At 45.1% G+C, this 57,671-nt stretch carries 53 protein-coding genes, 1 tRNA gene, 1 pseudogene and 1 riboswitch (1 of these 56 only partly in view); of the genes and pseudogenes, 15 read left to right on the forward strand and 40 right to left on the reverse strand.

Annotated features, from left to right (window positions below; all coding sequences use genetic code 11):
• From thiC to CHL1_RS12050, 6 genes are all read left to right on the forward strand, one after another.
• Positions 1-1,011, forward strand: partial view of a phosphomethylpyrimidine synthase ThiC gene (gene thiC, locus CHL1_RS12025; RefSeq protein ID WP_250933100.1) — the 3' portion only. Its footprint begins 297 nt before the window's first position; only the last 1,011 of its 1,308 coding nucleotides appear in the window; its start codon lies off the left edge, out of view; it ends in the stop codon at positions 1,009-1,011.
• Positions 1,008-2,294, forward strand: a complete 1,287-nt coding sequence (gene bzaB / locus CHL1_RS12030) for a B12 lower ligand biosynthesis ThiC-like protein BzaB (RefSeq protein WP_250933102.1) — start codon at positions 1,008-1,010, stop codon at positions 2,292-2,294. The genes thiC and bzaB overlap by 4 nt, the downstream gene beginning before the upstream one ends.
• A 209-nt stretch (positions 2,295-2,503) precedes the next feature.
• A complete protein-coding gene (gene cobT / locus CHL1_RS12035; RefSeq protein WP_250933103.1) occupies positions 2,504-3,592 on the forward strand; it encodes a nicotinate-nucleotide--dimethylbenzimidazole phosphoribosyltransferase in 1,089 nt (362 codons plus the stop codon).
• Complete coding sequence (locus CHL1_RS12040) at positions 3,573-4,637, forward strand: class I SAM-dependent methyltransferase (protein WP_250933105.1); 1,065 nt, start codon at positions 3,573-3,575, stop codon at positions 4,635-4,637. The genes cobT and CHL1_RS12040 overlap by 20 nt, the downstream gene beginning before the upstream one ends.
• A 25-nt stretch (positions 4,638-4,662) precedes the next feature.
• Positions 4,663-5,991 carry a B12 lower ligand biosynthesis radical SAM protein BzaD gene (bzaD, locus tag CHL1_RS12045; protein ID WP_250933107.1) on the forward strand — a complete coding sequence of 443 codons (1,329 nt, stop codon included), beginning with the start codon at positions 4,663-4,665 and terminating at the stop codon, positions 5,989-5,991.
• Complete coding sequence (locus tag CHL1_RS12050) at positions 5,988-7,472, forward strand: B12-binding domain-containing radical SAM protein (RefSeq protein WP_250933109.1); 1,485 nt, start codon at positions 5,988-5,990, stop codon at positions 7,470-7,472. The genes bzaD and CHL1_RS12050 overlap by 4 nt, the downstream gene beginning before the upstream one ends.
• A gap of 62 nt (positions 7,473-7,534) precedes the next feature.
• Here the strand turns inward: CHL1_RS12050 and CHL1_RS12055 are convergent, their stop codons facing one another.
• From CHL1_RS12055 to mtpB, 27 genes and pseudogenes are all read right to left on the reverse strand, one after another.
• Positions 7,535-8,791, reverse strand: coding sequence for an HlyC/CorC family transporter (locus CHL1_RS12055; RefSeq protein WP_228882981.1), 1,257 nt, complete (start codon positions 8,789-8,791; stop codon positions 7,535-7,537).
• Positions 8,792-8,970: 179 nt separating this feature from the next.
• Complete coding sequence (locus tag CHL1_RS12060; RefSeq protein ID WP_250933111.1) at positions 8,971-10,152, reverse strand: CdaR family transcriptional regulator; 1,182 nt, start codon at positions 10,150-10,152, stop codon at positions 8,971-8,973.
• Positions 10,153-11,322: a glycerate kinase gene (locus tag CHL1_RS12065; RefSeq protein WP_250933113.1), complete on the reverse strand. Its 1,170-nt coding sequence runs from the start codon at positions 11,320-11,322 to the stop codon at positions 10,153-10,155. It lies immediately after the preceding gene.
• A gap of 13 nt (positions 11,323-11,335) precedes the next feature.
• Complete coding sequence (locus tag CHL1_RS12070; protein ID WP_250933114.1) at positions 11,336-12,220, reverse strand: alpha/beta fold hydrolase; 885 nt, start codon at positions 12,218-12,220, stop codon at positions 11,336-11,338.
• 369 nt (positions 12,221-12,589) lie between these two features.
• On the reverse strand, positions 12,590-13,741 hold the full coding sequence (locus tag CHL1_RS12075) for a toxic anion resistance protein (RefSeq protein ID WP_228882974.1): 1,152 nt from the start codon (positions 13,739-13,741) through the stop codon (positions 12,590-12,592).
• Between the two features lie 82 nt (positions 13,742-13,823).
• Positions 13,824-15,104, reverse strand: a complete 1,281-nt coding sequence (locus tag CHL1_RS12080; RefSeq protein ID WP_250933116.1) for a 5-bromo-4-chloroindolyl phosphate hydrolysis family protein — start codon at positions 15,102-15,104, stop codon at positions 13,824-13,826.
• A gap of 169 nt (positions 15,105-15,273) precedes the next feature.
• Positions 15,274-16,005 carry an energy-coupling factor ABC transporter ATP-binding protein gene (locus tag CHL1_RS12085; protein WP_250933118.1) on the reverse strand — a complete coding sequence of 244 codons (732 nt, stop codon included), beginning with the start codon at positions 16,003-16,005 and terminating at the stop codon, positions 15,274-15,276.
• A gap of 12 nt (positions 16,006-16,017) precedes the next feature.
• On the reverse strand, positions 16,018-16,815 hold the full coding sequence (gene cbiQ, locus CHL1_RS12090; RefSeq protein WP_250933120.1) for a cobalt ECF transporter T component CbiQ: 798 nt from the start codon (positions 16,813-16,815) through the stop codon (positions 16,018-16,020).
• 116 nt (positions 16,816-16,931) lie between these two features.
• Positions 16,932-17,945 carry an energy-coupling factor ABC transporter permease gene (locus CHL1_RS12095; protein WP_250933122.1) on the reverse strand — a complete coding sequence of 338 codons (1,014 nt, stop codon included), beginning with the start codon at positions 17,943-17,945 and terminating at the stop codon, positions 16,932-16,934.
• 230 nt (positions 17,946-18,175) lie between these two features.
• On the reverse strand, positions 18,176-19,591 hold the full coding sequence (locus tag CHL1_RS12100) for a D-alanyl-D-alanine carboxypeptidase family protein (RefSeq protein ID WP_070372759.1): 1,416 nt from the start codon (positions 19,589-19,591) through the stop codon (positions 18,176-18,178).
• A 22-nt stretch (positions 19,592-19,613) separates the two neighbouring features.
• Positions 19,614-22,568 (reverse strand): insulinase family protein, encoded by a 2,955-nt coding sequence (locus CHL1_RS12105; RefSeq protein WP_242871649.1) that lies wholly within the window; start codon positions 22,566-22,568, stop codon positions 19,614-19,616.
• A gap of 25 nt (positions 22,569-22,593) precedes the next feature.
• On the reverse strand, positions 22,594-23,922 hold the full coding sequence (locus CHL1_RS12110; protein ID WP_250933124.1) for a replication-associated recombination protein A: 1,329 nt from the start codon (positions 23,920-23,922) through the stop codon (positions 22,594-22,596).
• A 59-nt stretch (positions 23,923-23,981) separates the two neighbouring features.
• Entirely contained in the window at positions 23,982-25,307 is a 1,326-nt protein-coding gene (locus tag CHL1_RS12115; RefSeq protein WP_250933126.1) for an Eco57I restriction-modification methylase domain-containing protein, read from the reverse strand.
• Positions 25,308-25,324: 17 nt separating this feature from the next.
• Positions 25,325-26,044 carry an N-6 DNA methylase gene (locus CHL1_RS12120; protein WP_250933128.1) on the reverse strand — a complete coding sequence of 240 codons (720 nt, stop codon included), beginning with the start codon at positions 26,042-26,044 and terminating at the stop codon, positions 25,325-25,327.
• A 159-nt stretch (positions 26,045-26,203) separates the two neighbouring features.
• Entirely contained in the window at positions 26,204-27,577 is a 1,374-nt protein-coding gene (locus CHL1_RS12125; RefSeq protein ID WP_250933130.1) for an NADase-type glycan-binding domain-containing protein, read from the reverse strand.
• A gap of 206 nt (positions 27,578-27,783) precedes the next feature.
• Positions 27,784-27,868, reverse strand: a tRNA-Leu gene (locus CHL1_RS12130).
• Positions 27,869-27,963: 95 nt separating this feature from the next.
• Complete coding sequence (locus CHL1_RS12135) at positions 27,964-28,236, reverse strand: DUF1294 domain-containing protein (RefSeq protein WP_228882964.1); 273 nt, start codon at positions 28,234-28,236, stop codon at positions 27,964-27,966.
• Positions 28,237-28,249: 13 nt separating this feature from the next.
• Positions 28,250-28,939 (reverse strand): GntR family transcriptional regulator, encoded by a 690-nt coding sequence (locus CHL1_RS12140; RefSeq protein WP_148636266.1) that lies wholly within the window; start codon positions 28,937-28,939, stop codon positions 28,250-28,252.
• 14 nt (positions 28,940-28,953) lie between these two features.
• The gene (locus CHL1_RS12145; RefSeq protein ID WP_148636265.1) at positions 28,954-29,370 is read right to left on the reverse strand and encodes a UTRA domain-containing protein; all 417 of its coding nucleotides are present in this window, start codon (positions 29,368-29,370) and stop codon (positions 28,954-28,956) included.
• Positions 29,371-29,463: 93 nt separating this feature from the next.
• Positions 29,464-29,652 (reverse strand): annotated as a pseudogene (locus CHL1_RS18545) (GntR family transcriptional regulator); the annotation flags it as partial.
• A complete protein-coding gene (locus CHL1_RS12150; protein ID WP_070372766.1) occupies positions 29,648-30,328 on the reverse strand; it encodes a cobalamin B12-binding domain-containing protein in 681 nt (226 codons plus the stop codon). The gene CHL1_RS12150 and the pseudogene CHL1_RS18545, both read right to left, overlap by 5 nt.
• Positions 30,312-31,685: a trimethylamine methyltransferase family protein gene (locus CHL1_RS12155; protein WP_187389142.1), complete on the reverse strand. Its 1,374-nt coding sequence runs from the start codon at positions 31,683-31,685 to the stop codon at positions 30,312-30,314. The genes CHL1_RS12150 and CHL1_RS12155 overlap by 17 nt, the downstream gene beginning before the upstream one ends.
• A gap of 352 nt (positions 31,686-32,037) precedes the next feature.
• Complete coding sequence (locus CHL1_RS12160; RefSeq protein WP_070372768.1) at positions 32,038-32,682, reverse strand: DUF1638 domain-containing protein; 645 nt, start codon at positions 32,680-32,682, stop codon at positions 32,038-32,040.
• 64 nt (positions 32,683-32,746) lie between these two features.
• Positions 32,747-34,210, reverse strand: coding sequence for a glycine betaine uptake BCCT transporter (locus CHL1_RS12165; protein ID WP_250933132.1), 1,464 nt, complete (start codon positions 34,208-34,210; stop codon positions 32,747-32,749).
• 183 nt (positions 34,211-34,393) lie between these two features.
• Positions 34,394-35,197, reverse strand: a complete 804-nt coding sequence (locus CHL1_RS12170) for a methyltetrahydrofolate cobalamin methyltransferase (protein ID WP_250933134.1) — start codon at positions 35,195-35,197, stop codon at positions 34,394-34,396.
• A 123-nt stretch (positions 35,198-35,320) separates the two neighbouring features.
• Positions 35,321-35,953: a cobalamin B12-binding domain-containing protein gene (locus tag CHL1_RS12175; RefSeq protein WP_250933136.1), complete on the reverse strand. Its 633-nt coding sequence runs from the start codon at positions 35,951-35,953 to the stop codon at positions 35,321-35,323.
• A gap of 86 nt (positions 35,954-36,039) precedes the next feature.
• Positions 36,040-37,497 carry a proline betaine:corrinoid methyltransferase gene (gene mtpB, locus CHL1_RS12180; RefSeq protein ID WP_250933138.1) on the reverse strand — a complete coding sequence of 486 codons (1,458 nt, stop codon included), beginning with the start codon at positions 37,495-37,497 and terminating at the stop codon, positions 36,040-36,042.
• Between the two features lie 290 nt (positions 37,498-37,787).
• On the opposite strand from mtpB, the gene CHL1_RS12185 reads away from it, so the two are divergent.
• Positions 37,788-39,080, forward strand: coding sequence for an MFS transporter (locus CHL1_RS12185; protein WP_250933140.1), 1,293 nt, complete (start codon positions 37,788-37,790; stop codon positions 39,078-39,080).
• Between the two features lie 139 nt (positions 39,081-39,219).
• On the opposite strand, the gene CHL1_RS12190 is transcribed toward CHL1_RS12185, so the two are convergent.
• From CHL1_RS12190 to CHL1_RS12220, 7 genes are all read right to left on the reverse strand, one after another.
• Positions 39,220-40,461, reverse strand: coding sequence for a serine hydroxymethyltransferase (locus CHL1_RS12190; protein WP_070372774.1), 1,242 nt, complete (start codon positions 40,459-40,461; stop codon positions 39,220-39,222).
• Positions 40,462-40,483: 22 nt separating this feature from the next.
• Positions 40,484-40,672 carry a hypothetical protein gene (locus CHL1_RS12195; protein ID WP_148636259.1) on the reverse strand — a complete coding sequence of 63 codons (189 nt, stop codon included), beginning with the start codon at positions 40,670-40,672 and terminating at the stop codon, positions 40,484-40,486.
• Between the two features lie 222 nt (positions 40,673-40,894).
• Positions 40,895-41,332, reverse strand: a complete 438-nt coding sequence (locus tag CHL1_RS12200; protein ID WP_250933141.1) for an MOSC domain-containing protein — start codon at positions 41,330-41,332, stop codon at positions 40,895-40,897.
• Between the two features lie 20 nt (positions 41,333-41,352).
• The gene (gene moaC / locus CHL1_RS12205; RefSeq protein ID WP_139142412.1) at positions 41,353-41,850 is read right to left on the reverse strand and encodes a cyclic pyranopterin monophosphate synthase MoaC; all 498 of its coding nucleotides are present in this window, start codon (positions 41,848-41,850) and stop codon (positions 41,353-41,355) included.
• A gap of 10 nt (positions 41,851-41,860) precedes the next feature.
• Positions 41,861-42,820, reverse strand: a complete 960-nt coding sequence (moaA, locus tag CHL1_RS12210; protein ID WP_148636258.1) for a GTP 3',8-cyclase MoaA — start codon at positions 42,818-42,820, stop codon at positions 41,861-41,863.
• A gap of 26 nt (positions 42,821-42,846) precedes the next feature.
• Positions 42,847-44,787, reverse strand: coding sequence for a molybdopterin biosynthesis protein (locus tag CHL1_RS12215; protein ID WP_250933143.1), 1,941 nt, complete (start codon positions 44,785-44,787; stop codon positions 42,847-42,849).
• Between the two features lie 43 nt (positions 44,788-44,830).
• On the reverse strand, positions 44,831-46,051 hold the full coding sequence (locus CHL1_RS12220) for a molybdopterin molybdotransferase MoeA (protein WP_250933145.1): 1,221 nt from the start codon (positions 46,049-46,051) through the stop codon (positions 44,831-44,833).
• A gap of 157 nt (positions 46,052-46,208) precedes the next feature.
• Here CHL1_RS12220 and CHL1_RS12225 point away from each other — a divergent pair, with 157 nt between their 5' ends.
• Both CHL1_RS12225 and CHL1_RS12230 read left to right on the forward strand, forming a co-directional pair.
• Positions 46,209-46,883 (forward strand): HesA/MoeB/ThiF family protein, encoded by a 675-nt coding sequence (locus CHL1_RS12225; RefSeq protein WP_070372780.1) that lies wholly within the window; start codon positions 46,209-46,211, stop codon positions 46,881-46,883.
• A gap of 9 nt (positions 46,884-46,892) precedes the next feature.
• On the forward strand, positions 46,893-47,396 hold the full coding sequence (locus CHL1_RS12230; protein WP_070372781.1) for a MogA/MoaB family molybdenum cofactor biosynthesis protein: 504 nt from the start codon (positions 46,893-46,895) through the stop codon (positions 47,394-47,396).
• A gap of 56 nt (positions 47,397-47,452) precedes the next feature.
• On the opposite strand, the gene CHL1_RS12235 is transcribed toward CHL1_RS12230, so the two are convergent.
• Together CHL1_RS12235 and grxC are read right to left on the reverse strand one after the other, a co-directional pair.
• Positions 47,453-47,674, reverse strand: coding sequence for a YdbC family protein (locus tag CHL1_RS12235; RefSeq protein WP_070372782.1), 222 nt, complete (start codon positions 47,672-47,674; stop codon positions 47,453-47,455).
• Between the two features lie 12 nt (positions 47,675-47,686).
• Positions 47,687-47,935, reverse strand: a complete 249-nt coding sequence (gene grxC, locus CHL1_RS12240; protein ID WP_148636254.1) for a glutaredoxin 3 — start codon at positions 47,933-47,935, stop codon at positions 47,687-47,689.
• A 168-nt stretch (positions 47,936-48,103) separates the two neighbouring features.
• Here grxC and upp point away from each other — a divergent pair, with 168 nt between their 5' ends.
• Complete coding sequence (upp, locus tag CHL1_RS12245) at positions 48,104-48,733, forward strand: uracil phosphoribosyltransferase (RefSeq protein WP_070372784.1); 630 nt, start codon at positions 48,104-48,106, stop codon at positions 48,731-48,733.
• A gap of 82 nt (positions 48,734-48,815) precedes the next feature.
• Positions 48,816-50,156 carry an APC family permease gene (locus CHL1_RS12250; RefSeq protein WP_250933148.1) on the forward strand — a complete coding sequence of 447 codons (1,341 nt, stop codon included), beginning with the start codon at positions 48,816-48,818 and terminating at the stop codon, positions 50,154-50,156.
• Positions 50,157-50,320: 164 nt separating this feature from the next.
• Here CHL1_RS12250 and CHL1_RS12255 read toward each other — a convergent pair whose 3' ends face one another.
• The 4 genes from CHL1_RS12255 to CHL1_RS12270 are packed head-to-tail and all read right to left on the reverse strand — an operon-like array spanning position 50,321 to position 53,428.
• A complete protein-coding gene (locus tag CHL1_RS12255; RefSeq protein WP_070372786.1) occupies positions 50,321-51,484 on the reverse strand; it encodes a SpoIIE family protein phosphatase in 1,164 nt (387 codons plus the stop codon).
• On the reverse strand, positions 51,484-52,815 hold the full coding sequence (locus tag CHL1_RS12260) for a [Fe-Fe] hydrogenase large subunit C-terminal domain-containing protein (RefSeq protein WP_250933150.1): 1,332 nt from the start codon (positions 52,813-52,815) through the stop codon (positions 51,484-51,486). The genes CHL1_RS12255 and CHL1_RS12260 overlap by 1 nt, the downstream gene beginning before the upstream one ends.
• Complete coding sequence (locus CHL1_RS12265; RefSeq protein WP_250933152.1) at positions 52,760-53,188, reverse strand: 4Fe-4S binding protein; 429 nt, start codon at positions 53,186-53,188, stop codon at positions 52,760-52,762. The genes CHL1_RS12260 and CHL1_RS12265 overlap by 56 nt, the downstream gene beginning before the upstream one ends.
• On the reverse strand, positions 53,189-53,428 hold the full coding sequence (locus CHL1_RS12270; protein ID WP_148636251.1) for a (2Fe-2S) ferredoxin domain-containing protein: 240 nt from the start codon (positions 53,426-53,428) through the stop codon (positions 53,189-53,191). It lies immediately after the preceding gene.
• Positions 53,429-53,756: 328 nt separating this feature from the next.
• Positions 53,757-53,873, forward strand: a riboswitch (molybdenum cofactor riboswitch).
• A gap of 104 nt (positions 53,874-53,977) precedes the next feature.
• Here CHL1_RS12270 and CHL1_RS12275 point away from each other — a divergent pair.
• From CHL1_RS12275 to CHL1_RS12290, 4 genes are all read left to right on the forward strand, one after another.
• On the forward strand, positions 53,978-54,835 hold the full coding sequence (locus CHL1_RS12275) for an ABC transporter substrate-binding protein (RefSeq protein ID WP_250933154.1): 858 nt from the start codon (positions 53,978-53,980) through the stop codon (positions 54,833-54,835).
• 45 nt (positions 54,836-54,880) lie between these two features.
• Positions 54,881-55,600 carry an ABC transporter permease gene (locus tag CHL1_RS12280; protein ID WP_250933155.1) on the forward strand — a complete coding sequence of 240 codons (720 nt, stop codon included), beginning with the start codon at positions 54,881-54,883 and terminating at the stop codon, positions 55,598-55,600.
• A complete protein-coding gene (locus tag CHL1_RS12285) occupies positions 55,584-56,300 on the forward strand; it encodes an ABC transporter ATP-binding protein (RefSeq protein ID WP_250933157.1) in 717 nt (238 codons plus the stop codon). The genes CHL1_RS12280 and CHL1_RS12285 overlap by 17 nt, the downstream gene beginning before the upstream one ends.
• Before the next feature lie 164 nt (positions 56,301-56,464).
• Positions 56,465-57,532 carry an HD-GYP domain-containing protein gene (locus CHL1_RS12290; RefSeq protein ID WP_250933159.1) on the forward strand — a complete coding sequence of 356 codons (1,068 nt, stop codon included), beginning with the start codon at positions 56,465-56,467 and terminating at the stop codon, positions 57,530-57,532.
• Positions 57,533-57,671 lie beyond the last annotated feature (139 nt).

Consider the following 57,671-nt stretch of genomic DNA (forward strand, 5'->3'; position numbering starts at 1 on the left):
GGCCCAATCGATGCAATGCGTGAAAAAGTCTTAGCTACAGTGGATCGGCCAGTCGGTACCCTGCCCCTGTATCAAACCCTGGCCATGGCTCAGGAAAAATATGGTACCGCTTTAGATATGACCGCCGACGACATGTTTGCGATGATGGAAAAACATGCCGCTGATGGTGTCAGCTTTTTAGCCCTGCACTGCGGCACCACCACGGATGTCATCAATCGTGCTAAAGATGAAGGCCGGATTGATCCACTGGTCAGTTATGGGGGCTCCCACCTGATCGGCTGGATGGTGCATAACCAGTGTGAAAATCCTTTTTATACCCAATACGACCGGGTTCTGGAAATCTGCAAAAAATATGATGTCGTCCTGAGTTTTGCCGACGGCATGCGTCCCGGCTGTATCGCTGATTCGCTGGATGGCGCTCAGGTTCATGAATTGGTGATCCTCGGCGGCCTGGTTAAAAAGGCCTGGGCGGCTGGCGTTCAGGTGATGGTTAAAGGACCAGGTCATGTTCCCCTGGATCAGATTCAAACGACTGTCCAATTACAAAAACAATTATGCGGTGGTGCACCCTACTTTGTCTTTGGTTGTCTGCCCACTGATTCCGGGGCCGGGATGGATCATGTCACTGGTGCCATTGGCGGAGCGATTGCCGCCTATTATGGCGCGGACTTTCTCTGCTATGTGACCCCGGCCGAACACATCGGTATGCCCAGTGCCGAAGATGTCTATCTGGGCGTGATGGCCAGCCGCATTGCCGCCCATGCCGGTGATGTCGGCAAAGGTCATCCGGCGGCGATTGCCTGGGATCTGGAAATGTCCCACGCCCGGCGGGAACTCAACTGGGGCCGACAGATGGAACTGGCCATCGATACCGAAACTGCCACAAAAGTCTGGAAAGATCGCAGCACCAACTTCGCCTCCGAGTGCAGCATGTGCGGCGACTTCTGTGCCATGAAAATTGTCGGCAAGTATTTACGAGACGAAAACCAGGAAGTGAGGAACGAACGATGACCCAAATGTTAAAAGCGCGGGCGGGTAAAATTACCGAAGAAATGGAAATGGTGGCGATTAGCGAAGGCTTCACCCCGGAATTTATCCGGGCGGGAGTAGCCGCTGGCCGGATTGTCATTCCTAAAAATAAATTGCGCAACCGTTCTAAAATCTGCGGCATCGGCGGCGGACTGGACGTCAAAGTTAACGGTCTGATGGGCACCTCCGGTGACCGCGATGACATGGAAATGGAAGTCAAAAAGCTCAAAATCATTGAAGCCGCCGGTGCCCATGGCTTTATGGATTTAAGTATGGGTGCCGATATCGATACGATGCGGACCTTGAGTTTAAGTAATTCCAATATCGCCGCTGGCTGTGTGCCGGTGTATCAGGCGTGCCAAGAAGAAGCGGCTGATAAACGGGGCTTGATGGTCAATATGACCGCCGACGACTTGTTTGAAGTGGTGGAAAAACAGTGCCAGGCCGGGATGGATTTTATGGCTGTGCACTCGGCCTTAAATATGGATCTTCTCAAAATATTGAAAAAAACCGGTCGGGTAGCCGATATCTGCAGTCGGGGCGGCTCGCTGCTGACCGGCTGGATGTTCCATAATGATAAAGAAAACCCCCTCTATGAACAGTTTGACCGGTTGCTGGAAATTCTTAAAGCCACCGATACAGTTTTAAGCATCGGCGATGCCATCCGACCCGGCGCCAACGCCGACTCCCTCGATCAAGCCCACCTACGTGGCTTGATGGTTGCTGGCGAACTAACCAAACGGGCCCTGGCAGCTGGCGTTCAGGTGATGGTGGAAGGTCCCGGCCATGTGCCCCTAAACCATATACCCTCAGCCATGTTGCTGCAAAAACGACTTTGCTTTGAGGTGCCCTATTATATTTTGGGCTTCCTAGCAACTGATGTTGCTCCCGGTTATGATAATATATCCGGTGCCATCGGTGGAGCCTTTGCTGGTATGCATGGGGCCGACTTCCTTTGTTATCTGACTCCAGCCGAACATCTGGGTCTGCCCAATGAAGACGATGTCCGTATCGGTGTCGAAACCACCCGGATCGCTGCTAATGCCGCTAATGTCTTAAAACGTGGTAAAGCCGCCTGGAACCGCGATCTGGCGATGTCCCGGGCCCGGGTTGCCCGCAATCAGGAGGAACAGGTTAAAAACGCCATTAACCAGGCCAATCTGATTGCTGCCCTGGCGGCCCAGACGCCATCCCACGGCTGTGCCGTCTGTACCGACAGCAAATGTCCAGCCGATGTGGCCGCTGAGTTTTTTGGACTGGCATAAATGATAGCTTAAGTGATGCGGGCGAACACGGTTCGCCCCGAACTGACCAATCACTACCTTGCTAAAATAGATGTCTCGTTATTGTTTATCGGATTGTTTGTGCACCAAAAAAACAGCACCCGATCTAAATCATCAGACCGTAGGGGAGGTCCGTGACCTCCCGAAACGCTGTGCATTATAATTAATACCATAGAGAAGGGATAAGTACCATGATCGAAACCAAATATACCTTAAAACACGTCATCGATAACACCGAACCAGCTGATCCCAAGTGGCGGCAGGCGGCCCGGGATCATATTGAACAATTGGCCATTCCACCCTGGAGTCTCGGTCAGCTACTGGTCGTAGCTGAACAACTGGCCGGGATTCAGCGCACCATCCGCCCCAACGTTGATAAAAAAATGGTCATCACCATGGCCGGAGATCACGGCGTTGTGGCTGAAGGCGTTTCCGCCTTTCCCCAGGAGGTTACCCCACAGATGGTACAAAACTTTGTCAAAGGCGGTGCTGGCATTAACATTCTGGCGAAGGCCTCCGGGGCTGAAGTGATTGTTGTCGACATGGGCGTCGCCGTGGATATGCCCGAGCTGGTTAAGCAAGGTGCGATTATCGACTGCAAAATCGCTCGTGGCACCAAGAATTTTTACTACGAACCGGCAATGACCCGGGAGCAAGCCATTGCTGCTCTGGAAGCCGGAATCAACGTGGCTGCTCAGGTCATTGAAGAGCAGGGGATTAACCTTTTGGCCACCGGCGATATGGGTATCGGCAACACCACACCCAGCGCTGCAATCCTGGCCGTCATGGCCGAGTATCCGGTTTCATCCGTCACTGGCCGAGGCACCGGGATTGATAACGCCGCTCTGATTAATAAGATCAAAGTGATCCGGGAATCGATTAACCGCCATCAGCCCGACAAAACCGACCCCATCGATGTCCTCGCCAAAGTCGGCGGCTTCGAGATCGCTGGGATTGCCGGAGTGATTCTGGGTGCCGCCTTCAAACAGGTACCAGTCCTGGTGGACGGCTTTATTTCCACCGCCGGTGCGCTGATTGCCAAGGCGCTTTGCCCCCAGGCGCTGGATTACATGATCCCCTCCCATCAGAGTGAAGAACCGGGTCATCAGCTGATGTGGCAGGCCCTGGGGCTCAGACCGCTGCTTAACCTTAATTTCCGCCTGGGTGAAGGCACCGGAGCGGCGGTAGCCATGCACCTAGTCGAATCCTCGGCCCGGGTCATCTGTGACGTCTTAACCTTTGCCGATGCCGGAGTAACCAATGGTCATGAAGGGATATGATCCTAAGACCAACGGCGGTCAGTATCTGGAAGACCTGGCCACGGCCTACTGGGTTTCCGATGCCCTGTTTACGGCGCTGGAGATGGATCTTTTTCAGACCATCGATGATTTCGGAATCCGGGGTGCCAGTCTCGCTGAGCTCGCCCCCAAACTTGGCGCCAACGAAAGCGCCCTTAAACGATACCTGGCACTTTTAAAAAGCCTTGGCTTGCTGGGACAACACCAGAACATTTACTATAACCAATTGATTACCAAAGAATATCTACTGAAAGATAGCCCTCTTTATCAGGGTGACTCAATTCTGTGGCGAAAAAACCTGCGCGATGACTGGAATACCCTCAAAGCCTCGCTGTCTGCTGGCGGTCGGGTTAATTTTTTACCGGAAGATATCAGCGAGGCTGAACTGAACCGGCGCCGGGCCAACTATATCCGGGCTATGGACAATGTCGCCAAACTTAAAGCCCGGGATTGCACCGCCTTTTTTAGAGAACTTTGTGGTACTATTCTCGATATCGGGACCGGCTCCGGGGCCATGGCGCTGGCCTTTTTGGAGGCTTTCCCGGACACCGAAGCAACCCTGTTAGATATTGAGCAGATGCTGCCCCAGACCCATAAACTTGTTGAGGCCACCACTTTTTCTGATCGGGTTTGCTATCATCCCGCCAATATTCTTGAGCCAGAATGGGAGCTAACTCAAAAATATCAACTGATTATTCTTTCAAATATTGTTCATGCCTACGCCGAAGCGGAAAATGAACAGGTCTTAAAAACTGCGGCCAGCCATTTGAGCGATGACGGCATCATCCTGATTCATGATTTTTTTAATGAACATCACCCCGTCAAAGCTCATCTGAGCGATATCAACATGTTTTTAAACACCTACAACGGCAAGGTTTTTTCCGGAGCCTGGGTGATCGCTGAACTGGAAAAGCACGATTTAGTCACCTCACCATTGCTACCGCTAACTACTGACACGGCCCTGATCTTTGCCGCCCGATCCCAGTCGTCACTGGATCGCCTTTGTTTTAAACAAGATACCAATTAACTGCTAATCAAACCAAGGAGAAACCATGAAAATTCTTTTCATCCAGGCCCTTTCAATGGAGGGCATCGATATCGAGCGGGTTTATCCGATTGGAATCGTCGTTTTAGCCTCCCAGGTTGAACGCTGCACCGATCACACACTAACGCTTTTTGACATGAACATGGCCCTCGATCCCTATGGGGATCTGCGACAGCAGCTGGATAGCGATAAGCCGGATGTGGTCTGTCTCTCGCTGCGTAACATCGATCCTCTTGGCAATAAAACCTCATCGCTGATTCCCGGCTTTGCCGTAACCCTGGCGGTGATTAAACGCTACGCACCCAATACCAGAATCTTAGCTGGCGGTACTGGTTTTTCGTTGTTCCCGGAACGGCTGATGCAGGACTACCCGGAAATTGATTTCGGAGTCACTGGTGAGGCCGAGAACATCATCGTCCCGTTACTTAATAACCTTAACAATCCGCCCCGGCTACCCGGGCTTTGCTATCGAGAAAAGGAAGCGGTGATCATTGTCCCGCCAGTTGGTGATTATGACATGCGGGACTATGTGATGCCCAACCGCGATCTGCTGGACCCCCGACCCTACCTCACCGTCAACAAATATGTCGAAAGTATCGGCGTGGAAACCAAACGGGGCTGCTGTTTTTGCTGCGGCTATTGTTCCTATCCGCTGCTGCAGGGAACAAAAATGCGCTGCCGCACGCCCGCAGCGGTGGTGGATGAAATTGAGTTTCTTTATGAAACCTACGGTGTCACCCGAATTCACTTCACCGATTCGGTGGTTAATATTCCTGTTGATCATCTCGATTCGATCTGTGCCGAAATTATCCGGCGGGGTCTCCCGATCAACTGGAGCGGCTTTTTCCGGGAGAACCTGTTAACCGAGGAAAACGTTGCGCTCTATACCCAATCCGGCTGTGAATGTTTTTCACTGTCCCCCGATGGCCTCAGCCAGACTGCACTGGATGCGCTGGATAAAAATATGAAGGTCCAGGATATCCTCGACACCGCTCAGGTTCTGGCGGCCAGCGGCGCGGTTACCGTTTATCACTTTCTGGTCAATACGCCCGGGGATACCGCCGCCACCCAGCAAGAAGCCAAGGAACTTATTGATGCGATTTATAAAATCCATCACGCTTCCAAAACCCTGGGCACGATCGTCCTTAATAATATCCGGATTTTACCGGGCACCAGGGTCGAACAACAGGCGCTGGAGCATGGCGTGATCACCCCTGAAACCGATCTGCTCTACCCGACTTACTATAACCCGGCGCCCTACGACCGGGCTCGGTATGAACTGGAAATCTATCACACTAAAAAAAATATCTTTATGTGGCAGGAGGTCACCTCATGAACGTCATTCTACTCGAGCATCCCCGTTCCATCAGCGCTGATCGCTGTAACGATATCGCCAATGCCCCCCTGTCCGCCTGTCTTAACACCGGCTACATCGGTGGCATGCTGGCTGCCAACAACATTCCAATAACCATTGTGGACGCTTATCTGGAACAGCTGGATTATCCGGCCATTGAAGCACAAATTGCGGCCCAACCGCCGACGATTTTAGGGATTCATCTGGTGTATCACTGGAAGGACAATCAGACCCTGTATCAATTTATCGAACACGTCAAACAAAGCTACGGGATTGCCTATGTCTGTGTTTATGGATTTTACCCCACCTTTGCCTATGAGGAAATCTTGAACCGCTGCCCCGCCATTGATGCCGCTCTGTTGGGCGAGACCGAGCTGACTTTTTTAAAACTTGTTGAAGAATTTCCGACCGTCCCTGATGCGGGAATTGCCAAGCGCACTGATAACAGCATTGTCGCGACCCGCGGTGAGGTCGTTATGGATGTGGATTCATTGCCCTTTCCGCTGCGCAGCAAGGGTTCCTATTCGTTTGGTGAGGTCAATATCTCCGGTAGTCGCGGCTGTTACGGCGGCTGTACCTTCTGTTATATAAACCCTTACTACGGCGATTCCAAACGAAAGTGGCGGGGTCGCAGTCCGGAAAATATCATCGCTGAAATCGATGCGGTGCTTAAAGAAACCGATATTCGTTACTTTTATTTTATGGATCCCAACTTTTACGGCCCCGGTCATGCCGGTAAAGAGCGGGTCCTGAAACTGGCCCGTCTCTTAAAAGAACGCCAGATCCACTTTGGCATTGAAGCCCGAGCCGACGATATCGAAGAGGAAACCATCGAATCTTTGGTGGACGCCGGTCTTAAGCACATCCTCATCGGATTAGAAAGTGGTCGGGATGAAGCTCTTAAACGACTTAATAAGCTGACCACGGTGGCCGATAATGAGAATGCCCTGCGAATACTGCGGCAATACGGAATCGAACCCAGCGTCGGTTTTATTATGTTTGAGCCTGATTCGACCCTGGAAGATCTGAAAGTCAATTACGACTTTTTAAAACGGAACGCTCTTTTAGATAAACTGGAAATTAGCGTCAATGTCCTCTATCATCACATGATTATTCTGCAGGGTAGCGCATCCTATAAAGCCCTGCAAGAGCAAGGGCGACTCAATATTTCACCGCACTCCACATATGAAGCAGATACCGATTATCAAAACCCCCGGGTCGCAATGCTGGCCGGGATGATGCGGGACATGACCAATCATATCTTTTCTTATATGAAGGATACCTGGGAATTGAGCGTTAAGAAAGACCCGGTGATCCTCGAAAAATACCGACTGGTCAATCAACTGCTGATCCAAACCTTTGACGATTATCTTTGCCTGCTGAAGCATCAACAAATCAGCGCTGATCAGCGCAACACCTATGTGGACACCTTTATTGGTACGGTTGACGGTATTATGGCCTGACATGAAAATACGCCTGACAGCTTTTAGTCTGTCAGACGTATTTTTCTTATTTTTGTACAAGGTTATTTTTCTTCAGCATCAACAATCTCATGTTTGACTGCAACAATTTCGATCACATGCCGTTCGTCCGCCTGGGTGATGGTAAAGCCCAAATTTTCAAACTCAAAACTTTCACCAACCTCCGGAACCCGATCGAGAAATTCAACAATCCAACCCCCGACGGTAATCACATCAAAATCGTCATCCATATCAAACAGATCGAACATTTTTCCCAGATTGGCTTTACCTAGAATCCGGTACTCATGATCTGAAATTTTTACAAATTCATCAATGACCTCATCGTGTTCGTCCCAGATTTCCCCCACCAGTTCCTCAATGACATCTTCCAGGGTAACAATCCCAGCGGTTCCGCCGTATTCATCGGACACCACTGCAATATGGCATTTTTTCTGTTGAAGTAGGGTTAATAGCTTGGAAATCTTCATGTTTGGGGTAATAAAAACCACCGGATTGATAATTTCCTCCAAACTGCTTTTGCCATTGGCTACGTAATGGGTAAAGTCTTTATAACTGATAAAACCGATTATCTGATCAATGGTGCCCTGATAAACCGGCAACCGGGAGAAGCCGGTATCAAAAAAGATTTTGGCAATATCTTCCTTGGGGTTATCCATATCAATCGCTACGACATCGACCCGATGGGTCAGGATGTCATCCACATCCAGGTCATTAAATTCGATGGCACTACGGATCAGTTCCCCATCCTGGAGATCGATGCCACCATCATTTTCAGCTTCCTCGACAATTGTCAGCAGTTCTTCTTCAGTCATACTGCGTTCACTGCTGACCTTAAACAATCGATCCAGCATCCTCTTCCACTGTGAAAAAAGAAAATTGACCGGTGTTAAAAGAAACATCAGCAATCGGATAAAGGGGACTGAAAACATTGCAAATTTTTCCGGTGAATCTTTGGCCAGACTTTTGGGCGAAATTTCGCCGAAAATCAGCACCAGCACCGTCATCACTGCAGTAGAAATGGTTACGCCAGCATTGCCAAAATACTGAACAAACACCACTGTGGCAATCGAAGCCGAGGCGATATTAACGATGTTATTACCAATCAGAATCGTTGACAATAACGCATCATAGCGATCAGAAAGCGCCAGTACTTGTGCTGCGCGCTTATTACCATCCTTTGCCAGATTCTTAATGCGAATACGATTAAGGGATGTAAATGCCGTTTCTGTCGCCGAAAAATATGCCGACATCAGCAACATCACCCCCAGAACAATTATAAAACCTATCACACTGTTATCCATTGACTAAGATTCCTCCCAGTAAACAGATCCATCAGTCATCACTGTGACTGGCTTTATACATTGAGTTTTCGTTTTTGTCTCATATAACGGTACGTCGTCCAATTTTATTCCTCTTTCAAATATTATTTGTCACTATAATATCATATTTTTAGTTACAATTCCATAATATCTGCAAAATTTTACCTGATTGGCTGATCTTTAATTTTTTTTAATTTTTCATAATGATTAAGAATGATCATAAATAAAAGATTGTCATCACTGCCACATTTGATCGGAAATCCCAGGCACTCCTCCATTTTCTTTTTTCTAAAAATAACCGTATTTTTATGGATAAACAAATCCCCAGCCACTAAATCAAAATGAAAGTGATGTTCAATTATTTTGCGCATGGTCAACATCGCTTCATCTGTACCTTTTCCGAAATATTTCTGTATTTTTTTTATATAAGGTTCCACCGCCAACGCGTAAGTTTCCTTGTCCAATTGATTATAGAGCCGCCAGAAATAGTGCTGATGTGAAAAATAAACATGCTGATCTCTTTTATAGACACCACTGCGATACATTCCATAGGCATCGGCATAAGATTTCACATAACCCTCAATCCCCAGGTAATAGCTCCCCACAAAACACTGCATATTTTTGGCATCTTCGCTACTGATTGAAGCATCCAAATATCTTTTGATGGTTTTTTCGATTTCCCATGGTTCGGTTTTTTTAAGGCATTTAAACACTAAAATAAAACCACCGGACATCACTGATGAGATGTCATTTTTTAGATGACTGTCTGACTGCTTAATCTGGTTAAGGATTTTTTCAAGCATACTTTCTTCCGAATTTTGATAATCCGCAGTAAAACTCAGAATGACCGCCACCCGATTGCTTTCCATATTATAACCGATGCGCTCGCCCCAATCCGTTATTTCTTCTTCACTGATGGTTCGCTGCTCGCTGATTAAGGTATTTAAAAATATTTCCTTGTCGTTACGGTGAGTATAGAAGCGGTTCATCGTTTCCTGCTGTTCAATGATCAGTTCGGCGGTCATTTTCACCAATTTGCCAATGTTGCGTACCTCATCCGGATCGCCGGTTATTCCCACTACCCCGATGACATCACCAGCTTTATCCACAATCGGCATATTGATCCCTGGCTTTACACCCTGAAGTTTTTTGGCCTCCTCTTCGGTGACTTCACACGTAACGGAATGACGGATGGCAAACATCGCAGTTTCGTGAAAGGTGCCCAGTCGCTCCGGTAAACCGCTCCCAATAATAATGGCATTCTTATTCATAACATTGATGTTATAACCCAGGGTGTTCATCACCTCATCGGCTATTTTTTGCGCTATTTTTTTATCCAGCATCTATCCACTCCTTTTTTTCTGACTTGAATTTTGTGGGATCATACAGATAATCGCCAGAAAACGAAAAAGTTCGCAAATGCGTTGCTCCAATAATTCAGCCGCATTTTCCATGTGCCATGCCAGCCCCCGATCATTGCTAAAGAGGGCAAAAGCCGCCACCACGCCACACTGATAGATGGTTTCATAGCCCACATCCAAGGCGCCGGAGATCACCACAACTGGGATATTCTGGTTTTTTCCGTGTTTTCCGACCCCAGAAATTACCTTGCCCATCACACTCTGCGCATCGGTTTTCCCTTCACCGGTAATAATCATATCTGCCCCGCAAATTGCAGAATCAAAACCAATTTCATCCAATACAATCTCGAGACCAGATTTTAGCTGCGCATTGAAGAAAGCCACCAAAGGTAAGGCCATCCCACCGGCCGCACCGATCCCTTTTAATTGGATCAGCTTCATCCCCGTTTTCATCTCCAGCAACTGACCAAAAGCTTCGAGTCCCCGATCCAGAAAAGTCACCATATCCGGGTTGGCACCTTTTTGGGGTCCATAAACTGCCGCTGCTCCCAGATGGCCGCAAAGGACATTTTCTACATCGCAGGCAACGGTAATCTCCACTCCCTTTAATAAGATCTCGGCCTTACTGGTATCGACTGTTTTCACCCGACATAAATTTTCACCAATTGGTTCTAGCCGTTCCATCTCCTGATCATAAAAACATACCCCCAAAGCACTGGCAACACCCAATCCGCCGTCGTTAGTGGCACTGCCCCCTAAACCCAGAATGATCTTGCGACAGCCCCGCTTAATGGCATCGGCAATCATTTCTCCGGTGCCATAGGTACTTGTTTTCAACGGATTACGCTCGTCATCAGTAAGTAGTGGCAAACCAGAAGCGGCCGACATTTCAATTACTGCCACCCCGCCGCGGAGAATCCCGTAGGCCGCGGTTATTTCTCTGGCTAAGGGGTCTTTTGCTTTTATTGTGATCCTTTCACCGGATTGGTGCCTGACCAGTACCTCCACCAGCCCCTCTCCCCCATCAGAAATGGGTATCTTCACAATCTCAGCGGTTGGCATAATTTTTAGAATCGCACCTTCGACAATGTCACAAACTGCAGTAGCTGATAAAGATCCTTTGAAGGAGTCCGGAGCAATCACGATTTTCATTTGGGTTCTCCTTTCAATTCGTTTTCTTGAGTCTTAAAAACAATAGCATGGGTAAAGCAACAACCCATGCTATTGTTGACACTATTTTTTTAGGCTTTGATAAAATTGGCAACGACTTGATTGAATTTTTCGGCTTCTTCCCAGAAAAGCATATGACCGGAATCTTCAAAAACACCAGTTGTGCTTCGGGAATCTGCTCAGCAACATAGGCACTGCCCTGCCAGTCAAAGACTGCACTGTGTCGGGCTACACACACCAGAGTGGGGAGATTGATCAATGGCAACAAATCCCGCCAGTCTAAGTTGGTATGATCCCGCATAATCTCAATTCGCACCTTCGGTGGGCATTTTGATATTTCGTCGGCTATAAATTTTACTTCTTCTGGTGTCGGTTGATGGTAGAGACAGCCAAAAGCCAAGCCTTCTGCACTTTCGCGCGGTGCATATTCGATGGCACAGCAGGTTCGGATAAACATTTCCACATCATAACAACCATTCTGTCCCCAAACCCAATCTGGCCCGGTATACTGAAGTGGTGCCTGGTCAACACAAATCAGTTTGCTCACCCGATGGTTACCAAATAATTCCAGATAGCTCCACAGCACTGCAACCCCCATGGACCACCCCAACACGGTGACATCCTTTACATCGAGTTGATCCAGTAATTCCTTGACATCCATGGCATAGCGGGAGATCCGGTGACTGTGTAAGACCTTTTCCGATTCGCCATGTCCCCGGAAATCTAGTAAAATAACCTGAAAATCTTTGGCCAGAACATCGCTGTTCTTTTTAAAAAACTGGGTTGTACACGTCCATCCGGGAATCATCAGTAAGGGGCTTCCTGTACCCTTTACCTCATAATACAATTCAACATGATCATTGGTAAAAAAAGTTGCCATAGCTTTCCTCCTATAATTGATAAATACCTTGCCCGCTACGCCAGTTTGTTAAACCTTGTTGATTTACGCCATTTCAGAAAATATCGGCTCAACCAAGATCGAGCTACGAAGATTCCCGCTTGATGCGCTTAGCAAAATACTATTGATTATAATTATACCCAATCTCTAACAGTTATCAATGGTATTAAAGCCAACTAATTACCTATCCATTGGACAATTATACAATTATTAATTTTTTAATCGAATATAGTGTCATCTTCTTAAGCCTCTGGCCGATTAGCAATCAGTAAGCAATGATCAGCTGAATGATGCTTACTAAAAAAAACAACCAGTCTTTAGCACTGATTGTCTTTTTAATATATTTCTTATTTATTTTCTAATTTCCAGCATTTTAACTTTTAAATCATTTTCCAGTTTTTCCAGCTCAGCTTCCACTTCTTTTCGTTTCTGGCGTCCCTCAGTCTGGATACGTAACACCTCGTCAAAGGTTGAAATCAACGACTCGTTAGAAATACGCAGGGTTTCGATATCAACAATGCCCCGTTCCGATTCTTTGGCAGTGGCAATGGATTCCATCTTTAAAGTTTCCGCATTCTTTCTCAATAATTCATTGGTCATATTGGTGACTTCCCGCTGGGCTTTAGCTGCCTGGCCGGAATGGACCACCCCCAGGGCCAGCACCATCTGGCTTTTCCAGAGTGGAATGGTGTTCACAATGGACGATTGAATTTTTTCAGCCATCAGGGTATCATTATGCTGTACCAGTCGGATCTGCGGAGCCATTTGAATCGAGATCATCCGCGTCAGTTCCAGATCATGAATTTTTTTCTCAAAGCGGTTGCACATCGCTGACAAATCATTCACCGCCTGTGCATCTTCCGGCAGTCCGCTGATCTGAGACCGCTTAATCAGCTCCGGTAATTCTTTGGTTTCGACTTCCTGAAGTTTCTTTTTCCCGGCCAAAATATACATTGATAACTCTTTGAAATAGGTTTTGTTGACATCATAAAGCTTATCCAGCATCGCCACGTCTTTTAACAGTTGCACCTGATGTTTTTCGAGGGCTTCACAGATCCGGTTAACGTTACTTTCAGCGGAGGCATACCGGGTCTGCATGGAGCTGAGCTTATTGCTGCTTTTTTTGAAAAAGCCTAAAAAGCCTTTGTCTTCCTCCTCGATATCAAAGTTTCGTAATTCCATGACCATATCGCCGAGCATTTTGCCCACTTCACCCATGTCTTTGGTGCGGACATTATTCAGGGCCGTTTCGGAGAAATCAGCGATTTTTTTCTGGGCCCCAACCCCAAACTGCATCACTAGACTGGAATTGGTGAGGTCGATTTTACTGGCAAAATCGTCGACCATTTTTCGCTCTTCCGGGGTCAGTCGGCTTTCGTCAAATACTTCCCGTTCCCCCTTTAGTTCCTGATGGATATTGGTCGTTACGGCTTTCTCTTCCTCAAATGGGTCAAAGGTCAGGGTCGGGGTTACCTGGGAATAATCGTTCATACTATCTTCCATTGCAATTCTCCTCGTTATAATTTTGGGTTAGTCATCTTTAATAGTTACTTTATCGAAACTCATCATTTCTTAACTGATGCGATTATTTTTTGAATTCTCTGTTTGTCAGCCCTTCCTGGGCCAGCATGGTGTTGAGTACCGAGATATCAGTAGAGACATCCATGGCGGTATCCTCATAAAAACTGTCGAGCAGGTTTTCAAAGGCATGACTGATGGTATCCAGGGTATCTTCGATTTCTTTTTTGGTGGCCTGAATATTGGCCCCTTGAATCGGTTCCGCATCCAGATCTCGATAAACCGAAACCAGCTTAAGGGTAGTTGGCAGATAATAGCCCATAAATTTGCGGATTTCCGGTAAACCATCAGGATTCTCTTCAATAAATTCAAAAATCTTGGTGATCACTTTTTCCAACCGATCCAGTTTCTGAGAAATGATTTCGCCTTCAATGGCTATATTTGCCTCATTGATCTGCCGGATGGTGTCCTGTCCCTCGGCAATTACCTCATGAACTGCCTTCATTTCCGGGTTTTCAGTTTCCAGCTTTCTTTTCTGATCCAGTGCTACCTGTTCCATGCGCGCTTTTTCTTCCTGAAGTTTTTTTCCTTCTTTAAGCTTTAAATGGTTCTGATAGGCTTCATCGCTGATCAGCAAATATTCTTCTTCTTCATCAAATCGTCCCTGGGGAAACATTCCCAGACTGATCATTTTGCGCAGATCCTTGACCACATATTTCTTACTGCGACCAATCGGATCAGACAAATCACTGATCTTACAGAATTCGCGACCTCTCAAGCGGCTGGCATACTGGCGAAAGCGTTTCACACGCCCCCGCAGGTTTGAGCCCTTGGCCGACATCAGTGCACTGACCGTAAAAATTGGCAACAGAATCCCGGCACTGATTCCCATCAGTGGCATACTGGTAAACGCAAAGCCAAATACTGATGAAAATACCAACAGCAACAACAGTGACACCCCAATGCCGATATTTCCAAAGACCATCAATAACATGCCAGAAATCCGACCGTGCGGTGACTTTGAAATCAGGTTATTGGGCTGTTTTTTAACCGGACTATAGGTATTTTGAACCGTGTTTCTGGCAACCATTTCCGGTGGCTGCGGCTTGTTTATTTTTTTCCGATTTCTTCTGCCATTAGCTGCCTGCCGTTTGGCTTTCTGATTATTTTCCCGCTGCTGACGTTGTTGTTCCTGCCAATACTCGCCACTACGTTTGACCTCATCCATGGCCCGGGCGACAGTTGCAGTAATGTTTTTATTCAGTTCTTTAAACTCCTCCGAATTCAAAGCATTCTGAACAATATCTTTAATATCATTACCAATATTCGAATAATCTTTTTTTGCCATCCTTGACCTCCCAAACATTGCATTAATTATATCGTATTAAATTTAAAAATTCAATTAAGAAACCATTTCCCGGTGCTATTCTTTAGTAAGTTTATAAACTTTTTGCCCTAGCTCTGAAATCTAAAAAAAGCTTGACCGCATCAAGCTTTTCTTTCCCGGAATCATCCATTTATCGAATCCGTGGTTTTTGCATACACAGGGGTAACTCAAGGTGACATTGGGATAAGAGCGCCTCATCCAACAAGATGTCTTTGACACTGCCATCGGCAAACACACTGCCATGGTGTAAAATGATTACCCGGTCACAGATATCAAGAGCCATATCCAGATCATGGGTAGCAATAATTTTAGTCATCTTCAAGGAATCCAGGGTATTAATAACGTTTCGTCTGGCCTGGGGATCGAGAAAAGAGGTCGGTTCATCAAATAAAATCACTCGGGGCTCCATAGCCAGCACAGAAGCAATGGCAATGACCCGTTTTTCACCGCCTGATAAGCGATGGGGCATCCGATCCCGGAGGTGAATGATGCCCAGTTGTTCCATGGCACTGACCACCCTCTCTTCGACCACATGCTCATCCAGTAATTCATTGCGTGGGCCAAATGCAATGTCATCATATACCTTGGTCATAAACAATTGATCATCAGGATTTTGAAAAACCATCCCGACCCGGCGGCGGATATCCTTCAGGGTCTTTTTTCCAACGGCAAGTTCATCAACCATTATTGAGCCCTCTTTAATCTCGGAAACACCGACAATCAGTTTGAACAAGCTGGATTTACCGGCACCGTTGGCTCCCACCAAGGCGATACTCTCACCCTCTTCAATTGTAAGATTGATATCCCGGATTGCCTGATGACCATCGGGATAGGCATAGTTTAATTTATCAATTTTTAGCATTGGAACTCCTCATTATAAAAAACTGCCGATAAACAGGCTCAAATCAAAAAATCGCATCAAACACAAAATCCCCGAAGCTAAAACCAGAAAGAGCCAATCGCCCTTTTGAATCGGGTTGGGTTTGGCGTATAGATAATTACCATCGTAACCCCTACATTTCATGGCGACATAGATGCTCTCGGCTCGATCAAAACTCTTTAGCAACAACTGCCCGACAAAGACACCCATATCCTTCATTTTAATCCCCTTAGCGGCCGGAGCTCTTAAAATATAGGCGGTATACATATTTGAGACCTGTTCCAGCAAAACCGATATATAACGATAGGTCAGCATGATCTGCTCCACAATAATTTTAGGCACCTTAATGGATAAGAGTTGATAGGATATTTTGGGTAGTGAGGTCGTGGCAATCAGGATCATCACCGCCATGACCGTAAAAATCGTTTTAACCATAATCGAAATAAAGGAGAGTAGACCATAACTGATTGGCATCGGCCCAATCATCAGAGCCAACTGCTGATTAAAAATGATGTTGGATAAACCCGCAAAAAAAGAAAAGGGCAGTGCTACTAAAAGCCGTTTCAGCAAGGGTTTATAGGGAATTTCAGCCAGTGCCATTAAAATCACCGGATAGAAGGCAAAGACCATCAGTCCAGTAATATTATAGGGGTTAAATGAAATCACCAACACCAGATAAAGCATCGTGGTGATCAGTTTGACCATTGGATGGAGGCGATGAATGATGGTGTTGCCTTCGGCCATTTCCTCAAGGGAACTGATTGTATTCATGGAATCGGTAATTGTTGACATTGGGACAACCTTTCACTTAAATATTAAATAACCTCTGTCACTAAACAGAGGTTATTAAGCAAACTATTGTTAATAGTACCATATAAAGATTTTCATTTCAATTAGTATTAAAACAACTATACTGTTTTTTCTTTTCGGCGTTTGATGGCATAAATCAGATAACCCGTTCCTCCTGCCAATATCAGGGTAATTCCGGCGCCAATGATACCAGAAACGCTGGTTCCAGCGGCTGAGCCTTCACCATCTGTTGACTTGAATCCATAATCCGGCAAGAAAGCCGTGCTTTCCTGAATCCCAGCAGCACTATCATAGGCACTACCCGAGGCTTCCAGCTCGGCGGTACCCGCTACATTTTCCATTGACCATTCCAAACCATCCGGATTGGATGACGCCAGCAACGACAAACCACCACCAACAACAATGGCAAATACCAGTAAAAAGCCCAGTACTTTTTGAATTGACAAATTTTTCGGTAATTTTTTATTATCCATGGACGATTCCAGTAGTTCTGGTCTCATCTTGTAGATAAAGACCAAAATTCCACCAGTAACAATCCCTTCAACCAGACCAATCGCCAGATGAATTGGAATCATCATCCCCATAAAAGTTGCCATCGGCAACTCAGTAATGCCGGAAGCCAGAGTCTGGATGACCACTGAAACAGCGCCCAGAGTCAATGCTAAAATAACCGATACCACCGATGCGACTGATATCCGGGTCGGTGTCAAGCCTTTTTTTACAATCGGTTTAAAGACAAAGGGGTAAACCAGCAGGCAGGCATAGAAACCAAGATTCCAGATATTTGCCCCCAAGGCCAACAGACCCCCATCAGCAAAGAATAAGGCCTGAATGAGTAATACTGCTGTCAGCGTAAGAAATGCTGGAAATGGTCCCAACAACGCCGCCAGCAAAATCCCCCCACCTATATGTCCGCTGGAACCAGTTCCCGGAATGGTGAAATTAATCATCTGTCCGGCAAAAATAACGGCTCCCATAACCCCCATTAACGGGATCTTCTTTTCATCTAAATCGTCTTTACATTTATACGCCGAATAAGCGATTGCTCCGGCGCTCGCCGCAAGCATGATTCCTCCGACTGCCGGAGAAACTAAAGCATCTGCCATGTGCATAATAAAACCTCCTCAAAATTTAACTTAACACAAAAAACACGAAGAACACCTCCCAAGTTTCAACTCTGGAAATACCTTCATGGCATCATTTTCGTATCTTAAAATTGATTCGTATTCTGCACTTCAATGCTTTAAATACTATCTAAATTATAAACCACTTGTCTATACATGTCAAGTAAAAATGCTGGAGTCTGTTGTTTTGCTGACAGACTCCATTATTTATTCATAGACTACCGTCTTCGCTTCGGTGACTGACCAGAAGATCTGCTCCCGGAAGAATTTTGTTTTCCCTTGATTTTGATTTTTTTATATTTAATATTGTTTTTGCGCATAAACTGAACAAACATAATTCGCATTATCGCCAGCAGCATCAAGATCACAATGATGGTTACATACCAGTAAAGGATCGGATAATCAGTCCAGTTACGGGCCTTCATATCATTCACCGCATATACCGGGGTAGCCTCTACAAAGGTTTCGCCATTATAAACCTGTAATTCCCCAATCTGTTCTCCCGCTTTCACATCGGCTTCGAGGTTTGCCAGGGTTTCGTCACCAATGACTTTGGTTTCATCCCATTTCACCTTGGACGTGTAGCTATCCTGATTGGCCTGAGGAACCGCCGTAATCAGCGGGTCGTTGGTCTTGTACTTTAGCTTATTGCCATCAAAGACATGATAATTAACCACCTGAACGACCCGTTCTTCATCTTCCGGATCGGACCATTCCAACAACTCATATTCTTTGACTACAGCATTAATGGTATCGCTGGCTTCTTTAAAAAGCACCGTCTCATCCGCATATAAAATAATGCCGATCATATTCTTATCATTGCCTTCACCCTCAAAAACCAGGCATTTATTTGCTTCTTCGGTGAAACCCGTTTTTCCGCTGGTGGCATAGCCATTAAAGACCGGATTCGTTCCCGAGAGATTATTAGCCACCCGATATTCCTCGGACAGTTCATTGAAGTTGGAATATAATAAAAGGTTGGAGTTATTCCACTTGTGCTTCGTCTTATTGGTCTGAACCTCATGAACCTTGGCCCGGGTGATCGCTTTGATGGTGGTCTCCTCAAAGGCCGCTTTAGCAAGGATCAGCATATCTGCCGGGGTGGTATAGTGATTGCTGCTATGGAGTCCATGGGGGTTAGTGAAATTGCTGCCGGTCATCCCCATATCCTTAGCTTTTTTATTCATCGCTGCCACAAAAGTTTCATAGGCTTTATCCGAACTGATCGAGCTGTCGCCAGCAATTTTTTGGCCAATGTTCACCGCAATGGTTTCCGCTGCATCGTTTCCGGACGGCAACAACAGGGCATAGAGCAATTCGTTGAGTGATAACACCTCTTCGGCTTCAAGACCAGCCGTGCTGCTGTCGGCATCCAGACTTGCAATTTCATCGCCCACCGTAAAATTCTCATTGAGATCACCGTGTTCGATGGCTACCAGTGCCGTCATCAATTTGGTGGTACTGGCCGGATAGAATTTTTCATTCTGCTTTTGGGCAAAAAGAACATCACCGCTATTCACTTCATAAATGATCACACCTTCATCAGCACCATAGGCTGGCAAGCCCGCCGCCAACACTCCAGACGTGCCAAAGACCAGGCTAAGTATCAACAATAGTCCTATTTTTCTTTTCATTTCCCCTCTCCCCTCAGAGCAGCTATTTGATATAGCGGGTTACTTTGAACAATTCTTTTTCTTCATTGATGGCTTCTTCACTGCCTAAAACACAAATGGCATTTTTCGCAAGCACCGCTGCAATCATGTCACCATGACTTTTTAGTTGTGCCACGGTGGTTTCTAAAATTTCATCCCGTTCTTTTTGCAGATCTGCGGCAGTAACGCCACTAAAATAAAAATTATCCGCAATCTCGCCTTTCACCGAAGCGCTGAGCGGAACATCTTTGCTGCTGATCGTGCCAATGATGTACTTTTCCAGTTCACGCTGGGATAGTTCCAGATTATTAATATAATCAACCACCCCTTGATACGCTTCAAAGGTCTTCTTGAGTTTGGGATCACGGTAAGAACCAAAGTACAGGTCGCCACCACGACCAATACTCATAAAAGCACCATAGGCGCCACCCTGAACCCGAACCCGGTTCCAGAGATAGTCCATTGACAGTAACCCCTTTAAAACCAGTTGGGAACCGGCGTACTCGTAGCCTAAAGCCCGAATATTATAACCCTGGGAAACGTATTGAATCTTTGCCGCCGTTAAGAAACCTTCATTGGCAATATCAGTTTCAAAAGCAAAGGCATTTTTAGCCGCTTTATTTGGCGCCAACCCCATGATGTAAGGACTCAAGGCAGTCACAGTCCGATCCCGGATTTCTTCGGTACCGGTAATACTGATAATTGGTTTTCTGTTGGTAAACACCAAGCTGGCGATGCTGGTGAGCTTTTCGGTTAAGACTTCAAACTGCTCATCAAAGTTGGCTTCCAGATCGGCAATAAAGCGATAAAACTCAATTCCACCAAATTCTTCGAACAGCCTGGCTGACTGAGAATAATAAGACTGCAGCCGTTGTACCCCGACGACATGGCCAGCGGTTAAAAACTGGGTCTCCTTATGGGTCTTAATTTCCCGGATCATATCGTGAATCAGGTTCTTTTCCGTAAAAAGTGTCTTAGTAATTACGTCGGTCATGATTTTGACTAAAGTCGGGATATTCTCCATCACCGCTTTTCCCTTAACGTAACAGTGGGAGGTGAAATCCCCAAAATGGTGGACGTCGTCATAGGACTCAATCCCAAAGGACAGGCCACCGGTGTGAATTTCAATTTCCTGACTCAATCGTCTAAAATCCATGCTTTCGGTACTGAGACTACCCAGCAGCTTGCACATCAACGATAAATATTTCAAATCTTCCTGCGGCAGATCACTGTAATCAAAATAGAGTTTTAAATAGGAAATTCCGCCAGTAAATCCAGGATGGAACAGCAGCCTGGTTTCCAGCGCCTCCTGAACTTCCAGGGGATAACTCCGACCCGTACGATTGATATCGGCCAGCGACAGTTTGGGAATTTTTTCGAGATCCTCCGGCTTATCCTCTTCATTTTGCTTTTCGATGAGAGTCTGGGTTTCATCAATCAGATCCTGGAGTTCTTCCGGGGTCAAAGCCGCTTTAAAAGATGCCAGTTTTTCCGCTAATGCCTGGTCGGCTTTTTCCTGCAAAGTATTGTCCGGCACAATCGTCACCAGGGTTTGATGGCTATTGTCGATCAACATCCGTTTAAGAAGTTTTTCAAAGTAGCCGTCTTTCCAACAGTCCTTGAATTTTTTAAAGGCTGCTTTGTATTTAAGGTAGGCAATCGGATCGTCACCATAGAGCCAGTCATCCATCATCTCAATCCCATAAATCAGACCTTTGGGATAAGAACCGTACTCGCCTTCGATATGGGAAAATTCATGGATATTAATGCCCGCTTCAACGCTACGGGGATCGAGGCCATCAGCAGCCAGCTTGTTGAGCACTGATTCCACCGTATTAACAAACAGATCCTTATGTTTCTCCTCTGTGTTTTTGAGGACAATTGAAAAATAGGGCTGTCTTAGGGAACTGCTGTAATGATAGCTGACATCTTCAGCAATTTTAAGATCCAGCAGAGCCTCTTTGAGCGGTGATGAATTATTATTTAATAAGATATGGGCAAGAATATCAAAAGCCAGGGCCTCCTCATAGGATAATTTATCACCCAGCACCACAGAAAGGGCCAGATAGTCTTTATTTTCCAGCGTTTCTTCCTTGGACACCCCGTAGGACGCCCGCATTTCCGTCCGCTGTGTGAGCATCGGCTGGGCCTCTATTTCACTGTCAACTGGCTGTTTATCAAAGGCACTGAGATATTCGTCATTTAAATATTTCAAGTGCGCCCGGACATCCCCATCGCCATAAAGATAAATATAGCTGTTGGAGGGATGATAGTATTTTTTATGGAAGCCCAGAAAATCCGCATAGGTCAGTTCCGGGATCACATCCGGATCCCCGCCGGATTCAAACCGGTAGCAGGACTGGGGATAAAGGGATTCAAAAATTTTATTTTGCAACAATTCCTCGGGATTGGAGAAGGCACCCTTCATTTCATTATAGACCACCCCATTGTAGATGATCGGATCATCAGCATTTTCAATATGATAATGCCAGCCCTCCTGCAAGAAGGTGTAGGGATTTTGATAGATATTGGGATAAAAAACCGCATCCAGATATACATCCATCAGATTCATAAAATCTTTGGCGTTGGTGCTGGCAATCGGGTACATCGTTTTATCCGGATAGGTCATCGCATTGAGGAAGGTGTTTAGCGATCCTTTGGCCAATTCCACAAAGGGTTCCTTGACCGGGTATTTTTTTGAACCGCACAATACCGAATGCTCAAGAATGTGGGGCACCCCGGTACTGTTGGTGGAGGGGGTGCGGAAGCTGATTGAAAAAACCTTATTGTCATCATCAGCCGATATATACACTAACTGGGCCCCGGTTTTTTGATGTACAAAGGTTCGGGCAAAGCCATCTATTTCATCCACAAATTCTTCTTTTTTCAAGATAAACCCATGAATATTTTCTTCCAGTTTAAACATTTTTTCTTGTTGTTCTTGCAATTCTTTTTTCAAATGTCTCTCCTTTTCTGTTCGTAATTTATTCGATGATTCCCTTTTTCTGAAGGTATTCTTTCATTTTTTGTTCATGACCCATTTCAGTCGGTTGATAAAAATGCGTGCCGATCAAATCATCCGGTAAGTATTGCTGTTTAACATAGTTGCCGGGATAATTGTGGGGATACTGATACGTCATGCCACGACCCAGATTTTTACTGCCAGAATAGTGGGTATCCTGCAAGTGCGCCGGAACATGGCTATTTGAAACATGCTTGACCGCCTCAATGGCGGCATCCACCGCCAGATAAGAAGCATTACTTTTGGGTGCACAGGCCAGAAAAACCACCGCCTGGGCCAAATTAATCCGGGCTTCCGGCATCCCGATAAACTGAACCGCATCGGCGGCTACCATCGCCACCGGTAAGGCCAGCGGTTCGGCATTGCCAATGTCTTCAGAGGCTGAAATGACAATCCGCCGGGCAATAAACTTGGGGTCTTCCCCGGCGGTAATCATTTTAGCCATCCAGTAAAGCGCCGCATCAGGATCGGAACCCCGGATACTCTTGATAAAGGCCGAAATGGTATCATAATGATTATCGCCATTTTTATCATATTGAACCGCCCGCTTTTGGATACACTCCTGGGCCGTTTCCAGATCGATATGAATAATCCCGTCGGCATTTTTATCCACCGTCAGAATCCCCAGCTCCAGGGCATTCAAGGCCCGACGGACATCACCGTTAGCGACCTCGGCAAAATGATCGAGGGCCTGCTGATCACAGTTTATTTTCATTACACCATAGCCCCGATCCCGATCAGTAATGGCCCGTTTGATCACCTGACGAATGTCGTCTGGGGTCAGGTTGTAAAACTCAAAAATAGTCGAGCGGGACAGCAGTGGCGAGTTGATTTCAAAATAGGGGTTTTCGGTGGTGGCGCCAATCAGGGTTACTAACCCTTTTTCGACACTGGGTAACAGAGCATCCTGTTGCGCCTTATTAAAACGATGGATCTCGTCAATAAAGAGGATGGATTTTTTATTATAAACCCCCAGGTTATTCTTAGCCTTCTCCAGCACCTCGGTAATTTCTTTTTTTCCCGAGGTCACCGCATTGAGCTCATAAAACACCGCATTGGTGCGGTTGGCAATAATTTTTGCCAATGAGGTTTTGCCGGTACCCGGCGGTCCATAAAACACCACTGATGACAGTTTATCCGCTTCAATCAGCCGATACAAAAGCTTCCCCCGACCAATGATATGCTGCTGGCCAACAAATTCTGCCAGAGTTTGGGGCCGCATTCTTACCGCAAGGGGAGCATTATCGGCAATTTGGCCTTCATAATTCTGGTTAAAAAAACTTTCCTGCATAATGTCCTTTCACGATAGCACTCTATTCGGATTCTGCAAAGCCAATGATCGGTTCACAATCACCGGTTTGTTTCAATTGCTGCTATTTCGATCTGATTCAACTCAAAAAAATCATAAAACCACTGGTCTATATCAGCAAGAATCTTGCCCAATCCCACATTGTCGCCACTTTTCTTTAATTCTACGATTCTATCATAAGAATCTTTAAATACCTTAATGGTTTCATCTTTAATGTCCGGTATTCCCAGTCGCAACAGGGTGTTGGGATAGTACTCATAAAGCTTATCACCCAGTTTTTTCCCGTAGGACTTAAAGTAGTAATTATAGAGCTTGCTGTTTAGCAGCAACACCAGAAATTCCTCGGTGATCTGATGATAAAGCCGTGGTTTGAGAATCAAGCCATAAACATCAGCGCTGAAATAAGCGTGCGCTTCATCAATGGCAAAGCGGTTTTGAGTTGCCTTATAGGGAAAAACGATCTTTCGCCTCTCAAAATGATCCGGATCCCGTCCCCATTGCAGTTTATACCAGGCCAGTTTGCCGTTTTTGCATTCCCGGCGGTTTTTGAGTTTCTCCCGGTATGCTTCAAGATGTGCAACTAGCTCAGGGTGCTCGTCAATCGCACTGATCTGGTTGGTATAGAGGATTTGCTTTTGCGGTTTGGCGACTTCAAACGCTTTCACATCCTTATTCTTGATCCACGGTTTTAACCAACACGATTCAAAGCCCAGACGAACCGGATCTGTCGCTTCAAAGATAAAAGCCTTGTCGTTACCGGTGATAATGCCTTGAAAACTGTGGACGACATTATCCAGGGTGAAGGGTGTTTTGGTCTCAATCTTCTCGATGATTCTCCGGGTCAGCGGTGAATAGAGCCGCCAGGAATCGTCATGCAGCTGAATCTGAGAAAGTTCAAAGGACTCATAAAAATCGCTTGACTGATCGGTTTGAACGAGCGATTCGATCAGTTTGGAATAGCTTTCCGGTTTGTGGTTTTTAATAAAGAACCGTTTAACCTGAATCCTTTGAGCATCATCAATCCGATTCGTTTTAAGCAGTCGGATAATGGCCGGATCAACCCCAACCCCCTCAATCACCCGGAGTCCGTTGAAATCAACGATTTCCTGAATTGCAAATGCTTTTCGGATAAAGGCCCGTAACGGTTTTCCATACAAAGCTTCGATAAAATAGCGGGAGGTGATATGGATAAGCTGCCCCCCCGGTTTTAGCAGTTCCCAGCCCCGATAGATAAAGCAATAGGAAAGATCCCCCTTATCCCGATACACCTCACCGTAGCGGTTTTTTAACTGCTTCATATAATCCGTCTGGATTTCTTTATGGCCGACATAAGGCGGGTTCCCGATGACTACATCGACCGACTGCACGGCAACTAATTCTTCGGTCAGAATATCGCCGCAAAAATTCCCAGCGGCTTAACGTATTCTTTTCCTTTTAAGGTCAGGATCAGCCGGGTTACCAGACAGGCCATCGGATCCCGGTCAACTCCCAGCAGGCAGGTTTCCAGCAACTGGCGATGCTGCGTGGCTTGCTGCTCCGGAGTCAGTTCACCACTTCGAACCATAATCGCATCGTATATTGCACTAAGCAGGGATCCGCTTCCGCAAGCCGGATCGAGAACCCGAAAATCCTGCTGTTGGTTACCCGGTGAAAATGCTTCAAGTACATCCGCCGCCATATACCTGGCGATGTTTTCCGGAGTATAAAAGACCCCATGGTTTTTCTTGTGATTAAGCAGCAAACTGGCTTCGTAAAGGTTGCCGATCAAGCCGGGATTTTCTCCCGCCAGTGCGGGGGATGACTGAATAAATTCAGAGACCCACGCCCATATCTCATCCCCAATAGGCTGAGGCTCTGTCTGCTCCTGCCCCCAGAATGGTGTCTCAAGGGGGCGGCCCTGCCAGATTGCCAGGACATAATCCAGCGTAAAATTCTTTTTGATGGCCTTCTGGTGGGCTTCAAAGTCAAGGTGCTGATTATCTGCCAGGTATTTTAAAACAATGCACTTTAATAAAAAAAGCACATTGGCACTGCGCTCCTCAGCCAAATAGTTATATTTATTAATAAATCGTGTCAGCTTATCTGAAATCTCCTGAAACTTCATTAAAACCTCTCCTTAATTGATGTTAGCGTTATCTTGTTATTATACCATTATTTGCCTGAAAAAGATAAAGAAAAGGCTGAAATAAACAAATCAAAAAAATCCGGAGAATCGCTTCTCCAGATTTTAAAATGACGCTAATTTAAAAGTTCATCACCATAATCAGAACAATCTGATTTCGGTGATAGCGGTGTCATGTTCACCATCCGCAGGTCCCGCCACCGCCGAATCGATGACAAAAACAACTGAGTCACCAGGATTAATGGTGACCGGGCTGATTGAGATCACCTGTTCATCCCGGATCCGTTCAAGAATCATGTTGGCCACTGGGCTGGTATTAACATACATCACCAGTCCCCGAACACTACCATTTTCAGCAAAGGATGTAGTAGTCTTGACGTAACCGTTTTTAATGGCCACTCCATGAATGGTCAGTGCGGAGGTTCCGTTATAGACACATTGAACATACTCACCAATCCCATCGCCAGACACCCCTTCAACCCAGGCGGTATTATCACTGCCATCCATCACGTTCCCGACATAATAACTGATCCCAGCCATGTCCGGTAGGGTCGAAGACGCATAGAGACTAAAATTCGCATAGTCCCAACCGGTGGCAGTGCCGCTTCCCGAGTCGGACCCTTCTGACTCGGATCCGCCAGAGGTGGTTGGAATATCATTGATAACGTATTTGCCTTCAATTATTTTACTGGCAAAACCAGCCCCATTGACTTCAATGGCTTTGATTGTTTTTTCACCTTTTGTCAAGGTAATCGGTTCTGTATATACGATTGAACTGACTGTGGGCTGGGATCCATCCGTCGTGTAAAAAACCATATCATTGGCATCCGCCTTAACGATTTCCAGTTTTTGTTCCCCCTGATAGGTTCCCGGATTCAGATTAAAGGATGGCGCTTTAACCGTATAGCTACTTTTCTGATCGGCATATTTACTGTCTCCGGTAACTTCGGATGCCCGATCCAGCAGAGCAAAAAGATCCGTTTCTGATACTCCGGCCTGAATTTCCGAAGCAATATAGGCATCAAAGATCATTTTTAATTTTTCTGAGTTTTTTTCTTTTCGGATTGCTTCTTCGTAGAAGGTATTGGCCATTTTATAGTTGCCCGCACCGGTGTAAGCTTTGGCTTTTCCAAAAATTGCTGCAGTGTTATTCGGATCCAGCTTTAACACTCCATCGAAGGCCACCAGCGCTTCGCTATAATTTTGAACGGCCAGCAAATCTTCGCCGTTTTTCAGACCGCTGTTGATGGCATTGATTTTTTGAAAATTAATAAATCCAAAAACGGCTCCGGCAATCAGAAAGACTCCGACCACCGCCGCAATTGCAATAATGATCCCCTTATTCTTTCCCTGATGCCCCGTTTTGCGATCCGGAATCCCACTTTCCGTTTTTTCCCGGTTCGTGTCCTCCGTTACCTGAGACTCCCACTTTTCCAGGCTCCGGATCGGATTTCCGCAGTTCTGACAAAACAGGCTGGATGCTTCGTTGTCGTGGCCGCATTTTTCGCATTTCATCTTAATCTCACCCCTTCAAAACAGAATTGGCAGTTTTTTTAATCACTTATTTGTTTCTGACGCTTCCAACTTGATTACTGATTGAGCATACAAATTGTTTACCCATTTATAGTTCAATTAATCTCAGCGTAAAATTAATTCAAATCAACTTCAGATTTTGGGCATAAAAAAAACGACCATCTCATGCCGTTTTTGTAAATTCTAAATGGTGCGAGAGACGGGAGTCGAACCCGTACGCCTTGCGACACACGCCTCTGAAACGTGCTTGTCTGCCAGTTCCAACACTCTCGCATAAATCATTTTGAACACCACTATAGAATACACGCTTTTATACAAATTGTCAAGTCATATCCAAAACTTTTTTTGGCGTTTTTATTTTACACCAGTCAATTGAGTCCTTTAACATAGAATAACAGCACCAACCCGATCTGAAGCGCAATAATTATCGGAATTCCCCAGACAAACAAAGCGTGCCTGGTTTTATGGTGAAAAACCCGCATCCCCAGCAGTCCGCCAATAGAGCCGCCAATCACACATAAGCCCATCAGGGTTTTTTCCGGAATCCGCCAGACCACTTTTTTTGAACGCCGTTTGTCCTGCCAAAACAGTCCAAAAGTAAGTAGATTAACAAGGATCAGATAAATTATTATATAGTTCATTTCTTATTTTTCCTTATTCGTAAAATGATTTTCCATTCAACTCAATATTTTCACCTAACACATACAAGGTTCTTTTACCAATCGGATGATCAGTTATGGTTGAGAAATATATATTTATACAAAACATTGGCATGTTTTCGTCAATTAACAGTCGGTTTGAGATGTATTTATTGGGATAATCCATGGTCACTTCAATGCTTTTTTTCACCTCGAAACTATTGAAGATGCGATGCATGATGGTAATGTTTTTCTCGGCTTTTTTTTCAATCCCTGCACTCAGGTAACGACCAGTAAGAAACAGCGAATCGATGCTGTAGCCCACCGGCATTGCATCCGAAAAATACATCCGTCTTATTTCAAGCGTCTTTAATTCCCGTCGCTCGCCTTTTAATTTTGTCATGGAAATCAGGATATCTTCAGTCTGAATATCAGTTATTTCCTCGTTGATGTTTCCTTCCAGGGAAAAATTGACTAAAAACAGATCCTTTTCGCGCTCTTTGACAAACGTCCCGACGCGTTCAATCGAGACCAGATAGCCCTTGTTTACCAGTGTGGCCAGACTTTTTCGGACCGTCACCCCACTGGTATTATATTTTTCAGCCAGCTCCTGATTGGTCGGTAATTTTTCATTGGGTTTAAGTGAACCACTTCTGATCTCAGACAGAATATCGTTGACAATTCGTTCGTATATTTTTACTTTCATTTAAGTCCTTCAATCTATTCCTGATAAGACGTTCCACGGACGCAGCACCATTCACGCTTAATAAACAGCTGACGAAAACCCATGGGTTCATTATCGTCTAATATTTTTTGGGTAATTTGCATCACTGGCGTTTCATCCGGGATTTTTAGAATTTCTGCCACTTCCCGATCACAATTCATCGCCGTCACATTCATCCTGCCCTGCATTTGAAACAATTTGTTTTTCTGCGACAATATTTCACTGAAACTGGTATATTCAAAATTATCGTTCCAAACAGTAATTCCCGGAAAATAGGGAATGTACTGAATATCATAGGCAATCGGCTTTTCCTCATAAAGCAGTACCCAGCGGACATAAACAACCCGGGCGTTGGGGGCTACCCGCAGATGGTAAACCAAATCAATGGTCGGTTTGATAATTTCCGATCCCAACAGTTCGACCCGTTGGTACGGTTTTTTTAAGAGCTGTTCGGTTTTTAATGAAATCAGGTATTTATCGTTACTTTTTTCAAGTACATAATTCCCTTTTCCCGGTATCGAATAAATATAGCCTTCATCAATTAACTTCGAAATGGCATTACGGATGGTGATGCGACTGACACCATATTCATCAGCCAGGGTATTTTCCGGCGGGATGGCGGAATTGATGGCATAAAAATTCTTCTGGATCTTGTATTTAATGCTATCGGCAATTTCTTCATATTTGTGATTAATGCGCTTCGCCCCCCTCCGTTATCCAAGTCTTGCATTGCTTGACCCCTTCATAGACATCATGAGCAAAGGCATCCACTCCGGTGTATTCAATTGCCTGGCGATGGGTCGAGAGTCCCCCGACAATAATTTTAACCTGATCCCTGATTCCAGCAGCCACCAGAGCGTCATTCACGGCTTTGATATACCGGACCCCTTCGGCGAGAATTGAGCTGATGGCAATCACATCGGGCTTTAATTTGATGGTTTCTGCCAAAATTTCCTGGGCGGTAATGTTAATCCCCAGATCAATGACCTCAAAATTTGACATCAACGCAGCACTCTTAAAAATTGACTTGCCAATGTCATGCAGATCCCGCTCGATGGTGCACAGTAGAATCCGACCAATCGGTTCACCCGATCCCTCATTGATCAGCTTCAGACTCGGCAATTTTAACACTTCTTCAAAAATGATGCCCGCCATCATTAAATCGGTCACACCATACCGCCCCTCTTCAAAATAATGACCGATGTGATCCAGACCAAGCTGGATCGCTTCGACAATCTGGGCCTGGGATGCGCCCTCTCGAATCGCATAATTGACAAGTTTAAGCACTTTTTTTTCTTCAATTTTTTTCATGGCCTCGACAATACTCTCAAAAGTAGTTGTATTCATGGCATGATTAGTCGATATATTCATCTGGCAGGTAACCCCTTATTATTTTAATCTGTTCTTTAGTTTGTGCGGTAAATTGATAACTATCTAAACGCCTGATAATCTCATCGTCGGTCTCTTTTAGTACCGCTGCCTTTGTTTTCCCTTCCCCAAAACCATGGGGCCGATATTGCTTTCTGATTAATTTAAGGTTTCGTGAAGAGATGTAATTTCCGGTTGATCCCACCTTCAGGATTTCATCCATCATCGTTGTGACATCATTAATTTCCATTCCCTGGACAAAGTCTTTCAAACTTAAGAAAGCATATTCATCCAGAATATATTTATTGTAATTAATTGTTTTTAAAGCATCTTCCATCCCAAAGCTATGCATCAGACAATCGACCTCTGCCAGCAGAGTTGAGAGCAGATTGATCCCGCTTTCAAAACCACTTTGATAATCGAGGTATTTTGAGTCGGTAAATGTACCGCCGGCCCGAAATGGAATTTTGTAATATTCTGCCATCCCCTTCGCAGCCAGTGTAAACAATGCCGTTGCAGGACTCCCAACTAATGTTTCGGCCTTGAACGGATCCACTCCAAATAGCGGCAAACCATAAATAATTGGCAGACCGGGGCTTTGAATCTGAGCAAAGACAATTCCGGCAATAATTCCGGCGTTGGCCAGCAGAAAATTACCGCCGGGAGTGGGCGGCGCTGTTAAACCGCTTAATCCACTGCCGCAGGCAATCATCAGTGGTTGATTTTCCAGACAATGAACGGTAATCACTTCCGTTGTTGAATGCCCCATAATCATCGGCGCCGATACATTGACATTACCAAGCACGACCGGTTTATGGTCAATGCCACGGTAGCGTTTAACCATTGCAATGCAAGCGCAGGACTCTTCCTGACTACCGACAATTGAAAGGCAAGGTTTATCAGAGTATTTTAAAAGCATCGCCATCCGATAGGCGCTTCGCAAGTCCAGAGGAATATCGAAAGGTTCAATGGTATAGGGACTCGCCATTTTAATTAGCTGATTCTGCTGATTGAGTTTGGTAAAATTCACATAATCCCTTCGGGTTCCCAAAGCAATCACTTCATTTCGTGACACATAGGTTCCACCATAAGCTGGCAGCGTGCAAATTTCACCCTTTCCGACTACCACACGGCCGCTATTTGAATAGACAGGAAAGGCAGAAGGAACCAATTTGAGACTTTCTTCAACCAGCGGCGCATCAAGAAAAACCTGTTTACCATCAACTCTGGCCCCGGCTTTTCTGAAAATCTCCTGTGCTTCATTCGAAAAAACAGTAATCCCCATGGTTTTTAAAAGTTTCAGTGACTGTTCATGGATAAGATCACATTCTTTTTTCGAAATGCTAAGCGTTAATTTCATGATCACTGCCCCCTGCAATCCCATCAATTTTGATACATTTTAAGATTATATCACAATAACCCCGGTTTGTTTACCGTTTCATCATGATAATTTCAGGTCTCAATCTTTACTGAATAATTTCAGGTCTCAATCTTTACTGATTTTTACCTTTGCAGGTTGTAATCATATCTGGGATTTTTGTGCCGGATGCTGGGTAACACAGTTATAAGGCTTACTAAACCATTAACTTAAACAAACCGCATGCAATACGGTTTGTAAACTTATTATTTGTAAAAACTGCCCCATTTTTTTAGCGATTATCAGCACCAAATTTTTTCTACACTCCTGAAATGAATCAAGCTGACTCAGCATCTTAATCCGTCCGAAACATCTCTTCTTTTATCACTTCGCCAGGTTCGATTCGAATAAACCGCTGATCATTGCTGTCTTTTATCATCGCATCGAGAATATCAATATTACCAGTGGTTTCATTAACCTTCAGTCCCAGTTTTTCCGCCATCGCTTCGCATTTTTGTCGATCTTCCGCGGTTTCCACCCCAGTGCGGATAAACAGCAAATACTGATAATTTTTAAACATGGCTCTGGCAATACGCAAGGCCCGCTTCTCACCATATTTTTCTTTCATCCGATCATGCTCATAGCCGATTCCATCTTCGCCCCAAAGCCAGCCCTGAGAGACAAAGTAAGAAGAACAGCGCAGTGCGCCAAGATCAGACCGATCATCCAATATCATCGCAATGCAGTCATCCACTCGGGGGATGACTAAAGGACAGGATCTTGCCTGAATATCAACTAATGCTTTCCCGCACAATCCATAACTGAGATAAATGATGTCCGCATCGGTTTCGGCATCAATGGCCGCCTGTATCTCGGTGTGCAGAAGATCTGGGGTATTGTGGAGATGCTCTCTAATCCACCGGTATTCAAGATCCGAACAATCTATCAGGGCTTCAACTTCCTTTTTAAGAACACTGCAGCCAATCATCACTCTTTTCATTTTTATCATTCCCCCTATCCTTCAATAACCGAATTCTACCACACCGTTGGCTATTTTTAAATATCTAGTCCGCTTCATTCTTAAACGCCTTAAAAATTGAAACACACATCATAATCAGAATAAAAACAAAGGGCAGGGCCATAATAATCGCCACATTGCGGATTGCTACTAACCCGCCGCTTAACAGCAGCACAATGGCCATGGATGAAAGCACGATCCCCCAGACAACCTTTATTTTACGATCTGGATTTAAATCACCGTTTCGCGAGAACATCGCCACCACAAAATTGGCCGAATCGGCTGATGTCACGAAGAATGTTACAATTAACAAGGTTGCCAAAAACGAAATCGCCTGGCCGAACGGTAAATGTGATAAGGTGACAAATAATCCAACCGCCACATCGCCGGTAATGGCCTCGGCAATACTTAGCTTATCGATGATTTCAAAATGCAGGGCAGTTCCGCCAAATACCGCAAACCAGAGACAGCAAAAAAGCGCCGGGATGATAATCACACCCATGATAAACTCTTTGACCGTTCGACCCTTTGAGATCCGGGCGATAAAAGTTCCCACAAACGGGCCCCAAGACATCCACCAGGCCCAATAAAAAATGGTCCAGTTACCCAGCCAGGGATCATCGCTAAATGGTGTTAAGGCCAGACTCATTGGCAAAATATTATGAAGATAGGCACTTAAACTGACAAAAAAAGTATCGATGATAAAAACCGTCGGACCGGTAAAAAGCACAAAAATCATGATTAACAGCGCAATCACGATGTTGGTGTTACTGAGTATTTTTATTCCTTTATCCAGTCCCGTTATCGAAGAAATCAAAAACAGCACTGTAATGATGACAATAATGATAATCTGGACGGTGATCGTATTGGGGATGCCAAAAAGTGTTTTGAGACCGCCATTGACCTGCAATGCCCCCAACCCCAATGACGTTGCCACACCGATCACGGTTAAGACCAGCGCCAGCACATCAATCAGCTTGCCAGCAATTCCTTTGGTCTTTTCACCCAGCAGCGGCTCAAGGGTCGAGCTGATCAGACACGGCTGTTTTTTCTTGAAGGTGACATAAGCCAAAGCCAGACCAACGATGGCGTATATCGCCCAGGGGTGAAAACCCCAATGCAAAAAGGCATACTGAAATGCCTTGCTGGCCGACTCACTGGAGGCCGCCTCAATCCCCAGCGGTGGCTGTAAGTAATGATAAACCGGTTCGGCCACGCCCCAAAATACCAGACCAATGCCCATTCCAGCACTGAAAAGCATTGCAAACCAGGAAAAATTTGAATACTCCGGGCGGTCGTCTTCATCCCCCAACCGCAGTTTTCCATATTTACTGAAAGCCAGCCCCAGACAAAAAATCAGAATCCCCAGCACTGAGACCAGATAGAACCACCCCAGATTATGAGTAATCACACCAAACAGGACATTTGTCACATTCAGTAATTCATCGGTAAAAACAAATCCAAAAAACAAAAAAACAACTAACAAAACAAGTGAAATATAAAGTACCATAGTGTCTTCCTCTTTCTTATTCATGCACCAGTAATGCCATCTATAAAGTATCAACCGATCAGGTACAATTTGCAGCCAAAACTTTCTGTTGCGATTTACCACCCGCTTAAGCTAAAAACTTTCTCCGTTGTGATGATCCATGAGAAAGTTTTTAACCCGGGTATTAGAAACATGCTTAAATCATTATTTGACTGGTCCGATTTGCCCTTGTCGGTAGGCTTTGCTATACTTACGACAGTGTTTATCCTGGCCAAGCAAGGCGTAGGTAGCAAAGATAGTACCCATCATCTCACGGTTAAGCGGATCAATGACCGCCGAATCCATTCCAGCTTCCATGGCAAAGGCCATGCAGGTTCGATTCAGCAAGGATCGCACCGGTAAGCCAAACGACATATTGCTGATCGCTCCGGTTACATGAATAGTCGGATACAATGCTTTGATTTGGCGGATTTCCTCAGCGAAATTAAGCATTGAGTTGTTTTCCGTTGACAAAGCCATTACGCAGGGATCAATATGCATCCGATCAGGCGTAATCCCATATTTTGCCGCTTTTTCAACCATGATTTTAGTGATTTCCAGCTTTGTTTTAACATCATTGGGAATGCCCTTGTTATCGCAGGTTAAACCAACCACCTGCCAGCTGTTACCTTCCAGAAGCGGCAACAACACCTCGCATTTATCACCTTCTTCTGAAATCGAATTGATCAGACCGGGCTTGTTGGCGTATTTAAAAACGGCTTCAATCACCCGAGGATTGGGGCTGTCAAGACACAGTGGCGTATCGGTTGCGTTTTGAACAATATCCATCAGCCATTTCAACGTTTCTATTTCAAACTCCGGTGCGGTGCTGGCACAGACATCAATATAAGTCGCTCCTGCTTCGGTTTGTTTGACCGCCAGGGCGGCGATGTGATCAGCATCTTTTCTTTCAATCGCTGCTTTGACGGATGGAATTGTACCGTTTATCTTTTCTCCAATTATTATCATCTTTTATCTCCTTGAAATACAGATAAAAGACAGTCTTTGTTACTGCCTTCTATCTGTTAAATTATCGTTTACTTAAATCATTTTTGAATGTCTGCTCATTTTTTGTTTGGTTGAGCTAATTAATTAAGCAACCCATTCCTGACAGATCTTGACACCTTCAGCGGCATTGGTGGTATATTGATCGGCCCCAACATGTTCACAGGCTTCTTTAGTAACCGGATTTCCGCCAATAATAATTTTGGCGTCAATTCCAGCTGCTTTCACCATTTCAACGGTTTCCTTCATGGCATCGATGGCCAGGGTCAAAACACCGCTCATTCCGATGATGCAGCCCTGATTTTCTTTGGCGGTCTTAACAAACAGTTCCGGCGCAACATCAATTCCCAGATCTATCACTTCAAAACCCGCTGCTTCTGACATGCTTTTGAAAATATTCTTACCGATATCATGTAAATCACCATGAACCGTACCAAGTATAATGGTCCCGGCAACTGTATCAGCGCCACTGCCCAGCACTGGTTTTAACAGATTGATAGACTCGGTTAATAGTTCACCGGCAAAAATCAGATCGCCAACAAAATAGTCGCCCTTTTCAAACAGTTCACCAACAATTGCCATACCGGCCTGACAGGCGGCAATGGCTTCCTGGGCTTCTGGTTCTGACGGACTCGCTTTAACAAACTCGTTGAGTAAATCCATTACCAGTTCTTCTTCCAAATCTCCTACTGCTTGTGTTAATTCTCTTAAATCTAACATTTTTTTACCATTCCTTTTTTATTTTTATTGACATGATGGTCGCAACCATTATGCCCTGGCCTGATTTTTTATTAAGTGTATTTGTTTTAGAATTTTTCGCTTTCTGGCAGGTAACAGTTTAACAGTTCCTGTTGTTTTTTGGTCAGGTCTGGAGCCTGATAGCTTTCCAATCGTTCTTCGATAATTTTTGAAGCCCGCTGTCTGATATCGCCCACTTCTTCAAAAATAACGGCTGGATCACCGGCGGTTTTATTAAAAATCTGTGATAAGTGATGCTGATCGCGGTATTCTTTCGGGGTTCTTCCTGATAAATAATTACCCAGTGGGCCAGCCTTCTTGATTTCGTCAAAAACCTTACCGGCTTGTGTATCCGAGATTTTAATCCCTTTATTTAGTCGCATCAAGATGCGATTGACCTCTTCATCGAGAACAAATTTTTCATAACTGCCGACGGCGTAGGATTGAAGAATCCCGGCATTATTCAGCGCAAAGTCTGATTTTCCCAGGTAAGTGGTCATCAATGTCGTCATTGATTCAACCCCAGCCTGATAATCGGGTTTGAGTGAATCCGAACCACTGACACCGGTTCTGACTGGCAGACCATAGTAACGTCCCAAGGCCAATGTTGCCATTTGAATCAGCTGTGCTTCTGGTGCCCCAATGGCAATGGCTGTTTTACGCATATCCGTTGGTGAAGACACGGTTCCGTAAATAACCCCGACTCCCGGGTTAATCAATTGCGTTAAGACGATCCCGGCCAGAATCGTTGCATTGTCCTGAATTACCGAACCCATCAGTGCCGCTGGAGCGGTCAGATTGGTCATCGAACAGGTGATAATGGTAACCGGCTGACCTTCTTCAACCAGACCCATGATGTTATCTAACACCTCATATGAGTAGCCGAGCGGTGAGAGCGCACAGCAGTTGGTTAATAATACCGGTCGATCCCAGATATCATAGAATTCTTTGTACAGGTTGGCGATTTCTTTGGCCGCATCCTTCAAGCTCTGTTTTTTGACATTTAAACTGTTGGCAACATTGCCATAAGTTGGTCGGTCTGAATATTTAAGACATAATGCCACCTGCGGGATATAGAAATTATCCTGAGACTTGTCTAAATCCGGGGTATCATAGGCAGAATTATTGACAAAATCGGTCACATCACTGGTATGCATCAGTTTTAAAAACTTAACCACATCCGGCAGTAATGCCGCTCTGTAGGTATCATCTTCAAACAAGAATTTTGAAGGACCGTAACAGCCCACTGTTTTTGGTTTGAAACGCTCACCAATGTGTGTTTCACCAGCACTGGTGGTCACCGCAAATGATTTCGGTGCTGTCGCCAGGGCTTTGTTTAAAAGTTCTTCACTTATTTTTACAATATTCCCTTCGACGGTTGCACCATGTTTCTTAAAGATCGCCAAGGCCTCTTCACTGGCAAAGGAAACACCGACTTCTTTTAAAACTTTTAAAGAATACTCGTGCAGCAGTTCCACATCGCTGGTGGAAACGTATTTTTCATAAAAGCGTCTGTTCATATACATTTGAAATAACCTCCGATTTTTTTAATAAATACATGTATTTCGCAATTAAACTATAGCACGGCTCCCAAATTGTTGTCAATACTTATTTTGTAATCGAAACCAGACTTCCTGGTGATCTACATTATAAGGATTTAGCATAAATATTTCTGAAACACCTCAATTTTCTGGCATTTTATTAAGATATTTGGTTGTTTTCCTTTCTTAAAAATAATTGTTGACCGTTTACATTTATCGTGTTATACTCCATTGCATTAGACATGTATTTCGCAATTATGTTTCAGGAGGATGAAATGAAAAATTTTGGATTTAAGAATGCAATGGTATTTTTAATACTCAGTGCTACGGTTGCTCTTGCCTATCAATTACCCTTTTTACGCTTTACCTTTTACGATCAATTTGCTGCTGCGTATCAGCTTAGCAATACGCAAATTGGTGTTCTGGCCTCGGCACTGAATTTAACCTATACCTTCTGCTATCCGATCGGCGGTTGGATGGCTGATCGTTTCTCAATGCGCTCAATGATTTCCACCACCCTGGCGGCTTATGCTGTGCTAACTTTCGCCTTTGCGATGACCACTAACTTTACGGCGCTGCTGATTATTCATTTTCTTTACGGATTTTTCGGTATTGCCACCCTGTGGTCAGCCTATCTCAAGGGGATCAGAAATTTGGCCAACGAAGACAATCAGAGTAAAATGTTCGGTGGCAGTGAAGCCTTGCGGGGTGTTATTCAAACCCTGATGGGATTCGCCTTTCTGGCGATTGTCGGTTTGGCCGCTACCCCCGCTGCTGGCATGAAGGTTCTTTTTATATTTGGCGCTGGTGTTTGTGCCCTGTTTTTTGTTCTGGCTTTGTTCTTTCTTCCCAAAACAGATATCAAACACGAATCGCAGGCGGTCGTTAACGAAACGAAATACAGCGTTATCGATGTCCTGAAAAACAAAGGCGTCTGGATTACGATCCTGGTGATTATGTTTGCCTATCTTACCTGGGCCATTGGAAATGCCTACATGACGACCTATACGGTGCAGGTGCTTAACATCTCAACAACAACAGCCAGCGCTATCGGCATCGTCCGCAGTTACATCATTGTCTTGTTAGCCGGGGTAATCGGCGGCTTTTTCATGGATAAGTTCACTTACAAAGGCAAAGGCTTTATGATCGCTTTTGGCGCCATCGCCGCTGCCTTGGTTGCTCTGCTCTTCTCTGCCAAGGTGATCGCCATCAGCATTATCCTGACCCTGGTGATCGCTTTTATCGCAAACATCATGAAATCCACTTACTGGTCAATTATGGATCAGGCTGGTATCCCCGTTGGAATGACCGGAATGGCTACAGGTATTATCTCATTTATCGCTTTTATCCCGGATGTCTTCTACGGCCTGATTTGCGGTAAGTGGTTGGATGATGCCAAAGCGGCTGGCGATATTGCCACTGGCTTCAACCAGATTTTTATCTTACTGATTATTTGTGCGATCCTCGGAATTGGCTCCTCGCTGTTGCTGGTAAAACGCACCAATGATTTAAAAAACATGGAATCTGCATCATCGGATTTAAAACCTGAAACGACACCCGTCTCCTAAAAAATCAGGCTCCAACTGGATATCATTCCGGTTGGAGCTTTTTCTTTTCCTAAAAAGTTTTCTGTCTTTTTAAATTATTTCGAATCAAAAAAAGCGCCTGACCAAACAATATTGGTCAGACGCTCTGCTATTAAAATTTTTAATCCATCAAGTCGGGATATAAGGGATATTTTTCAGTTAAAAAGGCGACCTTTTCCAGGGCCAGTTCCATGTCTTTTTTAATCAGTGCCGCTTCAATGGCATCGGCAACCACTTCCATGTCCGCTTCCACCAATCCCCGGGTGGTTACGGCAGGTGTTCCGACCCGGATGCCGCTGGTCACAAAAGGACTTTCCTTATCATAAGGAATGGCGTTTTTATTGGCAGTGATGTTGACTTTTCCCAAGGTTTCATCGGCCTCTTTCCCGGTCAGGCCGACCTTGCTGACGTCTAACAGCATCAGGTGATTGTCGGTGCCACCGGAAACGATTCGAAAGCCCCGTTTTTCCAGCGCCGCCGCCAATACTTTGGCATTCTTGACCACCTGTTCCTGATAGGCCTTAAACTCAGGTGTTGCGGCCTCTTTGAAAGCAATGGCCTTAGCGGCGATCATATGCTCCAGGGGACCGCCCTGGGTACCGGGAAAGACACCCTTATCGATCAGCTTGGCATATTCTTTTTTGCAGAGGATAATCCCCCCACGAGGACCCCGCAAGGTTTTATGGGTAGTGGTGGTAACAAAATCGGCATAAGGCACCGGACTTTGATGTTGTCCAGCCGCCACCAGACCGGCAATGTGAGCCATATCCACCATCAGATAACACCCAGCGGCCTTGGTCAGCTTTGAAATCCGTTCAAAGTCGATGGCGCGAGGGTATGAGCTGGCGCCAACTACTACCAATTTGGGCTGGTGTTCGTTGATCAGCTTCTCGATCTCATCATAATCGATGGTTTCGGTTTCCTGATTCACCCCATAAGAAATGAAATTGTAATATATTCCAGAAAGATTGGCCGGACTACCATGGGTTAAATGACCGCCCTGATCCAGGCGCATCCCCAGAACCGTATCACCCGGTTGCAGAACTCCCATGTAAACCGCGGTATTGGCCTGGGCTCCGGAATGAGGTTGGACGTTGGCGTGTTCGGCACCAAATAAGGCCTTGGCCCGATCAATAGCGATCTGTTCAATGGTATCCACATGAACACAGCCACCGTAGAAACGGTGTCCCGGCGTACCTTCGGCGTATTTATTGGTTAAATGACTCCCCATGGCTAACATCACTGCGTCTGACACAAAGTTCTCAGAGGCGATCAGCTCTAAATGACTTTGCTGTCGATGCAATTCCTTTTTCATGAGTTCATAAATCTCAGGATCAGCAACTTTTACTTTTTCAAAATACATAATTTCCTCCATAAAACTCTTTCTAATAGTCATTTCGCCGATTTGAAAGCCTTTCAAGGGAAGCCGCAATACTTTTTAAATAGATCGATATTTCTTCAATTTTCACTTTGAAATAAAATACAAACATGATGCCTGACATCAAAAAAAAGATCAGTAATATCGGGATGATACTCCAGGCCACACCGGCCATACTATTTATAAATTGATTCATATCGTCCTCCATTAGGCCGCTGTCTTTCTATGAAAGACAGTTGTACGGCAATAACATTTACTATTGTAACATTAAATTCTGATAATGCAATACACATTCCATCATTTTTTGTGATTTGTTTTATGGTTCGGGAAATAAGGACCGCTTAGCAATCGTGGCCAATCCCGAAAGTCTTAACCGTGATTCCAAAAGCTAACACTATATGTGCAGATGTTTTTCTGACTATTCTACCACTTCAATGGTATCCCCTGCTTTGATAACGCCACCTTCGAGGATAATGGTAAAGATACCTTCTCTTGGCATTACGCAATCGCCGACCTGTTGGGCGATTTCACATCCGGCATGGCATTCTTTGCCAATCTGGGTCACTTCCTGCAGGGTTTCGCCGATTCTTAGCTTTGTTCCCACCGGCAGTTCATAGACGCAGATGCCTTCAGTCGTGATGTTTTCAGCAAAATTACCGGCACATAGTCCCGCTGCGCCCATGGCGATCATCTTATCAATACTCTCCTGTCCCAACAAACTGACCTGACGATGCCATTTTCCGGCGTGGGCATCACCCTCCAGTCCAAAATCCTTTATAAAATTCCCGACCGGAATCGGTTTTTTCATGACACCTTTTGTTTCGCTAATATTAATTGCTATTACTTTTCCACTCATGTTTTTTCTCCTATTAAATTTTATTGATGGTTGGGATTTATAAACTCACCGGATTTGCCACCGGTTTTTTTAGCCAGATAAATCGCTTCAATGGTCATTTCTTTGTCGACTGCTTTGCACATGTCATAAATGGTCAGGGCAGCCACTGAAACCGCTGTTAGGGCTTCCATTTCCACCCCGGTCTGACCGGTGTTTTTAACCACGGCTTCGATTAGAATTCGGGAATTTGCCTCATCAATTTGAAAATTAATGTCACTGCCGGAAATAAATATATTATGACACATCGGGATCAGATCAGCCGTTCGTTTAACACCCATAATTCCAGCAACCTGAGCCACTCCCAGAACATCGCCTTTTTTCATCTGGCCGTCGATGATTTTTTTAAGAGTCGCTTTTTTCATACTGATGGCTCCTCTGGCAACGGCCATTCTTTCGGAGCTTTTTTTCTCGCTGACATCCACCATTTTGCTGCGGCCCGCCTCATTAAAATGAGTGAACTCGACGATCTCTTTATCCATTTCGTCCATATCATCCTCCAATTTCGTTCATATTTCTTAGTAACTGCTTTTCATGTTCATTAATATGATGCTTTTCCGGTTTTTTATTAATCGCCTGTAGGAGAATTTCTTTATAGGTCATTCCGGCTTGATGCAGCGCCACCAGGTCAATTTCGAAGTCTGAATGGAGGCAGGGTTTGATTTTACCATCGGTGGTCACCCTAATCCGGTTACATTCGCTGCAAAAATGCTTACTGATGGGATTAATCAGACCGACTCTCCCCTTGGCTCCAGGCAGCTGGTAATACTCTGCCGGTCCGGTTTTGTCCGGGATCAGTAGTGGTGTTAACGCTGGCACGCGCTTTAGCACCTCATCATTGGACAGGTATTTATTTTCTGCAAAACCGCTGGATTCACCCAGCGGCATCAGTTCAATAAACCGCACATAAACAGCTTCGTCCCGAGTATAATTGACAAAGCTTTCAATTTCATCATCATTAAACCCCTTGATCAGCACCGTGTTGATTTTAATGGGATGCATTCCCGCTGCCTTGGCGGCGGCAATCCCGGCAAAAACATCTTCCAGGTGCCCCCACCGGGTAATCTCATGAAATTTGACCGGATCAAAGGTGTCCAGACTGATATTCACCCGGTTTAAGCCTGCCGCTTTTAAATCTTTGGCGTATTTCGGCAAGAGAATCCCATTGGTGGTCATAGTGAGATCCTCAATCCCGGGAATCTCGCCAATTCTTCTGACCAAATCAACAATCCCATGGCGCACCAGCGGTTCTCCGCCAGTTAAGCGAATCTTATTAACCCCCAGGGACACCCCAGCTTTAATCAGATCCAGAATTTCTTCAAAGGACAAATTCTTCTGATGCGGATGTTTCTCAATTCCCTCCTCCGGCATGCAGTAAACACATCTTAAATTGCATAAATCGGTGATGGAAATACGCATGTAATTTATTTTTCTTCCATAATGATCCTTCATCTGTTTCCTGCTTTCTCCCCTGATGTCTAGGGTTTAACGATTTCTCCCGGCTGCTCCAGTTCATATCCCCCCAGCCGTTTTAGTGCTTCTTTAAATTGTTCTGATTTAAGTACCTTGATAAATATCTGCACCCGGGGATCGTCCAGATTTTCTTTTAAAATAACAAAATCATAGGCTTCATCACCAATCGGGATAAAATCCAGATCCATCATATTGGCGGCCGATAAAACCCCGATCCCGACATCGCAGGAACCGGACGCAACCGCCGAAGCCACCATCATATGGGTGTTCATTTCCCGGCTATAGCCCAAAATCTGATTGGCATCGAGCTGCTTTTGTTTTAATAAGTAATCCAACAATACCCGGGTACCTGAGCCCCGCTGCCGATTAACGAAACTGATATCTGGTCGGATCAGGTCGGTAATTCCCTGAATATTTTTGGGATTGCCTTTGGGTATAATCATCCCCTGGGTTCGTTTAACCCCTTTAATCAACACGACCCCCTCGTCAGCCAGATAACGCTTTAAATAGCAGAGATTATATATCCCGGTTTGTTCATCCAGCAAATGGATCGGGGCAATATGACACTCGCCTTTTTTGATTGCCATAATCCCACCCAGACTACCCACATGGGCCGAAGACAAGTTTACCAGTTCTTTGTTTTGATGAATGATATTGGCAACGATATCCATCAATACATCGTGACTGCCAATCGAAACCAGGGTATTTTCAATTTCTTCCCGGGGCCGCATCAGAATCAGCTCGACCTCTTCCCCGGCTTCATACCCTTCGACATTTTTGGGAATCTTCAAAATACCGTCAGCATTAACCAATGACATGGTCACCCCTGCGCCCCGATCCAGCGGCGTAGCCACAAAGCGCTGATTGACCCGACCACATTTCATCCGGACAAACTCCAGATACTTAAGCGATGACATCAGACGTTTTGAAAGCACTGCTTTGATGGTGACTCCCTCCGTCAGGATCTGATGGTTAAAGGCCAGAATTACCGGTTTAACAAAGCTTTCAAAGACAAAATAGGCAGAGACCGGATAGCCGGGAATCCCGATCACCGGTTTTCCCTGAATCATTCCCAAAACCACGGGTTTTCCCGGTTTAATGGCGACGCCGTGAACCACTACTTCACCCAGTTCTGCAATCAGCTTGCGGGTGTAGTCTTCGGTTCCGGCTGAGGAACCAGCGGAAATCAGCACCACATCATTTTCATCAACAGCTTTAATGATCGCCTTTTTGATCACCTCGTAGTCATCCTGTACTGTCGGGTAACGTCGGGCTTTGCCGCCATATTCTTTGACCAGCCCCGCAAACATATGGGTATTGGAATCAATTATTTTTCCTACCGCCATCGCTTCCCCGGCTTCCACCAGTTCGGTACCGGTGGGAATAATCCCCACCCGGGGTTTGTCCATCACTTCAATCTCCGTAATGCCGCCAGCCAGCAGGGCCCCCAGATCGATTGGGCGAACCCGGTGAAAAGCCGGGATAATCAACTCTCCGGCAACGATATCTTCACCAATTGGCCGGACATTCTGCCACAACGAAACCGGATTGTTGATGCTGACTTCATTATCACTTTTTATGATCACATCCTCAATCATCACCACCGCATTGTAGGGATCAGCAATTACATCTCCAGTATCGACAAAATTAAAATCGTTTCCTTTTATCAACGTCCGGGGATGACGTTCATCCACGCCGACCATCGTCATGGCTTCCACGCAGATGCCATCCATGGCCGAGGCATTATAATAGGGCGATGAAATTTTCGCAAAAACTGGCTCTTTCGTCACCCAGCCCTGGGCTTCGATGACGGGTAGAACACGGCCTTTTTGATGCGCTTCGGCAAAGGATAATAAGGCCAGATACTTGGACACTGCCAGATTGAGATCTTCATTTTTTAAATATAAATTCCGTTCGTCTTTTTTTCCGGTATTTTCAGTATTCATTATTCCCTCCAGTTCAGATCTAAGTAGTCAGTCTACGAGCTTTTTAAAACAGGGTTACCAAAACCTGATCGCCAGTATTTTTTCCTTCTTCGTTTTCGGTAATTTCAATATAACCGTCAGAATACGCTAACAGCGTAATCATTCCCGATTTACCGTGAGTAGGCCGGACTTCGATGCCATTTTCAGTCTTTTTTATGGCCACGGTCTGGAAAGTTCGTCGGCCCGGGGCAGCATGAACATTTTCCGTAAGCACCCCCTGGACGGTCAGATCGTTTACACTATCCTGTCCATAATACAAGCGCATAAATTCCTGTAGTACGATCATCATCACCATAATAGCGGCTGGCTGGCCCGGTAAACCGATTACCGGTTTTTGCGAAACGGTTCCCAAAATCGTCGGTTTTCCCGGTTTAACTGCCAGACCATGGAGCAGCACCTGCCCCAGTCCATCAATGACCTGAACGGTATAATCCTTTTCGCCCATCGAACTTCCACCAGAAAGGATCACCATCTCGCCGTTTTCGATGCCCTTTTGCACGGCTAAGCGAATCTCCTCGCGGTCATCTCTGGCGTAGGCGGTTGAGATGACCTCGGCGCCCAAACGTGTTGCCACCGCTGCCAGCGCCGGGGTGTTAATGTCAATCACTTCCCCAGGTTTAGGTGTTTCACCAGGCCGAATGATTTCATCACCAGTGGAAATAATGCTGATCCGGGGACGCTTAAAAACCTCGATCTGCAAATAACCCAAAGCTGATAAAACGCCGATGTCCTGAGGTCTTAACTGATGGCCCCGGGAAAAAACCAGTTCCCCCTTTCTGATGTCATCACCAATTTGCATCATGTTTTCATTAGCACCGGCATTGGTGTAAATGGCCAGGTCTTTTTCTCCCAGTTTTTCAGTATACTCAATCATAATCATGGCTTCAGTACCGGCTGGTACCATCCCCCCAGTTGGAACATAGAAGGTTTCACCCTGGTTAAGGCGCTCGGCGGTTTCTTTGCCCATCTGGACTTCTCCGGCGATTCTTAAAAAGCCCGGTATGGCCTGGGACGCTCCTTGAACGTCGGTTAGTTTCACCGCATACCCATCAACCACGGATCGATCAAAGTGCGGAACATCGATAGTCGATACAAGATCAGCCGCCAGTATCCGCCCTAATCCATGGCTTAAATCAATGGTTTCATTCTCTAGCGCGATATCTATAAATGACTCATTGATAATTTTTTTCATCTCATCAATGGTTTTTACTTTTAATAACTCCATTTTTTTCTCCTTACCGACCATTTTTTTCATTCGGTGTCTGCTTTCTATTCTAACGATTATTGTCAGAAAAAACAATATCAATTCAAGACTTTAATTTTTCGTTAAAAATTGTTATACTAAAATGAATAGTTTTTATTGGACTTAAGGAGGTGGCGCAATGTCACGTTATGAACGCAATTTTCCAGCTTTTTCCGAACAGGACTTTGAGCGCATTCAACATGCCACAATTTGTATCGTCGGCTGTGGCGGTTTGGGGGGCTATATCATTGAGATGCTGGCCCGAGTCGGGATCGGTTCACTGATTTTGATTGATGGTGATGTCTTTGAAGATTCCAACCAGAACCGCCAGATTTTCTCAACCGAGAAAAATATTGGCACCCCCAAAGCTAAAGCGGCAGCAGCCCGGGTCAAGTTGATCAATAAAGAAGTGACGACCACCTATTATCACGATTTTCTCGACGAGGAAAACGGTTTTTCCTTGATTGGCGATGCCGATCTGGTGATGGATGCTCTGGATAATGTACCAGCCCGGCTGACCCTCCAGACCTTGTGTAAGGAAAAGAACATCCCCCTGATCCACGGTGCCATCGGCGGCTGGTTTGCCCAGATCACCACCGTTTTTCCGGAAGATGATACCCTGTCCCGACTCTATGTCGGTGAAAAAGAATACGACTCCAAGGCTCTGGGCAACCCATCCTTTACTCCGGCTCTGGCAGCATCGCTACAGGTATCTGAAGCCTTGAAAGTCCTAACCGGCAAAGAAGAAATTTTGCGAAACAAACTGTTATATATCGATTTATTGGCCAATGACTTTTTTACATTTAATATTTAGGAGGAAAACATGTATCGAACTGGAATAATGACCTTAAGTGATCTGGGCTCGAAGGGCCAACGGGAAGACAAAAGCGGTCCGATGATTGCTACGATGCTGGCCGAAACCAAACTTTATGAGGTAGTCAAAACCATCATTCTTCCGGATGATCTGGACACCATTAAAGCTGCCCTGATAACCTGGGCCGATGAAGACCATCTGGATCTGATTCTGACTACCGGAGGCACCGGCTTTTCCGGACGGGACTGGACCCCGGAGGCCACCATTGCCGTCTGTGACCGGATGACTCCCGGCATCCCCGAAGCGATGCGTTATCACAGCCTGCAGATCACCCCCAAAGCAATGCTCAGCCGCAGTGCCGCCGGTATCCGCAAGCAAACCCTGATCATCAACCTCCCCGGCAGCCCCAAAGCCGTCAAAGAAAACCTTGAAGCCATTCTGCCAGCCCTGGATCACGGCCTGGAGATGCTCCAGAGCAGTGGCTCCGCCAATTGCGCCGAACCCATCAAGTAACCTAAAAAAAAGCGTATCTCCCCATCTTGTGAGATACGCTTTTTACTGTTTATTTCCTAAAGTTCCATACCGTTTAAGATATCACGCAATTGAACCAGCTCATCAGCAGTCAACGTGATGCCCTTACGCATTTTTTCGTGATCTGCATTCCAATCCCGGATATCATACTTGGGGTCCCGTTCATTCCAGCTAACCAAATTCAGCTCTTTCTGCCAACCACTGGGCAACTCGCTGAGAACACCGATTTCTTCTACAACTTTGAATGTTATTGCTGCCATCTTAACCTCACCTTATAATAATTCATCGAGTTTACCGCTAAACTCAATTTCTTTAAGCTCTGAAAAACCACCAACAAATGTCTCCCCTATAAAGACAAAAGGCACCGTATAATGATTGGTCTGATCCTGTAATTGGCGCCGGGTCTGCGCATCATTGTAAATATCAATTTCGGTGTACTTCAAACCCTTATCATCCAGAAGTTGTTTGGCGGCTCGACAATAGGGACAGTGGGCCCAAGTATATAATTTAATTTCTTTCATTTTTCAGGTCACCTTCCTTTTTAAAAATTTCTATTCCTCTTGAATTTTATCATATTATTTCATTTTAACCCTTATTTCCCAAGTGTCAACAAATAATTCTTAAATAATTGTAGAATTATTCAGTCAATTATCGTATTATTAATCTATTAACAATAAAAGGAGATTATCATGCAAAATGTAACGATCGTGGATCATCCACTTGTCATGCACAAATTGACCCACCTGAGAAAGATGGAAACACCGTCCCGGGAGTTTCGGGAACTGGTGAAAGAACTATCCAGCCTGATGGCCTGGGAGGTTACCAAGAATTTTCCGCTTAAAGAAATCGAGATTGAAACACCCATCTGCAAAACAACCCAAAAAGTACTGGCCGAAAAAGATGTGGTCATTGTCCCTATTCTACGGGCAGGTTTGGGCATGGTGGAAGGTTTTACCAACATCATCCCCAAGGCCAAAATCGGTCACATTGGTCTGTACCGTGATCCCGAAACGCTCCAGGCGGTGGAATACTACAAGAAACTGCCTTCTGATATTGCCGAACGAGAAGCCATAATTGTCGACCCGATGCTGGCCACCGGGGTTTCGGTCATCCATACCATTCGCCTATTAAAAGAAGCCAACTGCCCCAATATCAAGGTGGTTCATATTCTGGCCTGCCCGGAAGGGATCAAAGCCGTCACCACCGCTTATCCTGATATCCCGATTTTTTGCGCTGCCATCGATGATCACTTAAACGACCACGCTTACATTGTGCCTGGTTTAGGTGATGCCGGTGACCGCCTTTTCGGTACCAAGTAAATTTTAAAATCATTTTTCAGGCAATAAGAAATCACACCAAGGCTTTTACTAATTGTCAGGAATCCAAACCCTGGAGGTTACCATGCAACAGTCACGATACAACTTATTTACCGCCATCGCGCTGATTGTTGGCGTCGTTATCGGTTCTGGTATATTTTTTCGAAGCGATAATATTCTGGTCGCCACCGGCGGCAATGTGTTTTTAGGTATTCTGGTCTTCGTCATTGCAGCCATCAGCATTGTCTTTGGTTGTTTAACCATTGCTGAACTGGCAGCCCGAACCGATCGTCCCGGCGGCGTTCTTTCCTACGCCAAGGAATTTATCAGCCCCAGCATGGGTTCTGCCTATGGCTGGTTCCAGACCTTTATATATTTACCCACCATCACCGCTATTCTGGCCTGGGTTTCCGGCATTTATTTCTGCATTCTCTTTAATGTCGAACAGACTCTGGAAGTTCAGATTCTGGTGGGGATCTGCTGTTTTTTGGTGCTTTATGCCACCAATATTCTGTCAGCCAAAATTGGCGGTCATTTTCAAAGTGCCGCCATGGTCATCAAACTGATTCCGCTGGTTATCATCGGCTTTGCCGGTCTGATCTTTGGCGGTACCGCAGACCATTTCACCAGTACAGCCATCTCTGAAATCGGCTCTACCAGTTGGATTGCGGCTATTGCCCCGATTGCCTTTTCATTTGACGGCTGGATTATATCCACTTCAGTGGCCTATGAAATAAAAAACAGCAAACGAAATCTGCCCCTGGCCCTGGTAATCAGTCCGATGATTATTCTGGTGCTTTACATTATTTATTTTGTGGGCATTTCAAATCTGGTGGGGCCGACCGAAATAATGAACAGTGGCGATGCCCATCTGGACTATGCTGCCAATATGATTTTGGGTCCCAGTGGCGCCAAAATCCTGATGCTCTTTGTGTTCATCTCGGTACTGGGAACCCTCAATGGCTTGGTCATGGCAATGATCCGGATGCCTTATGCCTTGGGTCTGGATCAAATGATCCCTAAAGCCAAAGCAATGACGAAGATTTCGTCTCACTTTGATTTTCCGGTCAATTCAGCTTTTTTTGCCCTAATCATTGTTGGATTCTGGTTGATGGTTCATTATTTTGCTCAGAAATATAAGCTGTTTCCGAATTCCGATATTTCCGAAATCGCCGTTGTCGCCAGCTATCTGTTGTACCTGGGCCTCTACTATAAAGTTTTTTCACTGTGGCGAAAAAAAGAAATCAAAAGCCTGTTCCGGGGCCTGATCTGTCCTCTTCTGGCTGCCATTGGCTCGTTGATCATTTTCTCCGGAGGCATTCAGAATCCGCTATTTGGCCTTTATTTTGCCATTTGCGCCATTGTTTTTGGGGCTGGATACAGCTATTACCATTTTGCCGTCTTAAAAAAACAACTAAAAAAATAATTTTTTTGATTATTTGTGTTAATTAAAAAAATTTGGGTAAATAAAGAATATAGCTTTTCTCCTCAAAGCATATTATATTAGAAGCGGAACACCCTCACCGGGGTGTTCCGCTTCTCTTTTTGATAAAATTACGATGTTTTTTATGCTGCCATGATTTGTCCTGATCAAACGTAGATGATATTCACTTCTTTATTGATGCTCCGCAGCATATCAATCAGTTTTTGGGTCACCCGCCATTTTGTCGTCAGTTCCTCCGGAAAGTCCGGGTTCTGATGGGCCGGATTAATCGAATTCCCCATGATTAAATCAATGGTGGTGCATTCATTCATTAAAATATTTGCCAGCATCGATGCGCCGTTTTTTTCCTGAAATATTTCCCGACCACAACGATTATTCATATAATCTTCACAGATCCGCAAGGTTTCCTGAAGGGTCAATACCCCCTCTGTTACCAGATCGATCCCTTTAATGGTAGCGATCGGCGGCACCCGATCCGACATGGTCGAAAAATCAACCTTGACCTCTTCGCCGAATTCCCGGGCCACAATATTGGCAGCGGTTCCGCCACAGACAATCTTTTTGCCCCGGGCCCGCTCCAGCAGCCGTTTAATCTCGGCATCCTTCTCCTGATCCAGCGGTGGCCCCGAAAAAATGGTGATATATTTTCGTTCTTCCACCTTAATGACGGCCACCGTGGTATCATCTCCCGGTTCTTCGCCATAAAGGTTGTAGCAAGTATCCACCAGTGCCATCGAAATGTCCTTGGCCTTTTTGTTTTCATAGGAGCGTGCCAGAACGTAATCCGCCGCTTCTTCCCATTGCCAACCAAAGTTTAACAAATGGCCAATCCCGGCATGAATCACACCATCACTGAAAAAGGCCATAATATCGCCTTTTTCGATTTCCATTGAGGTTTCATAAACCGATTTTCCCTGGAATTCAATTTCTTTTCGTTCCAGTTCGATAATCTCCCCATCCCGGATAAACACCAGTGGCGGGTTATCAAATTCCAGAATATAAGCCATCCGGTTTCTAAATACCTGCACAATCGTAAAGGTCGAGTAAGCCATATGGCGAACGCTGCATTTAGGTAGGGTTGCTTCCAGGGTTTCGAGCACATCCATAATCCCCATTTTTTCTTCCAGCATGGTGGCCGCAATGGTAGAGGTCAGGGTTGCCAGAATATTGGCTTTGACGCCGCTGCCCATGCCATCAGCCAGCACCACTATGACACTTTCATCATTGATCCGAACTTCCACATTATCGCCGCAAAGCTCTTCATGAACCTTGTTGACACTATCGCTGGCAATATCCATAAATAACGCCATTAAACTTCAACCTCCCGACTGGTTACCACTTTCTGGAGCTTGGTCAGGGTCACCTTGGTTTCAGCCGTGGTTTCACCCAGTAAGCCAGCAATTTCGTGGGCAACCCGCATTTGTTTGTCGATAACCCGTTGGGCCATTTTCAGGGTTTCTTCCTGAATTTTCTGCATGTCCTGCTCCTGCTTTTCCTGGCGGGTGATGTCAATAAATATTCCCATATACAGCTCCTGCTCGGGAATATAGGTCAAGATTTCCATAAAGGTGCGGTTTTCTCTTTCGTAGTGACCTTTGCCGGTATAGGTATTGCCCCGGTCATGATTGAGTTTTCTAAAGGGATTGTAATCCAGAGCGTCGACAAAATTGTAACGCATCACATCTTCCTTTTTCATATTAAAGAGGCGTTCCGCCGCAGCATTAAACTCGATGATCCGGAATTTTTTATCCAGCACCGCAATGGCGTTGGGGGTGGTGGTGATAATCAAATTCGAAATGGCTTCGGTCTTACTGGTGATCAGTGGCAGACACATATCCAATTCCGCCATATTCCAATAAACCGCCCGGGCCTTATCCCGACAGGTTTCATAACCACAGGTTCCGCAATTCAGTTCGTCCCGTTCCGTAAATTTGGACATCTGGTTGAGGATTTTTTCCAGCTCTTCGGTCGGTACCTCGCCCAAATGATGAACGGGCCGTTTATGAAATGAACGCCTGGTATCAACCGCTGGAATATCGGTGGAGGGTTCCTTTTTACTGTTTAAATCAATATAGGTCTGCAGCATCTCCACCTTTTCATATTTAGACAGCGGACTGTGAATATTACCCGGGCCATTGACACAGCCCTCCTCACAGGCGTTCATTTCGATCCAGTATTTTTTATCCAGCTGGTGAATCTCATCAAGAAACTCCATACAGTCCCTGACTCCATCAATACGCAAAATTTTCCGGCTGCCATCGAGATTTTCGACACTGTTTTTAGCCAATCCGCCAGTAATCGGATAAAGCCGTCCGGTATTGGTACCAATGGCATTAAATTCTTCCATCGGCATTTTATTGGGGATGATGTTTTCTTTTTTAATCCAGCTGTCAATTTCATCGAAGGTTAAAACCCCATCAATGATGCCCCGGACATCCTTGTCGTGTACCTCCATTTTCTTAGCCAGGCAGGAGCCGGCATAGACAATTTTGGCATTAGGATATTTTTCACGAAGAATCTTGCCATGGGCAATCATCGGTGAGACCTGACGACTCAGCGATGAGAGATACTGAGGATAGTAAATCTCAATGAGGTTTTTGATCTGCCGCACAGGATGACGAAATAATAAATTTCTTATCACTGCGATACTCATCGGCATAGGCCTTGGCCACCACTTCGGCACCAATCGAGGTCTCCTCGATAATCGTGAAGCCCAGCTCCCGAAGAATTCCCAGATACTGGCGGGGATGATCCAGATAATAAGCTGTCGGGAATACCGCTGACAAGCTTAGCACCACCTGCTCGGTTTTCAGCCATTGCTTGATGGTATCGACATCACTATGAATTTCTTTGGCGTTATGGGGACAGGTAGCAATACAAACACCACAGCCAATACACATGGACTGAATAATCTGAGCATGTTTATCCTTAAGCTTTATGGCTTTCACCGGACAATTCCGAATACATTTATAACAATTACGGCATTTATTTTTTGAAAAATTGATAATACTCAATTATTTTCCCCCCATAATTTTCTCGAAGACTTCTTCCACATTGTCAACAGACACAGCATAGATGATCTCATCACATTCCACAGCCACACCCTCGGTGCATTTTCCCATACAAAACGATCCCACCAATTCAACCTCATCCCCCAGCCCCCGCTGATCAATGATCTGGTTCATCGCTTTCACCACCTTATACGATCCATTTACATGACAGGCACTGCCAACACATACTCTTATTGTCTTCATCACATTTTCCTTTATCAAAATTTCTAGCTCAATCTGATTGATTCATGGTATCATCAGATTTTTTGTCTGTCAACGGCTGGGCAAAAATGTCATGGTAAAAGACATTTTACAAAATGAGATCAAAATAAGGATAAAAAAACGTACAGTTTTTGATCAATTTTTCGCTACACGCAACACTTTTGTGCGCTTTTTTTAAGGGTCATTCCCGTTGCTGTGAATAAATGATCGGTTCCTGGGTATTTACTAACGCAAAGACAAAATTCCACTGCAGGCTTGACTCAAACTATCTGATTTGATAGAATAAAATCAATTAAATACGGTTTCATAGTGAAAACAAACAATCCGAATTGATGAACCTACGGTTTTCTATGGTTTATCAATCGTTAGAGTCTCGTTAGAAATGACGATGCTTTCCAGTGTGTAGAGGATGGTTAACGCAGAATTTTCGATTGTTTTTTGAGCAATCGATTATTTTTTTTGGATTCACTTCTCTTTATTGTCGTCTTTAGAGTATCTGCTCTTTTGATAAAATATTTTAGGAGGAAGAAAATGAAAAAGAAATTGTCACTATTGGTTATTGTTTTGTTTGTTTGCACCATTGCCCTCAGTACGCTGGGCTGTACTCCGGCAAAAAAAGACTTAGAGCCCGGCTCCAACGGAGAAATCATTCTGGCCACCACCACCAGCACCCAGGACAGCGGTTTGCTGGAAGAAATTCTGCCCGATTTTGAGGCCCAAACCGGAATTGCCGTCAAGGTTGTCGCCGTGGGCACCGGTAAAGCCATGGAAATGGGGAAAGCTGGTGAGGCTGATGTCCTTTTAGTACATGCCATCACCCAGGAGGAACAATTTGTCAAAGACGGTTATGGGGTTGAACGTTTTGCCGTTATGCATAATGACTTTGTGGTGCTGGGACCAAAAGAAGACCCGGCCAAGGTCAAAACGACAGCTGCTGATGATGCGGTTAAAGCCTTTACTGCCATTGCCGCCGTGCCCGCAACCTTTGTCTCCCGGGATGATAAATCTGGCACCAATACCAAAGAACTGGAAATCTGGAAAGCTGCCAATATTACTCCAGCTGGTGACTGGTACATAAAAACCGGCACCGGGATGGGCGAAACCCTGACCGTCACCAATGAAAAACTGGGCTACACTCTGGCAGACCGGGCCACTTACGCCAACATGAAAGACACCATGGCTAATCTGGAAATCGTCTGCGAAGGTGATGAAATGCTTAATAACCCATATGGGGTTATTGCCGTCTCGCCAAGTATTAATGACCAGATCAATGCCGAAGGTGCCCAGGCGTTTGTGGATTGGATCGTATCTCCTGAAACTCAGGAACTGATCGCATCCTATAAAGTCAATGGCGATCAACTATTTGTTCCGGACGCTGTTAAAAAATAACAATCAATTGAGATCCTGGGAGATGTCATCTTCCAGGATCTCATTATGGAGAAATCAATGGACTACATACTCAATGGTTTTGTTGAAGCCTTTCGGCTGATTTTTTCCTTTGACCCTGAAATCATTCAAATTGTTCTCTTATCGCTTTTCGTCTCTTTTTCATCGACCCTTTACGGAACCTTGATTGGGGTGCCCCTTGGCATCATTCTGGGAATCAATAATTTTCGAGGCAAAAAAGTGGTCTCCCGGTTGCTGTATACCTTTATGTCATTTCCACCGGTTATCATCGGTTTGTTTACCGCCCTCTTTTTGGCCCGTTCGGGACCCTTCGGCCAGTTTCAGCTGATGTACACCCCTACCGCCATGATCATTGCCCAAACCATTCTGGTGACGCCGGTTATTATGGGCATCGTCTTTAACCATGCCAGCACCAGCGGCTACGAGGTGGTGCAAACCGGTAAAACATTGGGAGCCCAGGGACTTAATATCCTGATATTGCTGGTTCTGGAGCTAAAAGGGGTCATTATGATTGCCCTGGTAACCGGTTTTGGTCGGGCCATTTCGGAAGTTGGTGCCGTTATGATTGTTGGCGGCAATATCCGGGGCTTCACCCGGGTGATGACCACCTTTATCGCCATGAATAACAACATGGGCCAATACAGTGTTTCGATTGCCATGGGTCTGATTCTGATGACCATCTCGTTTATCACCAATTCTGTTTTATATCACTTTATCATGGGAGATCAGAATGAATATCAAGACTAGCCATATTGTTAAGACCTATAAACAAAAAAAAGTGCTTCATCTGGATGGCCAATATGGTGAGCTGTTTTTTGAGTCCGGCCAAATTCATGGTATTATTGGGCCCAACGGTTCTGGAAAAACCACCTTGATGAAAATAATAGCGGGCCTGATCGCTCCTTCCTCTGGAACGATACGCTACAATGATCATCCCTTATGTCAGGATATTTTTTCCCAAATGACCTACTCCACCCATACCCCTACGCTTTTTTCCCGATCTGTCTATGAGAATATTGCCTACCCGTTAAAAATCCGCAACTATGAAAAAGACCGGCTCAATCAGACGGTGTCGCAACTGCTGGAAGAATTTGATATCAGTGAAATCAAAAATCAGAATGCCCGCCGTCTTTCCGGTGGCGAATCCCAAAAAACCGCATTGGCCCGGGCGCTGTCTTTTTCGCCGCAGGTACTTTTTTTAGACGAACCAACTGCCAATATTGATCCCAAAAGTATCCAGCTCATTGAAACCGCCCTTAAAAAACGAAATCAAGACCAGGGCTTGACCATAATCATCATCACCCATAATCTCAGCCAGGCCTTCCGGATCTGTACCCACTTGACTTTTCTCGATCAGGGCTCCTGTCTGTTTTCCGACACCCCGGAAAAAATCATGACTTCCACCCATCCAACCATCGATGAATTTATCTCATTCAATCGATTTTAAGGTTTTATTGTCATAACTAAAGGCATATTAAGCTTAAATTTTTTTTTATTCCTGTTTTTTATCTGAGCTGACATGAAATTTTGATTGCAAAAACAGGGATCTTATAGGTATAATTATTACTTAGTCCTGACTTTATAACAGGTCATTATATTGGGAGGAAAACCATGAGATATGTACCAACATTTTGCCTGCGTGAAGGAATGATGTTAGGAAATAATCTTTGGGGTGAACGGGGTGAGCTGATACTTGCCAAAGATACGGTTCTGACTGAAGATTATATCGAACGAATAAAAAAACTGAATTATAATGGCATCTATGTTGAAGACGATCTAACCAAAGACATTCAAATCATCAATATCATCAATGACCGGGTTCGCGCCGAAACGGTTAAATGTGTGAAAGACGTCTTTATTACCACCGAAAATAAAGGTTCTTTAAAAAAGAATACCTTTAATGATATGCAAAAACAGATTGAATCCATTGTTGATGAGATTCTTCAAAATAGCCACATGGTCATTAATATGGTGGATTTGAAGGTTTTTGATGATTATACTTATTTCCATTCAGTGAATGTCGCCGTCCTTTCCATCGTTCTGGGAACCGCCCTGGGCTTACGCCGGGAACAATTATGCGATCTGGGAATCGGTGCTATTCTGCACGATATCGGCAAGGTTTTTGTCAAGAAAGATATTCTCTGCAAAGCCGGAGTTCTTTCTGATGACGAATCCTGTGAAATGCAAAACCATTCCACCCTGGGTTATGATTATATCAAAAAAGTATCAAACATCAATTTGTCCGCCCGAATCGGGATTCTCGATCACCATGAAAAATTCGGCGGCGGCGGTTATCCCAACGACTTAAAAGAAGAGAAAATTTCGCTCTTTGGACGGATCATTGCCATTGCCGATGTCTACGATGCCATGACCTCCGATCGCCCCTACCGTAAAGCCATTATCCCTTCGGAAGTTATCGAATACATTATGGGTGCTTCTCATACCCTTTTCGATCCGGATCTGGTTGATGTCTTTATCCGCAAGATTGCCCCCTATCCGATTGGCACCTGCGTGGAACTGAGCAACCGGCTAACCGGAATTATCATTGAGAATTATGAGAACTTTTCGATGCGACCCAAGGTTCGGATCTTTAAGAAAGACGGCGAAGATGTGACCCCTTTCGAACTCGATCTCAGTAACCGGGCCTTCCTGAATATTACCATTACCAGCATTCTATAGCTATACCCAAACTGCACAACACCAACAGAGTCATGTTTCTGGCAACGGAGCATGACTCTGTTTTTTTCATTTAAAAATCCCGGTTGCCAATTCTAATTTCATTGCTATCCGCTTGATTACATGTTAGAATAAATTATTG

The sequence above is a fragment of the Acetobacterium wieringae genome, assembly GCF_023700225.1.
Lineage (GTDB): Bacteria > Bacillota > Clostridia > Eubacteriales > Eubacteriaceae > Acetobacterium > Acetobacterium wieringae.

Bases quoted from the DNA above. Each gene is read 5' to 3' on its own strand.
- bzaB (WP_250933102.1), top strand. From the start codon at position 1,008: ATGACCCAAATGTTAAAAGCGCGGGCGGGTAAAATTACCGAAGAAATG.
- cobT (WP_250933103.1), top strand. From the start codon at position 2,504: ATGATCGAAACCAAATATACCTTAAAACACGTCATCGATAACACCGAA.
- CHL1_RS12040 (WP_250933105.1), top strand. From the start codon at position 3,573: ATGGTCATGAAGGGATATGATCCTAAGACCAACGGCGGTCAGTATCTG.
- bzaD (WP_250933107.1), top strand. From the start codon at position 4,663: ATGAAAATTCTTTTCATCCAGGCCCTTTCAATGGAGGGCATCGATATC.
- CHL1_RS12050 (WP_250933109.1), top strand. From the start codon at position 5,988: ATGAACGTCATTCTACTCGAGCATCCCCGTTCCATCAGCGCTGATCGC.
- CHL1_RS12055 (WP_228882981.1), bottom strand. From the start codon at position 8,791: ATGGATAACAGTGTGATAGGTTTTATAATTGTTCTGGGGGTGATGTTG.
- CHL1_RS12060 (WP_250933111.1), bottom strand. From the start codon at position 10,152: ATGCTGGATAAAAAAATAGCGCAAAAAATAGCCGATGAGGTGATGAAC.
- CHL1_RS12065 (WP_250933113.1), bottom strand. From the start codon at position 11,322: ATGAAAATCGTGATTGCTCCGGACTCCTTCAAAGGATCTTTATCAGCT.
- CHL1_RS12070 (WP_250933114.1), bottom strand. From the start codon at position 12,220: ATGGCAACTTTTTTTACCAATGATCATGTTGAATTGTATTATGAGGTA.
- CHL1_RS12075 (WP_228882974.1), bottom strand. From the start codon at position 13,741: ATGGAAGATAGTATGAACGATTATTCCCAGGTAACCCCGACCCTGACC.
- CHL1_RS12080 (WP_250933116.1), bottom strand. From the start codon at position 15,104: ATGGCAAAAAAAGATTATTCGAATATTGGTAATGATATTAAAGATATT.
- CHL1_RS12085 (WP_250933118.1), bottom strand. From the start codon at position 16,005: ATGCTAAAAATTGATAAATTAAACTATGCCTATCCCGATGGTCATCAG.
- cbiQ (WP_250933120.1), bottom strand. From the start codon at position 16,815: ATGTCAACAATTACCGATTCCATGAATACAATCAGTTCCCTTGAGGAA.
- CHL1_RS12095 (WP_250933122.1), bottom strand. From the start codon at position 17,945: ATGCACATGGCAGATGCTTTAGTTTCTCCGGCAGTCGGAGGAATCATG.
- CHL1_RS12100 (WP_070372759.1), bottom strand. From the start codon at position 19,591: ATGAAAAGAAAAATAGGACTATTGTTGATACTTAGCCTGGTCTTTGGC.
- CHL1_RS12110 (WP_250933124.1), bottom strand. From the start codon at position 23,922: ATGCAGGAAAGTTTTTTTAACCAGAATTATGAAGGCCAAATTGCCGAT.
- CHL1_RS12120 (WP_250933128.1), bottom strand. From the start codon at position 26,044: ATGAAGTTTCAGGAGATTTCAGATAAGCTGACACGATTTATTAATAAA.
- CHL1_RS12125 (WP_250933130.1), bottom strand. From the start codon at position 27,577: ATGAAATGCGAAAAATGCGGCCACGACAACGAAGCATCCAGCCTGTTT.
- CHL1_RS12135 (WP_228882964.1), bottom strand. From the start codon at position 28,236: ATGAACTATATAATAATTTATCTGATCCTTGTTAATCTACTTACTTTT.
- CHL1_RS12140 (WP_148636266.1), bottom strand. From the start codon at position 28,939: ATGAAAGTAAAAATATACGAACGAATTGTCAACGATATTCTGTCTGAG.
- CHL1_RS12150 (WP_070372766.1), bottom strand. From the start codon at position 30,328: ATGAATATATCGACTAATCATGCCATGAATACAACTACTTTTGAGAGT.
- CHL1_RS12155 (WP_187389142.1), bottom strand. From the start codon at position 31,685: ATGAAATTAACGCTTAGCATTTCGAAAAAAGAATGTGATCTTATCCAT.
- CHL1_RS12160 (WP_070372768.1), bottom strand. From the start codon at position 32,682: ATGAAAAGAGTGATGATTGGCTGCAGTGTTCTTAAAAAGGAAGTTGAA.
- CHL1_RS12165 (WP_250933132.1), bottom strand. From the start codon at position 34,210: ATGGTACTTTATATTTCACTTGTTTTGTTAGTTGTTTTTTTGTTTTTT.
- CHL1_RS12170 (WP_250933134.1), bottom strand. From the start codon at position 35,197: ATGATAATAATTGGAGAAAAGATAAACGGTACAATTCCATCCGTCAAA.
- CHL1_RS12175 (WP_250933136.1), bottom strand. From the start codon at position 35,953: ATGTTAGATTTAAGAGAATTAACACAAGCAGTAGGAGATTTGGAAGAA.
- mtpB (WP_250933138.1), bottom strand. From the start codon at position 37,497: ATGTATATGAACAGACGCTTTTATGAAAAATACGTTTCCACCAGCGAT.
- CHL1_RS12185 (WP_250933140.1), top strand. From the start codon at position 37,788: ATGAAAAATTTTGGATTTAAGAATGCAATGGTATTTTTAATACTCAGT.
- CHL1_RS12190 (WP_070372774.1), bottom strand. From the start codon at position 40,461: ATGTATTTTGAAAAAGTAAAAGTTGCTGATCCTGAGATTTATGAACTC.
- CHL1_RS12195 (WP_148636259.1), bottom strand. From the start codon at position 40,672: ATGAATCAATTTATAAATAGTATGGCCGGTGTGGCCTGGAGTATCATC.
- CHL1_RS12200 (WP_250933141.1), bottom strand. From the start codon at position 41,332: ATGAGTGGAAAAGTAATAGCAATTAATATTAGCGAAACAAAAGGTGTC.
- moaC (WP_139142412.1), bottom strand. From the start codon at position 41,850: ATGGATAAAGAGATCGTCGAGTTCACTCATTTTAATGAGGCGGGCCGC.
- moaA (WP_148636258.1), bottom strand. From the start codon at position 42,820: ATGAAGGATCATTATGGAAGAAAAATAAATTACATGCGTATTTCCATC.
- CHL1_RS12215 (WP_250933143.1), bottom strand. From the start codon at position 44,787: ATGAATACTGAAAATACCGGAAAAAAAGACGAACGGAATTTATATTTA.
- CHL1_RS12220 (WP_250933145.1), bottom strand. From the start codon at position 46,051: ATGGAGTTATTAAAAGTAAAAACCATTGATGAGATGAAAAAAATTATC.
- CHL1_RS12225 (WP_070372780.1), top strand. From the start codon at position 46,209: ATGTCACGTTATGAACGCAATTTTCCAGCTTTTTCCGAACAGGACTTT.
- CHL1_RS12230 (WP_070372781.1), top strand. From the start codon at position 46,893: ATGTATCGAACTGGAATAATGACCTTAAGTGATCTGGGCTCGAAGGGC.
- CHL1_RS12235 (WP_070372782.1), bottom strand. From the start codon at position 47,674: ATGGCAGCAATAACATTCAAAGTTGTAGAAGAAATCGGTGTTCTCAGC.
- grxC (WP_148636254.1), bottom strand. From the start codon at position 47,935: ATGAAAGAAATTAAATTATATACTTGGGCCCACTGTCCCTATTGTCGA.
- upp (WP_070372784.1), top strand. From the start codon at position 48,104: ATGCAAAATGTAACGATCGTGGATCATCCACTTGTCATGCACAAATTG.
- CHL1_RS12250 (WP_250933148.1), top strand. From the start codon at position 48,816: ATGCAACAGTCACGATACAACTTATTTACCGCCATCGCGCTGATTGTT.
- CHL1_RS12255 (WP_070372786.1), bottom strand. From the start codon at position 51,484: ATGGCGTTATTTATGGATATTGCCAGCGATAGTGTCAACAAGGTTCAT.
- CHL1_RS12270 (WP_148636251.1), bottom strand. From the start codon at position 53,428: ATGAAGACAATAAGAGTATGTGTTGGCAGTGCCTGTCATGTAAATGGA.
- CHL1_RS12275 (WP_250933154.1), top strand. From the start codon at position 53,978: ATGAAAAAGAAATTGTCACTATTGGTTATTGTTTTGTTTGTTTGCACC.
- CHL1_RS12280 (WP_250933155.1), top strand. From the start codon at position 54,881: ATGGAGAAATCAATGGACTACATACTCAATGGTTTTGTTGAAGCCTTT.
- CHL1_RS12285 (WP_250933157.1), top strand. From the start codon at position 55,584: ATGAATATCAAGACTAGCCATATTGTTAAGACCTATAAACAAAAAAAA.
- CHL1_RS12290 (WP_250933159.1), top strand. From the start codon at position 56,465: ATGAGATATGTACCAACATTTTGCCTGCGTGAAGGAATGATGTTAGGA.